Consider the following 57,037-nt stretch of genomic DNA (forward strand, 5'->3'; position numbering starts at 1 on the left):
CATGCCGGTCGACGTGGTCTTCCCGTGTGCGCCTGCGACCGAGACGAGACGGCTTCCGCGCGTCAGCCAGACGAGTGCCTGCGAGCGGTGCAGGACGTTGAGTCCGCGCTGCTTCGCCAGGACGAGCTCCGGGTTGTCTGGCCAGAGGGCGCTCGTCACGACGATGGTGTCGGCGTCGCCGAGGTGCTCGGCGGCGTGCCCGATCTCCACCCGGGCTCCGCGTTCGCGAAGCTCCCTGGTCGCGTAGTTCTCGGTGCGATCGCTGCCGGAGACGGTGAGGCCACGGTCGAGCATCATGCGTGCAATGCCGCTCATGCCCGAGCCGCCGATGCCGATGAAGTGCACCGCGCCGATCTCATCGGGGATCTGCGCGGTGGCGTCTGGATTGATCATCTCTGCTCCTGGGTTCGCTCGGTCTTCGAGCTGCGCGGCGTATGCCACGTCGATGGTCGAGGGTACTCCGCCTGACCGAGGTGGGAAATCTAGCGCCCCTGAGGGCTCCGCAGCGCCTCGTCGAGGAGCGTGACGACGCGAGCAGCGCCGTCCCGCTGCGCGGACGCGAGGGTCGCGGCCTCCATGCGAGCGCGGCGCTCGTCGTCGCGAGCGAGCGCGAGGAGCTCTTTCGACGCCCACTCCGGGGAGAAGTCGCCGTCGGTCACGCGGAGGGCGCCGCCGGCAGCGAGCACCGAGCGGATGTTGATCGTCTGGTGATCACCCGTGGCCGCGGGGTACGGCACGTAGACGGCTGGGAGTCCGACGACGCCGAGTTCGCTGACCGTCGACGCGCCAGCGCGGGCCACGACCAGGTCGGCGGCCGCGAAGGCCAGATCCATTCGGTCGCAGTACTCGAGGACGTGGTAGCCGTCGAGCTCGTCGTGCTCGAACTTGGATAGCCCGCCGACGAGGTGAAGGACCTGCCACCCCTCCGCGATCAGCTCGGGGACCACGGCCCTCACCGTCTCGTTGACGCGCCTCGCACCGAGCGAGCCTCCGGTGACGAGGAGGGTGCGGCGTGCCGGGTCGAGTCCGAAGAATTCGACGGCCTCGCTCCGCTTCGCCGCACGATCGAGGTGCTCGATCTCGGCGCGCAGGGGCATGCCGACGGTCACGGCCCCACGGAGCGGGGTGCCGTCGAAAGCCACGCCGACCCGCTTCGCCCAGCGCGCGCCGAGCTTGTTCGCCATGCCGGGGAGCGCGTTCGCCTCGTGCACGACGATCGGCACTCGCCCCCGGGCGGCCAGGTAGGCGGGAGCGGCCGCGTAGCCGCCGAACCCTGCGACCGCATCGATGTCGTGCTCGACGAGCATGCGCCGGACGGAGGAGACGGTTTCGCGAAGCCGCGGCAGGAACGTGAGCACCTGCGCGTTCGGGCGTCGCGGGAACGGCAGCTTCGGGATGGTCAGGAGCTCGTATCCGCGGGCTGGCACGAGGCGCGCTTCGAGCCCTTCCTTCGTGCCGAGGACGAAGATCTTGGATTCCGGGTCACGGGCGCGCAGCGCATCTGCGACTGCGAGGAGTGGGTTGACGTGGCCGGCCGTGCCGCCTCCGGCGAGCAGGTAGTTGGTCACGTGCGTGACTCCGATCTCTTCGGGTTGCGGGCGATCGACAAGACTATGCCAATCGCGAAGAGTGTCGTGATGAGCGCGGAACCACCGGAGGAGACGAGCGGGAGCGGCACGCCGAGCACGGGGAGGAAGCCGATGACCACGGCGATATTCACGAAGGCCTGGAAGACGATCCAGGTCAGCACTCCGCCGACGATCGTCTTCGCGGTCCAGTCGCTCGCCTCGTGGTAGATGCGCACGAGCACGACGGCGAGCAGGACGAAGAGCCCGATCACCACGATCGCGCCGACGAGCCCGAGCTCTTCGCCGATGATCGCGAAGATGAAGTCGTTGTCGGCCTCAGGCAGCCACGACCACTTGGCCTTCGAGTTCCCGAGGCCGGAGCCGAAGAGGCCACCGGCGGCCAGCGCATAGAGGCCGTGGGCGCTCTGCCACCCCCACGACTCGTAGTCGACGTCGCCGCCGAAGAAGTTGGTGATGCGGGCCATGCGGTTGTCGCTGAAGACCGACATCAGCACCGCCCCGGCCACGGCGACGGCGAGAGCCAGCAGGAGGTATCTGGTTGCAACTCCCCCGAAGTACAGCGCACCGAGCACAAGCGCCCCGACCACGATGATGGTGCCGAGGTCCTTGCTCAGGAGCATGATCCCGAAGCAGAGGAGCAGGACGGGCACGATCGGGACCGCGACCTCCTTGCCGATGTGGAGCTTGCCCTGCTTGCGGCCGATGATGAGACCGAGCCAGAGCACAAGGGCGACCTTGACGACCTCCGCCGGCTGCATCGTCGTGAAGCCGAGGTTGATCCAGGCCCGGTTGCCGTTGATGTCCACGCCGATGGGCGTGAAGACGAGCGCCTGGAGGATGATGGCGACGGCGAGCGCGGCCCACGCCGACCTCTTCCAGAAGCTGAGGGGCATCCGGGATGCGAAGAGCATGAGCGGGATGCCGAGCGCCGCGAACGTCGCCTGGCTCACGAACCGTGACGAGACCGCGTTCCCTCCCGCGAATTCCTCGACCGAGGAGCTCGAGAGCACCATGACGATGCCGAAGGCGACGAGGAACAGCGTGATGGACAGCAGGAGCACGAAGTTCCTGTTGACGCCGCGGATGCGCTTGCCGAGGGAGACGACGACGGCGGTCGAGGAGCTCTTGCGGGCGGGCGCGGTGCGGGCGCTCGAGCCGCCAGGACTACTCGGGGGTGCGGTCCGGGGAGCCTTCTGTCTCGGCATGCAGGCCCCCTTCAAGATGCGACGCGACGGCCAGCGCGAATCGCTGACCACGGTCGCTGTAACTCACGAACTGATCCATGGAGGCGGCCGCCGGTGCGAGCAGCACGGTGTCCCCGTCCTGCGCGAGCCGAGCGGCTTCCGCCACGGCACGACTCATGATGGAGTCAGTTTCGCTCACGTCGATCTCGATGAAGGTGACCTGGGGCGCGTGTTGCGCGAACGCGTCGACGACCTCGGAGCGCGAGGCTCCGAGCACGACGGCGCCCCGCAGCCGCCCTGCATGCTTCGCGACGAGGGGTGCGATGTCGACACCCTTCAGGAGCCCGCCGACCAGCCAGACGACGCTGCGGTGAGCGGCGAGGGAGGCATCGGCCGCGTGCACGTTCGTGGCCTTGGAATCATCGACCCACAGGACGCCAGAGCGCTCGGCGAGGACCTCGTGGCGGTGCCGGTCGACGGAGAACGTCGAGAGCGCAGCCGAGATGGCGGAGACGGGAACACCGACCGCGCGGACGAGAGCGGCGGCCGCCAGCACGTCTTCGACGAGGTGCTTCGAGGAGAGCCCGCGCAGGCGCAGCTCATCCAGCGTCGTCAGCTCGAGCGCGGTGCGCGCTCGATCATCGAGGAACGCGCGGTCGACGAGGATGCCGTCGACGACACCGAAGTCGCTGGGGCCGGGCACATCCGTGCCGAAGCCGATCGCACGGCATCCCTCGATGACGTCGGCCGCCTCGACGAGATCCAGCGTGGCCTCGTCGCCCTTGTTGTAGACGCAGGCGATCTGGGCACGCTCGTAGACGCGCCCCTTCGCTGCTCGATAGGCCTCGGCTCCGCCGTGCCAGTCGAGATGATCGTCCGCGATGTTGAGGACGACGGCCGCGTGCGCCGACATCGAGTGCAGCGAGTGCAGTTGGAAGCTCGAGAGCTCGACGACGAGCAGCTGGAACTCTGCCGGGTCCCTGAGCACGTCGAGGACCGGCACGCCGATGTTGCCGCACGGCGCGGTGCGGATGCCAGCGGCGAGCCCCATGTGCGCTGCGAGCTGGGTGGTCGTCGTCTTGCCGTTCGTGCCGGTGACGGCGAGCCACGGCGCCGGCTCCCCGAACTTGTCGCGAAGCCGCCAGGCGAGCTCCACGTCCCCCCAGAGCGGAACGCCGAGCGCTTCAGCCGCCGCGATGAGCGGGTGGCTCGGCGCGAAGCCGGGAGACGCGACCACGAGGTCGGCGCCGAGGCCCCGCAGCGCCTCGACCGCGACGTCGTCGCTCTCGGCGATCGTGACGGGGACGTCGAGGACGTCGAGGATGCGCTCGCGCTCCTCGTCGTGGGACTGGGCGATGACGTGCGGCCTCGCACCGAGTTCGGTGAGGGTGTCGGCGACCGAGAACCCGGTCTTGCCGAGTCCGAGCACTGCGACGGCGACGCCGTTCCAGTCGTCGTGCCAGCTTCGCAGCGCCTCGATGTCGCGGGTCACGTCGTGACCCCCCACTCCGCGTAGAAGAGGCCGATGCCGAGCGCGGCGCACAGCCCCGCGATGATCCAGAACCTGACGACCACCGTCGTCTCAGCCCAGCCCTTCAACTCGAAGTGGTGGTGGATCGGGCTCATGAGGAAGATGCGCTTCCCCTTGGTGAGCTTGAAGTAGATGCGCTGCACGATGACGGATCCGGTCGTCATGACGAACAGCCCGCCGATGAGGACGAGGAGCAGCTCGGTCCGGGTGATGATGGCGAAGGCGGCGATGGCACCACCCAAGCCGAGCGAGCCGGTGTCGCCCATGAAGATCTGCGCAGGCGAGGTGTTCCACCAGAGGAAGCCGATGAGGGCTCCCGCGATGCCGGCCGCGACGATCGCGACGTCGAGGGGCGCGTACGCCGTGTAGCACGCCGACTCGAGCGACTCCGCGAGACGCTCGGTCCCGCAGGCCTGGTTGAACTGCCAGTAGGCGATGATGCCGTACGAGCCGATCGAGATGATCGAGGCCCCCGTGGCGAGGCCGTCGAGGCCGTCCGTCACGTTGACGGCGTTCGACGTGCTCGTCGTGATGACGACGATCCAGATGATGAGCGCGATCGTTCCCGCGACGGCGCCGAGCGCCATGAAGTCGATGGGCAGGTCGCGGATGAACGAGATGTGCGTGGAGATGACCGGCACGCCGTCGTTGTTTCGGAACTGGAGGCCGACCACCGCGAAGAGCCCGGCGACGACGACCTGGCCGACGATCTTCGACCATCCGCCGAGGCCGAGCGACTGCTGCTTGCGCACCTTGAGGAAATCGTCGATGAAGCCGATGACGCCGAGGCCGACCATCATGCCGAGGATGAGGAGTCCCGCGGCCGTGACCTGGTCGCCCGTCGCGAGCGTCGCCGCGAAGTACGCGAGCACCGACCCCACGATGAAGACGATGCCGCCCATCGTCGCGGTGCCCCGCTTCGAGTGGTGGGCCTGGGGCCCGTCCTCTCGGATGAACTGACCCCACTCGAGGCGATGGAAGAGCCGGATGAAGAGCGGCGTCATGAAGAGCGTGAACGCCAGCCCGACGCCCCCGGCAATAAGGATCGCTATCACGCGAAGTGCCCCCTGAGGTGCTCGGCGAAACGGTCCCCAAGGTGTCGGAGGCCCGCTGAGTTCGAAGACTTGACGAGCACGAGGTCACCAGGGCGGGTCTCCCGCACGAGGAGCTCGTAGGCCTCGTCCATGGACTCGACGAAGATGGACTCGCCGTCCCAGGACCCCTGGGCGATGGCGCCGAGGTGGAGCGCGCGCGCGTCACGGCCGACGACGATGAGCTGATCGATGCCGAGGCGGACCGCGAGGAGTCCGAGGCGGTCGTGCTCCTCGATCGACGCGTCGCCGAGCTCGCTCATGGCGCCGAGCACCGCAACCGTGCGCGACCCCGTCGGCGCGATCTGCGCGATGGTCTTCAGCGCAGCAGCCATGGAGTCCGGGCTCGCGTTGTACGCGTCGTTGATCAGGTTGACCTGGCCAGAGTGCTGGAGCTCCATGCGCCACTGCTCAGCGCGGGTGACGCGCTCGAGCGCGTCGCGGATCTCGGTCGCCGGAACTCCCTGCGTGTGGGCTGCGGCTGCCGCGGCGAGCGCGTTGGTGACGTGATGCTCCCCGATGACCCCGAAGCGCACCAGGACGGCGTCCTCTCCGGGCAGGTGCAAGGTGAACTGGGTGCCGGCGAGGCTCGTCGAGACGTCGCTCGCACGCACATCCGCTCGAGCTCCCCTGCCGAACCAGAGGACGTCGGCCTCGGTCTTGTCGGCCATCGAGGCGACCCGGCCGTCGTCGGCGTTCAGCACGGCGGTGTCGCCGTCGACGAGGCCCTGCACCATCTCGGTCTTCGAGGTCAGCGTCACCTCGATGCCGCCGAACTCGCCGGCGTGGGCGAGGCCGACCGTGAGCACGATCCCGACGTCGGGCTTGGCGATCGCGATGAGCCGGCTGATCTCGCCGGGTGCGCTCGCACCCATCTCGGCGATGAGGGTCTGCGTGCCCTCGGTCAGCTTGAGGAAGGTGAGCGGGGCTCCGACCTCGTTGTTGAAGCTGGCGACGGGGGCGACGGTCTCCCCTCGAGCCGAGAAGATCTCGCGGAGGAGGTTCTTGGTCGTCGTCTTGCCGTTGGATCCGGTCACGGCGATCGTCGTGAGCTCGCCGCGGGCCTTGACGCGGGTCACGACCGCTGTGGCGAGGCGCCCGAGCGCGAGGACGGCGTCATCGACGACGACCTGGGTGACGGGGAGGTCGAGGACGCGCTCGACGAGCAGGAGGGCGGCTCCGTTCTCGACCGCCTTCGGCGCGAAGAGGTGTCCGTCGGTGAACTCGCCCGGCTTGGCGACGAAGATATCGCCGGTTCGGATGAGCCGAGAGTCGGTGTCGACGGTCCCGGAGAAGACGCTCTCGAGGGTGTCACCTGCCGCCGGTCGGGCTTCTCCCCCGGTGATCTCTGCGATCTCGCGAAGTCGGAGTTCGATCATCCGCTCACCACCCTGCTTCCCTGAGCGCCGCTCTGGCCTCTTCTCGTGCCGAATACTGGATCTTCTTGCCCGCGACCTCGGTGTAGCTCTCGTGGCCCGGACCGGCAACGAGGATAGTGTCCTCTGCGCCCGCAAGCGAAACCGCCTTGCGCAGACCGAGGCTCGCGTCGGCGATCTCGTAGAGCTCGCGTTCGGGGTGGCTCGACCTGGCGCTCTCGACGAGGACGCGTCGGATCTCGTCCGGGTCCTCGGTGCGGGGGTTGTAGTCGGTGATGATGACGACGTCGCTGCCTGCGGCGGCGACTCGCGCCATCTCGGGCCGCTTCGTCCGGTCGCGGTCGCCGTCGGCACCGAAGACCATGAAGAGGCGTCCCGTCGTCATGGCGCGAAGCGCGCCGAGCGTCTGCTCGAACGCGTCCGGGGTGTGCCCGTAGTCGACGTACAGGCGAGGGCCTCGCTCACCGGAGACCAGTTCGAGGCGCCCAGGCACGAAGGCGTCGATGCCGCCGTCGCGCTCGAGCACCTCGGCGATCTCGCCGAGGTCGTAGCCGGACTCGACGAGCATCGCGATCGCGAGTCCCGCGTTGGCCGCAGAGAACCAGCCGGGCATCGGGATGCTCGTGTGCAGGACCCGGTCATCGGGGCTCGTGAGCGTGAAGCTCGTGCTGCCTCCGCTGGAGTCGGTGACGACCAGGTTCCAGTCGGCGTCGGTCCCGGGCTTGGAGGAGATGGTCGTGACGGGGATGCGGGAGTCCTCGACGACGCGCGCGCCCCACTCGGAGTCGAGCGACACGACGCCGCGTCGAGCACGCTCCGGCGTGAAGAGCTTGAGCTTTTCCCCGAAGTAGGCATCGAAGTCGACGTAGTCGTCGAGGTGGTCGTGCGAGAGGTTGATGAAGCCGACGACGTCGAACTCGATGCCGTCGACCCGGTGCCTCGTGATGGCCTGCGCGGAGACCTCGATGCTGGCCGCGTGGACGCCGACCTCGCGCATGCGGGCGAGCAGCGCGTGCAGCTCGCTGGCTTCTGGCGTCGTCAGGCTCGCCTCGATGCGCTCTTCGCCGATGCGGCGCTCGACCGTCGTGGTGAGGCCGGTGACGACCCCCAGCTGCAGCAGGAGGCCGTCGAGGATGTAGACGACCGACGTCTTCCCGTTGGTTCCCGTGACGCCGAAGAGCTTCGGCTGGTCCGGGTCGGTGCGGTAGATCCACGCGGAGACGTCGCCGAGCGCGAGACGCGGCTCCTCGGTCACGAGGACCGGTACTCCGAGGTCGCCGGCCAGCTCGGCCCCGGCGGCGTCGGTGAGGACAGCGACGGCGCCGGCCTCGGCCGCGTTCGCGGCGTAGCTGGCTCCGTGCACGCGAGCACCGGGGAGCCCCACGTACAGGTCTCCGGCTTCGACGTCCAGTGATGAGATGGAGACGCCGGTCACCTCGACCTGGTCGACGCCTTCTGGGGCGTCGAGTCCGAAGTGCGCGCACAGCTCGGAGAGCGAGCGCGGCACTGGGTGGGATGGACGAATGCTTGCTGCGGGCATGACTTCCTGTGCAGTAGTGCGGATCAGAACGTGGTCGGGATCGTCGGCCACGGGCTCGGCGATGGTGCCACCCGGTTGGATTGGAGGACGTAGGCCATGACATCGTGCCATGCTGGCGCGGTGGCGGCGCTGCCCCTCATCGTAGTTGGGTTCATGATCGAGACCGTCACGACGTACTTGGGGTCGTCGATCGGAGCGACTCCCGCCATCGAGGTCATGAAGCTGCCGTCGACGTACTGGCCCTGCCCGTCAGAGACCTCGGCGGTGCCCGTCTTGATGCCGACACGGTAGCCGGGGATCGCCACCTCGTTCGCGAGGCTCCCGCTCTGCGCCGTGGCCTCGAGCAGCGTCAGCGTGTCGGTTGCGGCCTGCGCGGAGACGACCTGGCGCGGCTCACCGGGTTCGCTCGGCACGAAGCCGTCCTCGGTCTCGCAGCCTTCGACGAGCTGGACGGGAAGCCGCTGACCGCCGTTGGCGATGGTCTGGTAGGCGCTCGCCATCTGCGGGGCCGTGACCTGCAGGCCCTGGCCGAACATCGTGGCGTAGTTGGTCTGCGGGTCCCACTCGTCGTACGGGCGGACCGTTCCGGCCTCCTCTCCGAGGAAGTCGGCCTCGGTGTCGGCGTTCAGGCCGAAGTCGAGCATGTAGTCGTAGCGCTCGCCCGCGCTCAATCGCTGCCCCATCAAGGCGATGCCGATGTTGGAGGAGCGCGTCATGATGCCAGCAGCGGTCCAGCGTTCGTCGCCGTGCGCCCAGTCGTCGCCGAAGCTGACGTCGGTCTGCTCGAAGCGGCCGGGCACCGTGAACTGCTCAGCGGGCGTGGAGAGGCCCTTGTCGAAGACCATCGCTGCGGTGAGTGCCTTCATCGTCGAGCCGGGCTCGTACGGTGCTGTGAAGGCGCGCGAGCCGCGGTCCTCCGTCGCCGTGGCGCCGGGGTCGTTGGGGTCGACGGACGGGAAGTCCGCCGCGGCGAGGATCTTGCCGGTGCCGACCTCCTGGACGATGATGTGCCCCCATTGGCCACCCATCGCCGTGACCTGCTGCGCGAGAACCTGGAGTGCGTAGTACTGCAGGTCGGCGTCGACCGTGAGCTTGAGCGTGCCACCCTGCTTGGCCTCGGTCAGCGTGACCTCGGTGCCGGGGATGCGCACGTTGTCCGCGCTTCGCTCGTAGGTCTCCTCGCCGTCGACGCCCGCGAGGCACTTGTTCTCCGACAGCTCGAGTCCCGCAAGGGGCTCGCCGTCGGCGCCGAGGAAGCCGGTGAGGTTCCCGGCCACCTGCCCGTTGGGGTAGACGCGCGCCGCTTCCCGCTTCGGGTAGATCCATGGGATCTCGAGCGCGCGCACCTTCTGATACGCGGCGAGCTCGAGCCCCCGGCTGAGGTACGCGAAGTTGCTGTCGGGGTCGATGGCAAGCGCCCCGTCGATGACGCCGATGAGCTCGGCCTGCTGCTGCCCGGTGATGGCTGCGATCTCGCCGAGCGCCTGGTCCCTGGAGACCGTGGCGGTCTTGCCGTCGTCGCCCGTGCGATCGAACTCTGCGACATTCGCTGGGGCGACCGTCAGGTCGAATCGGTCGGCGGAGTCGGCGAGGATCTCGCCGTTGCGGTCGATGATCGAGCCGCGCTCGCTGAAGATGGTGCTGGAGACGCCGCGCTTCGATTCGGCGTCGGCGTTGATGGTCGACGCGGAGACCAGCTGCACGTCGATGAGACGCACTCCGAAGGCGACGAGCACCGCGGTCACCAGGATGATGACGAGGCCTGCCCTGCGCCTGGACACTTTCGGTGACACGGTGGTCCTCCCCCTCTGGCGTTGCTCTTGGTGGGTCTACCTCGTGGAGGGAGAACGCAGCTCGGTGACCGAGGGTACGGCAGGCGCGGCGGCCTGCTCCGCTGAAACTCCGTTGGGGTCGGCGACCGGTGCCGCTGGCTGCGTGACCTCGTTCGTCACGAGACCCGTGTTGATGGGAGCGGCGGTGCCGGTGGAGGCCGCATCGGTGGCGAGCGAGCCGCTGCCGACCTGCAGGAACGCCTGCGAGTCGGTCGGCACCATGCCGAGCTTCGTGGCCTCGACGGCGAGGTTCTGCGCCGACGACATGGCGCTGAGCTCCTCGAGCGCCGCTGACTCGGTGCGGGCGAGCTCCGTCTGCGTCTGCTCGAGCCCACTGACCTCGTAGGCGCCCTGGGAGATCGCGATGCTCAGGGCCAGCTGCGTGACGAAGACCCCGGCGAGGACGACGAGGGAGATGAGCATCGAGCGGAGGCTCGGGAGCCGCCGGGCGCCAGGCGCCTCGACGAGTCGCAACCGCGGCGACGATGTCGCCTCCCTCGGGGCCGACTTCTGGCGACGCGTGGAGGTGGACCCGCGGAGGAGGCTTGTTGCTGCAGTCATGCCCGTGGGCTCCTAACTCTCGCCACCGCGCGCAAGCGCACGGGAAGTGCTCGTGGATTGATCTCGCCCTCGTCGGCGCCGGCCCGCTCAGCTCCGCGGACGAGACGTTCGAACTCGGGCTTGTGCTCTGGCAGCTCGACCGGGAGGCCGCTCGGCGCGGTCGACGTGGTCTTCGCCTCGAACAGCCGCTTCACGAAGCGGTCCTCGAGGGACTGGTAGGCCTCGACGACGACGCGCCCGCCGAGGGCGACTCGATCGAGGGCCTGCGGGAGGGCACGCTCGAGCGCGCCAAGCTCGGCGTTGACCTCGATGCGGAGGGCCTGGAAGACGCGCTTCGCAGGGTGACCGGCATCGCGCTTCGCGGCTGGCGTGGCTCGCTGGAGCACGTCGACGAGCTGTCCGGTCGTCGCGATCGGGGCCTGGGCCCGCTCGCGCACGATCCAGCTCGCGTAGCGCGGCGCGAGCTTTTCGTCGCCGTACCGGTAGAACAGCTGCTTGAGCTCCTCCTCGCCGTACGTGGCGACGATCTCTGCCGCCGTGACGCCCTTCGTGGCGTCCATGCGCATGTCGAGGGGCGCGTCCTGGCTGTAGGAGAAGCCTCGGCTCGCTTCATCGAGCTGGAGCGACGAGACGCCGAGGTCGAACAGGACGGCGTCGACGGTGTCGATCCCGAGCTCGTCGAGCGAGGACTCGAACTCGTCGTAGACGGCGTGCACGAGCGTGACCCGATCGCCGAAGCGAGCGAGGCGCCGACCGGCGAGGCCGAGTGCCTCAGAATCGCGATCGAATCCGACCAGGCGGGCGTTCGGGCAGCGGTCGAGGACCGCCTCGCTGTGGCCGCCCATGCCGAGCGTCGCGTCGACGTAGATGCTGCCTGGGGCCTGCAGCGCAGGCGCGAGGAGCTCCACGCAGCGCTCGAGGAGCACTGGCGTGTGCAGCGATGCCGGGTCGCGTTCGCTGTCATTCTCCGGCTGTGTGTTCTGGCTGTTCTCTGTCATGACGATGCGGGTTCCTCCCTGATCACTGATTCCCATCCGTTCTCTCTCCCCGCGGCGCTGCGCGAGGGGAGCGAAGTGGAGATTCCTTCTGCCGCCGGGGAAGTGGCTTCAGATGGGGCTCCGCGGTGCTGCTGAGCTCTGCTGCGAGGGAAGACGCTTCAGAGCGGAACGGCTGAGAATCGGCGGTCAGGGTCAGAAGAGTCCCGGGATCACCTCCTCCGCGGTCTCGGAGAAGGCGGCCTCGTTGGCCGCGACGTAGGTGTTCCAGGCCTCTGCATCCCAGATCTCGGCGCGACTGCCCGCACCGATCACGGCGAGCTCGCGGTCGAGCCCCGCGTACTGCCGGAGCTGCTGCGGGATGGTCACGCGGTTCTGCCGGTCAGGCGTCTCCGCGTGGGCTCCGGAGAGCAAGAGGCGCAGGTAGTCACGGGCCTGCTTGCTGGTGACGGGGGCCTGGCGGATGCGGTTGTGGAGCTCCTCGAACTCGCTCGTGGAGAAGACGTAGACGCAGCGGTCCTGCCCTCGGGTCAGCACGACACCCTCTTCGAGCTCGTCGCGGAACTTGGCCGGAAGGATGAGCCGGCCTTTCTCGTCGAGCTTGGGCGAGTACGTGCCAAGGAACATGCACGCCTCCCTCCCTGTCGCTGAATCCCCACATGCTCCACTTTACTCCACAACCCACCACACATCTACGCAAACGCGCCTTTTCTCGCCTGTGAATGCAGAAAGAGGCCAGTAAATTACTGGCCTCTCAACGGTGGAGGGAAGTGGAGCTGTTTTCATCTCACAAGGGCACAAAAAAGGGACCGGCCAGGTGGCCGGTCCCGAGGTGAGGAAATGAGGTGGGTGGGGGAAGATGCGAAGTGGAGGGCAGTGGGAGGACTCCCCCGTTGCTACTCCCCCTGCTGCCGCTTGTCCCAGCGGTTGCCGAGCTTGTCCATGAACGAACCGTCGGACGACTCGCCGCTCTTCGGTGAGGGGCGACCGGTCGGCAGTGGGTCGGACTGCGAAGCCGCGCCCTTCGGGGCGGCGAACGCGTAGACGACTCCCGCCAGCATCAGGACGAACCCGACGACACCCAGGACCGGGATGTTGGTGGCGACGCCCGCGACGACGACGCCGATACCGACTGCGACGGAAAGGAACGCGACCACGACGGCCCGCGTGGTGACCGCAGCGCCGCTTCTCGGCGATGTGGACACCACGTCCGCATCGTTCTGGTAGAAGCTGCGCTCCATCTCATCAAGCAGCCGCTGCTCTTGCTCAGATAGTGCCATGTTGACCTCGTGCTCAGGGGGCGATCGGAGCCCCGCTCCGAAGTATTGCGCCCATTGTAGGCGCGCGCACCTGGGTAGAGTGGTGTCGTGTCTGAGAGTTCTACGCTGTCCTCCAAAGTCCAGCGTCGTCTGGACGCCACAATTGCCGAGAATCTTCAGGTTCTGGGGCCGATCGGCGTCGATGTGCCCGCCTTCCTGGAGCAGGCCGGGGCCTTCACGACGGGCGGCAAGCGCCTCCGAGCGTCGTTCTGCGCCGCCGGATACAGCAGCGCCGCCGGCACGCCCGAGCAGAGTGAGGCGGTGATCCTCGCTGCGGCATCGATCGAGCTCTTCCACGCCGCGGCCCTGGTCCACGACGACATCATCGATCGCTCCGACACGCGCAGGGGCGCGCCCTCCACCCACCGCGCCTTCTCGAAGCACCACCACGCCTCCGGCTGGGCTGGCGACGAGGAGCACTTCGGTCTCAGCGCCGCGATCCTGCTCGGCGACCTGCTGCTCGTCTGGAGCGACCAGCTCTTCGTGGAGGCCTGCGCCCTCGTGCCCCCAGCGGACGCCGTTCGCGCACGAGCCGAGTTCAGCAAGATGCGCAGCGAGGTGACGATCGGCCAGTACCTCGACCTCGTCGAGGAGGTGGCGTGGCCGGTCGTGCCCATCGACGCACGCGCGTCCCGGGCGACGACGATCGCGATCTCGAAGTCCGCCAGGTACAGCGTCGAGGAGCCTCTTGTACTCGGAGCGCTCCTCGGAGGTGCCTCCGATGCCCTCGTGCAGCAGATTCGCGCGTTCGGGCTGCCCCTCGGCCTCGCCTTCCAGCTCCGGGATGACGTCCTCGGCGTGTTCGGGGACGAGGCGGTCACCGGCAAGCCCAGCGGAGACGACCTCCGAGAGGGCAAGAGAACCCTCATGATCGCCGCAGCCCAGGAGCTCGCATCGCCTTCGGACTCGGCGCGGCTCGACGAGCTCCTCGGAGACCAGGGGCTCGATGAGACGCAGATCGCCTGGATGCAGGCGCTCATCGCGGAGTCCGGCGGACTGCAGCGCGTGGAGGAGCTGATCAGCTCCTCGCTCGTCGAGGCGCTCGCCGGACTGCAGGGCCTCGAGCTCGACCCCGGGTCGCGGCGACTGCTCGAGCAGCTCGCGGAGCGCACGGCGCACCGGGAGCACTGACCAGCTGGCAACCCGCTCGGTGCCAGCAGCCGGCTGGCCGGCGGCGAGCCGCGCTGGTCGACTAGATGGCGAGCAGCTGGACGGCGTGACGCACCTGCGTCTTCCGTCCCTGCACGAGCGCGTCGAGGGGCGCGACACCGAGCGTCTCATCGACGCTCAGGAGCCACACCATCTGGTCGTGGGCACTGAGCCCCGCGTCGCCGAGCAGGAAGAGCGTTCCCCGGAGACCCGCCAGCGGCTCGCCGTCCTTGATGAACTGTTGCGGGATCCGCGGCTCTCGCTCGATGCGGAACGACAGCAGCTGCTTGTCCTCGATCAGGGTCGACACGCGCCCCGTCGAGACACCGAGCTCGGATGCTGCCTGGGGAATCGTGTACCACTCACGGGTACTGAAGACGTCGCTCACGCCTCACATGGTCGCAGACTCGGCGCATCGATGCGAGCCCGAGTGATTCCTCGATGCCGTGCGGTGTTTCATCCCGGAGGCGCGTGCCTTGTCGGGCTATCCTGCACGACGTGAGTCCCGTTGGTCCCGACGACATGATCGGCCGTCTGATCGACGGCCGATATCAAGTGCGCTCTCTGATCGCCAAGGGCGGCATGGCTACGGTCTATGTCGCCACTGATCTGCGCCTCGAGCGCAGGGTGGCGGTCAAGGTGATGCACGACCACCTCGCCGCCGACGAGCGCTTCCGCGAGCGGTTCATCCGCGAGGCGCGCTCTGCGGCGAAGATCACCCACCCGAACGTCGTGAACGTCTATGACCAGGGTGACGACGAGGTCTTCGCCTACATGGTGATGGAGTACATCCCGGGCATCACGCTCCGAGACCTGCTCCACGACCATCACCGACTCACCCCGGAGCAGTCGATCGACGTCATGGACGCCGTGCTCGCGGGCCTCCAGGCAGCGCACAAGCTCGGCATCGTGCATCGCGACCTCAAGCCCGAGAACGTCCTGCTCGCCGACGACGGCCGCATCAAGCTCAGCGACTTCGGTCTCGCCCGTGCGGCGAGCGCGAACACGGCGACCGGGCAGGTCCTGCTCGGCACCATCGCCTACCTGAGTCCCGAGCTCGTGACCAAGGGCACGGCGGACGTGCGCAGCGACATCTACTCGCTGGGCATCATGCTCTTCGAGATGCTGACGGGCGAGCAGCCGTACCGAGGCGACCAGCCGGTCAACATCGCGTACCGCCACGCCAACGAGACGGTTCCCGCCCCCAGCGAGGTCAACGCCAGCGTTCCGCACGAACTCGACGAGCTCGTCGCCTGGTCGACGGAACGCGATCCCGAGCTTCGGCCAGCGGACGCCGGCGTGATGCTCGAAGCGCTGCGTCGCGCAGAAGCCGAACTCGGCCAGTCGGCCCGGCCCATCGACCCGACGGCGGTCCTGTCCACCGCGAGCCACAGCGACGTCGAGGACACCGACCCGACGGAGCTCGCCCTCATCACGAGCCAGGTGTCGTCCGCGTCCTCACCTCCGGAGTTCTCCGAAGGACACGTCGAGCCCTTCAGACCCGGAGACGCCCCCACCGTGGTCGGGGCCCCGATCTTCCCGGAGCCAAGCGCCGCGGAGCTCGAGCCATCGCTCCCGCAAGCCACCTCGACGGCCGAGCAGGGCGCCCGCAAGCGACGCACCTTCGGGGCGGTCATCGCCATCCTGGTCATCGCGCTCGTCGCAGCGGCCGGTGGTATCGGCTGGTGGTTCGGACTCGGACCTGGTTCCTACAACACCGTCCCCGAGGCGGTCTCCCTCACGCAGGCCGACGCGGAGTCGGCGATCACCGCAGCCGGCTTCACCGTCGGCGATGTCACGCAGGAGTTCTCGCTCGAGGTCGCTGCCGGCACCGTCATGGACATGGACCCGCAGGCCGGCACGTCGCTCGCCCCGGAGACTCCGATCTCCCTCGTCGTCTCCGCCGGGCCGGAGATGCTCACGGTGCCGGCCCTGGAGGGGCTGACCCTCGAGGCGGCGGAATCCGCCATCACCGAGGCAGGCTTCACCTACGACCAGGCCACGACCCTGCGCCAGTTCTCCGACGAGGAAGCCGACATCGTGATCGCGGCGACGGACACCACCGGCGCTCCACTCCCCTCCACGCTCGCCGAGGGGCAGCCCATCCGCCTCGTGGCCTCGGCCGGAATCCTGCCGGACGTCGCCGGTGAGACGGAAGCGAACGCGACGAAGCTCATCGAGGAAGCCGGTCTCGTCGTCAACGTGTCGAGCCGGGAATTCTCGGCCTCGGTCGCCAGCGGTACCGTCATCGCCTCCTCGACCACCACCGATCCGGTCGTTCCGGGCGACACCATCAACATCTCGGTCTCGAAGGGGCCAGCCCCCGTCGTCCTCCCCAACGTCGTCGGCGCACCCATCGGAGAAGCCATCGCGACGCTCGAGGGACTCGGGCTGACGGTCGGCCACAACGTTCCACCCGGCATCGTCAACGACCCGAACCCGGTCATCAAGTTCGTCGTCTCGACGCAGTCGCCCGCCGCCGGGGTCGAGGTACCGGCCGGGTCGAACGTCACGCTCACGGCCACCGCAACGCTGTAGGCGCTCTGCCGCTGGGGCGTGGCCCGGGCTCTCGCCTCCCGCGACCGAGCGCTAGGAGCGTGACGCTGACCGAAGTGCCGCGATGGGCTCAGGACGATGCACCCCGCGCATGCGGTAGCCCAGCGAATCCGATGCGTGAAGCAGGTCCGCGAGCAGCCAGATGATGCTCAGCCACATCTCGGTCCCCTGCAACCCTGGTTCGCCATCCTCCCCCGAGGAGCGCGGCGCGAACGCCATCCCTTCGCCAGGAACCCACTGGCCGAGCGCCTGTTCGAGCGCCCCGCGCGCCCACTCCGCGATCTCCCCGCGGCGGTGCTTGGTCTGCTGCGAAGCGAGCCAGAGCGGATGCGCGATATCGAGCACGTTGCACGCCGTCCAGCCATCTGGCGTGGAGAGGTGGGGGTCCGCGGCGTGCAGCAGCACGGTGTCGATCGTCGCGACCGGATACGGCAGCGGCAGTCCGAACTGCGCGAAGAGTCCGCGGGTGAGCCGATAGAAGCCGTTCACGGCCTGCAGCCGTGGCGACTCCGCGCCGGGCAGCTCTTCCCCCCACAGGCCTGTTCGCGGGTCCGCGCGCGCGACCGCCCAGCCGAGCACGGTGAGGAGCGGCCCGGCTCCCCCGTCGTCGAGGGCGTCGGAATGATCCAGCATGTTCGCGGCGCACGCCGTCGCGACCGCGTCGACCGCGGCACCGGAGCCCCAGGCGCCAGCAGCCCAGTCACGGGCGTCGAGGGCCGCCGTCAGGTCAGTACCCGTCAGCCCGTGCACGGCGCGGATCGGGTGGGGCATCCGCCCGCCCAGCAGCCGCACGGCGTAGCTGGCGCTGAGGACGTGGTAGCTCGCCGGCCCCTCGAAGGCCGAAAGCCGCTCCGACGACTGCGGATCCGGCGACGTCTGCGCTCGCTCGAGACCGGCGTCCGAGAGATCGCCGTCGGCGACCAGGCCCGTCGCGGGATCCTGCCTCGCCGTCAGCCTCCGGAGCAGGTCCGCGGCGTCGAAGCCGGGCGGCGGCGCGTGCAGCAGCAGGTCGGCGAGCTCGACGGCGTCGGCCCAAGGTCGAAGGGTGGGCGCCGCAGCCGTGCCTGGGCGATCGACGAAGCGGCCGCCCTCGAAGCAGCGCGCGAGCACCGCCGTGATCTCAGCCCGAGCCGTGTCCCCGAAGCGTCGGAGCCCCTCCCTGAGCCCGGCTTCGCGTGCCGGCGCCCGGCGGTCGCGGAGGACGCGCGCAGGATTGCCCGCTACGACCGCGTGGTCAGGGACGCTCTTCGTGACCACCGAGCCCGCGCCGATCACGACGTGGTCGCCGACCACCACCCCGTCGAGGATCGTCACCTGCGAGCCGATCCAGACATCGTCTCCGAGGACGATCCCTCGACTCGACAGCCCCTGGGTGAAGACCGGAGCGTCCGGCTCCATCTCGTGGTTGAAGCCGAGGATCGAGGTGTGTGCGCCGATTCGGACGCCGTCGCCCATCTGCACGTCGCCGCGAACCACTGCGAAGGGGTTGACGGAGCAGTCCGCGCCGATCGCGACGTTGTCGGTCACGTAGGCGTTGGCGGCGATGTAGCTGCGGTCGCCGATCGACAGCCGATCGCAGAAGACGGCGGCGCTCGCCGAGACGAACACCCGGTCGCCGATCACGGCACCCGACGCTGCCAATTCGCGCAGTCGCTCAGCTTGGGCGGCTCCGTCGGCGGAGTGGGGATCGTACTCCCATGGGAGGAAATCGACTCGGCGGACGCTGTCAGCGCTCATGCGCTCATCCTTTCACGAGCGATGCGGCGGCGGAGTTCAGGCTTCGTGCTCCCAAACGCCGAGAGAGGCCTCCTGGCGACGGCAGAGCTCGACAGCTCCACCATGCCAGGAGGCCTCGTCACGTCACACGACCCGAAGCGCCTTCGAGGTCACGACCGAGTCCCTCTAGTGCTTGCCCGCGCGCAGCTCCTCGGCCACGAGGAACGCGAGCTCGAGCGACTGCATGTGGTTGAGACGCGGGTCGCACAGCGACTCGTAGCGGGTCTCGAGGGTCTTCTCGTCGATGTGCTCGGAACCGCCGAGGCACTCGGTGACGTCATCACCCGTGAGCTCGACGTGGATGCCGCCCGGGTGCGTCCCCGCGGCGCGGTGCGCCTCGAAGAAGCCCTTGACCTCGTCCACGACGTCGTCGAAGCGACGCGTCTTGTAGCCGTTCGGCGTCGTGATCCCGTTTCCGTGCATCGGGTCGGTGATCCACAGCGGCTGCGCATCGCTGCTCTTGATCGCCTCGAGCAGGGGCGGAAGCGCGTCGCGGATCTTGCCTGCGCCCATGCGGGTGATGAACGTGAGCCGACCAGGTTCGCGGTTCGGGTCGATCTTGTCGATGAGCCGCAGCATGGTGTCGGGCGTCGTCGATGGCCCGAGCTTCACGCCGATGGGGTTCTTCACGCGGCTGAAGAAGTCGACGTGCGCCTCGTCCAGGTCGCGCGTGCGCTCCCCGATCCAGATGAAGTGGCCGGACGTGTCGTACGGCAGACCGGTGCGGGAGTCGATGCGGGTCATAGGTCGCTCGTAGTCCATGAGGAGCCCCTCATGGCCGACGAAGAACTCGACGTCACGGAGCGCGTAGAAGTCAGCTCCGGCGGCCGCCATGAAGCGGACGGCACGATCGATCTCAGCCGCGAGCTGCTCGTAGCGCGCGTTGGCGGGGTTGGCGGCGAAGCCCTGGTTCCAGGAGTGCACCTCGCGGAGGTCGGCGAAGCCGCCCGTCGTGAATGCCCGGACGAGGTTCAGCGTGGATGCGGCCGTGTGGTAGCCGCGGAGCATGCGCTCCGGGTCCGGGGTGCGGCCCTCCTCGGTGAAATCGAAGTCGTTGACGATGTCTCCGCGGTACGCGGGCAGCGTCACGTCCCCGCGCGTCTCGTTGTCGCTCGACCTGGGCTTCGCGAACTGACCGGCCATGCGGCCCATCTTGACGACCGGCATCGACGCGCCGTACGTCAGCACGACGGCCATCTGCAGGATCGTGCGCACCCGCGCACGGATCTTGTCTGCCGTCGCGCCCGCGAAGGTCTCGGCGCAGTCGCCACCCTGCAGGACGAACGCCTGCCCGGCAGCGGCCGTCGCGATACGGTCGCGCAGGCGGTCGACCTCGCCGGCGAAGACGAGTGGTGGCAGCGACGCGAGCTCACCTGAGACGCTCGCGACCTTGGTCGCGTCGCCCCACTGCGGCTGCTGCCGGATCGGCAGCTCGCGCCAGGCGTCGAGCCCCTCGAGCACGCCGGGGGGCGTCGGGATCGACTCTGTGTGGGTGGAGGTGAATTGGCTCATGCTCGCTTCTCTGATCTCATGTCTCTGATCTCATGCTGGCAGCTTGGGCGCTGCAGCGCTGGTGTGTTGCTGGATCTCACGCCGAACGGCCCCGACGATACTCGGGGCCGCGGCGCTCTGCTCTGTTGATCGCTCAGGGCTTCTCGAACGCCCGGACCTGCTCGGCGATTCAGTGCTTCTGTGCGGCGGCGAGCGCCTTGGCCTCTGCGTCCATCTTGGTTCGGATGGACGAGGCATAGATGTCGCGATAGTCCTGGTTGCTGAGGGCGTGCAGCTCGCTCATGATCTCGTCCGTGATGGAGCGGAGCACGAAGCGGTCAGCGGCCATGCCCTCGTACCGCGTGAAGGTGAGCGGCTCGCCGAAGACCATGCCGACCTTGCGGAGACGAGGAACCTTCGCTCCGATGGGCAGGACGCGCTCCGTGTCGACCATGACCACGGGGACGACCGTGACGGGCTTGTCCGCCTGCATGATCATGCGCGCGATTCCCGTGCGCCCACGGAACATCCGTGCGTCGGGGCTGCGGGTGCCCTCCGGATAGATGCCGAGCACCTTGCCCTCGCCGAGCACGCGCAGGCCCGTCTGCAAGGACGCCTCGCTCGCTGCTCCGCCACCCCGGTCGATCGGGAGCATGCCCGTCGACTTGAAGAACTGCGCCGTCAGATAGCCCTTGATCCCCGTGCCGGTGAAGTACTCCTTCTTCGCGAGGAAGTAGACGCGGCGGTCGATCGACAACGGCATGAAGAACGAATCGATGACCGACAAGTGGTTCGACGCCAGAATGACCGGCCCCTTCGCCGGTATGTTCTCGACGCCGCGCACCCAAGGGCGGAACGTTCCGCGCACCAAGGGACCTGCGAAGAGATGCTTGAGCACCCAATACAACATGCGTGGCCTCCCGATAGGCGATGGCACATCAGTGTACTCGGGACATGCCCGGCCCCGTTGCGCCGCTCCCCGTTTCCGAAACGGTAGGGTTGGAAGCCACGGAACGTGAAGTCGAATCGGTCCGGACGATGGGCGTTCAGGCGGCTCACGACCAGGACCACACTCAGGAGTTGCAATGAAGCTATCCGAGACCCCCGCCGTCGTCAGCCCGGAGCCGAGCTGGAACACCACAGATCTGCTCGAGTACCGACTTCGAGAATCGCCGGATCTCGCCCTCTTCGCCCTGCCGGAAGGCAGCACCTGGCGCGACGTGCCGGTCAAGGAGTTCCACGCGAAGGTGCACACCCTCGCCAAGGGCTTCGTCGCCGCTGGCATCGAGCCCGGGGAGCGCATCGCGTTCGTCGCGAAGACGAACTACGAGTGGACGCTCGTCGACTTCGCGCTCTGGTACGCCGGTGCGGTCATGGTGCCGGTCTACGAGACCAGCTCGTCAGCGCAGATCGAGTGGATGCTCGAGGACTCGGAGGCCGTCGGCATCATCTCCGAGCTCCCGGAGCACGACGACAAGCTCGACGAGATCTCGGACACCGTCGAGGGGCTGCGCGTGCGCTACGCGCTGCACGCCGGCGCGATCGAGGAGCTCATCCGGCTCGGGGCCGGCGTCGAGGACGCGGAGATCGAGCGCCGTCGCGGGATCGCGAACGGCGCTGACATCGCGACGCTCATCTACACCTCGGGATCGACGGGACGCCCCAAGGGGTGTGTCATCACGCACTCGAACTTCGTCGAGCTGTGCCGCAACGTGAAGGACCCGCTCGGCGCGCTCATCTACCCCGGCGCATCAACGGTGCTCTTCATCACGCTCGCGCATGTCTTCGCCCGCTTCATCTCCGTGCTCTGCATCTACGGCGGAGTCAAGGTGGGCCACCAGCACGACACCTCGAAGCTCGTGGAGTCGCTCGGCACCTTCCACCCGACCTTCCTCCTCGCGGTGCCCCGCGTGTTCGAGAAGGTCTACAACTCGGCGGAGCAGAAGGCGGAGACCGGCGGCCGGGGCAAGATCTTCCGCAAGGCGGCAGACGTCGCGGTCCGCTACTCGGAATCGCAGGACGCGGGCCGGACGCCGCTTGTCCTCGGCCTCCAGTACAAGCTGTTCGACAAGCTCGTCTACTCGAAGCTGCGCGAGGTCATGGGCGGCCGGGTCAAGCACGCCGTCTCGGGTTCCGCACCACTCGGCGCGCGTCTCGGCCACTTCTACCGGGCCATCGGCGTGAACATCCTCGAGGGCTACGGCCTCACCGAGACCACGGCCCCTGCGTCCGTGAACCTCGCGGAGAAGTCGAAGATCGGCACCGTCGGGCCGGCGCTGCCCGGCGTCGCCGTGCGCACCGATGACAGCGGCGAGCTCCAGGTCAAGGGCATCAACGTGTTCCGCGAGTACTGGAAGAACCCAGAGGCCACGGCCGCGGCCTTCGACGGCGAGTGGTTCAAGACGGGAGATCTCGGCTCGATCGACGACGACGGCTACATCACCGTCACCGGGCGAATCAAGGAGATCATCGTGACCTCCGGCGGGAAGAACGTCTCCCCCGCGGCGCTCGAGGACCCGATCCGAGCCAATCCGCTCGTCGGCCAGATCGTCGTCGTCGGAGATCAGCGCCCGTTCATCTCCGCGCTCGTCACGCTCGATCCCGAGATGCTCAAGACCTGGCTCTCCAACAACGGCGAGGACCCGAGCATCTCGGTCGCCCAGGCCGCGGAGCACCCGAAGGTGCTGGCCGAGATCCAGCATGCCGTCGACCTCGCGAACACGCGCGTCTCCCGGGCCGAGTCGATCCGCAAGTTCGTCGTGCTCGACGGCGAGTTCACTGAAGCGGACGGCACGCTCACGCCGAAGATGTCGATCAAGCGCCACGTGATCCTCGAGAAGTACCGAGGAATCATCGAGGGCATCTACAACGCCGCACCCGCGACGCAGGGCATCACGCTCAAGTAGCTCGGAGAGCTGGACCTTCGCGGCCAGCGCCTCCGGTCAGCGTCGTCAGCGCGACGTGCGGCCGAAGGCGCTGGCCTTCGCGGATCCAGCAGAGGCGGTCGCGGGCGCGAACCACTCGCTGCCCCGGATCTCCCGCATGGCTTCCTTGCGGTGCTCGGGCGCGAGCGTGTCGATGTACACGACCCCCTTGAGGTGGTCGGTCTCGTGCTGCAGCATCTGAGCCATGAGGCCGGAGCCCTCGAGGACGACTGGCTCGCCGTCCAGGTCGATTCCGGTGACCCGAGCGTGCTCGTACCGTGGCGTCTTGTTCCAGAGGCCGGGGACGGAGAGGCAGCCCTCGTCGATCTCCTCGACGTCTCCCCAGGTGCTCTCGAGGACCGGGTTGAGCACGTAGCCGGTCTGCCCGTCGATGTTGTACGAGAACGCGGCGAGCCCGACCCCGATCTGCGGAGCAGCCACCCCGGCACGGCCGTCGAGCGCCGTCGTGTCGAGCAGGTCGGCGACAAGACTGCGGATGCGGTCGTCGACGACAGTGATCTGCTCGGCGGGCGTGCGCAGCACCGGATCTCCGTAGAAGCGGATGGGGCGAACGGTCACAGTTCCTCCTCAGCGCGCAGCAGCGCGTTCTCGACCACCTCGCTAGCCGCGGGGTGGGGCCAGTACTGGCCGCGCGCGAGACCCCGGATGGAGTGCCCGAAGCTCGCCGCGAGGACGAGGGGCTGGAGCAGGACCGCCGCGTCTGGGCCCACGATGTGCGCCCCGAGGATGGTCGCGCTTCCACGCGCGATCACGAGTTTACAGAAGCTGCGCTGGTCTTCGAGCGCCCACCCCCATGCGGTGGACCCGTACTCGTGCACGACCTCGAACGCGTCGTAGCCGAGCTGCTCGGCCCGCTCGAGGGTTGCTCCGAAGCTGGCGATCTGGGGCTCGGTGAACACCACGTCGGGGACCGGACCGAGGGTGTTCTTCATGAGGCGACGGCCGGGCTCGACGGCGATGTTGTGGGCGACGACCCGCGCCTCGTGGTTGGCGACGTGCTTGAGCTGGTGCTCCGAGTCGATGTCGCCGAGGGCGAAGACGCCGGGCACCTGGTGGCCGTCGCGGAGGACGCGCTGGTAGGCGTCCACGCGCAGCCGGCCGTCGTCGTGGTGGTCGAAGCCGACCTCGAAGGTCCCGAGCGTGTCGGTGTTCGGGATGCGTCCGATCGCGACGAGCACAGCGTCGACCTCGATGCGCTCTCCCGAGTCGGTCGTGAGTGTCGCGACGCCGCCGTCGTCGGAGAATCCGACGACGGAGGTGCCGGTCTCAAGGCGCCAGCGCTCCCGTGCCGCGTCCGCGAAGGTCTCGGCGACGTCGGCATCGAGCGAGGAGAGCACGCGCCCGCGCACCAGCTGCGTCACCTCGGAGCCGAAGGCGCTGAAGACGTGCGCGAACTCAGAGGCGATGGAGCCGCCGCCGATGATCGCCAGGCGACGAGGCGCGTCATCGATGCGCATGATCGTGTCGGAGGTGTGGACGAGCGGCGAGCTGAGCGGAACGACGTCGTGGTGGCGCGCGCGACTGCCCGCGGCGATGACCAGCGTGTCGGCCGTGAGGCGCCTCCCGGAAGCCGTGAGCACCTCGCGGTCGCCGAGCATCTCGACTCGCTCTCGGACGAGCGTGACCCGAGGGTTGCCGCTATCCCGGTAGTGCTCCCCGCTCTCGCTGATGTGGTCGATGCGGCCGAACACGCGGTCGCGCACCTCCGGCCACGACGGGCGCAGCCGGACGTCGTGGATGCCAAGGCGGTCGGCGTCGCGCGCGACCCGCACGATGTCCGCCACGTGGACGTACATCTTCGTCGGGATGCAGCCGACGTTGAGGCAGGTTCCGCCGAAGTGCGGGCCGTCGTCGATGATCGCGGTTTTCGGCCCGCTCTCGTCGCCTGGGGGGAGGGAGTTCCCCGAGCCTGCGCCGATGATGATGAGGCCGAAGTGCTCGGCGTCGGTGCGCTCAGGCATCGGCGCTCTCGGCACCCGGACGCACGACGACGAGGAGGTCCCCGTTGCCGACCTCGAGCGGTGAGGAGATCGCGAGGCGCTCAACGACTCCAGCGACGGGTGCGGTGATCCCGGCCTCCATCTTCATCGCCTCGATCGTCGCGACGGTCTGCCCCTGGGCGACGCGTTCGCCGACGTCCACACGCAGCGTGACGACGCCGGAGAACGGCGCTGCCACGTGACCGGGATTTCCGCTGTCGGCCTTCTCGCGTTCGATCGTGTCGACCTTGATGCTGCGGTCACGCACGAAGACCGGCCGCAGCTGACCGTTCAAGGTGGCCATGACGGTGCGCATGCCGTCCGCATCCGGTTCGCCGATGGCCTCGAGCCCGACGAAGAGCTGCACGCCCTTGCCGATGTGGATCACGTGCTCTTCGCCAGGCTCGAGCCCGTACAGGTAGTCGAGGGTGTCGAGCACGGACAGGTCGCCGAAGAGCCGGACCGTGTCCTCGTAGCTCGCGGTCGGCTGCGGGAACAGGAGCCTGTTGAGGGTGCGCCTGCGCTCGAGGCTGTCGCCGGCGAGGCCGGCTTCGTCGGCCGCGGAGAGCGGCGTGATCTCGATCTTCACGTCGCGGCCTTCGAGCACCTTGCTGCGGAAGGGCTCCGGCCATCCGTTGGGCAGCTCGCCGAGTTCGCCCGCCATGAAGCCGATGACCGAGTCCGGGATGTCGAACTTGCCCGGGTTCTCGGCGAAGTCGGCCGGGTCGGCTCCCACCGCGACGAGGTGCAGGGCGAGGTCTCCGACGACCTTCGATGAGGGGGTCACCTTGGGGATGCGGCCGAGGATCTTGTCGGCCGCGTCGTACATGTCCTCGATGCGCTCGAACTGGTCCGCGAGTCCGAGTGCGATGGCCTGCTGGCGGAGGTTCGACAGCTGGCCTCCGGGGATCTCGTGCTTGTACACGCGACCGGTCGGGCCGGGGAGACCCGACTCGAAGGGGCGGTAGACGAGGCGGACTGCCTCCCAGTAGGGCTCGAGGTCGGTGACGTTCGTGAGGCTGATGCCGGTGTCTCGCTCCGTGTGCTCGAGCGACGCGACCAGCGCCGAGAGACTCGCCTGGCTCGTCGTGCCCGACATCGGAGCGCTGGCGACGTCGACGGCGTCGACGCCCGCCTCGCTTGCCGCCAGGAGCGTCGCCAGCTGCCCACCGGCGGTGTCGTGCGTATGCAGGTGGACGGGCAGGTCGAAGCGCTCGCGCAGGGCCGTGACGAGAATCGAGGCCGCCTGCGGGCGCAGGAGACCCGCCATGTCCTTGATCGCGATAATGTGCGCGCCCGCCTCCACGATCTGCTCCGCGAGGCGCAGGTAGTAGTCGAGCGTGTAGAACGGCTCAGCGGGGTCGGCGAGGTTGCCGGTGTAGCAGAGGGCGACCTCGGCGACGGCGGTGCCGGTCTCGAGCACTGCGTCGATGGCGGGCTTCATCTGCGAGACGTCGTTCAGCGCGTCGAAGATGCGGAAGATGTCGACGCCCGTCGCGGTCGCCTCGTGGACGAATGCCTTGGTCACGGCCTCGGGGTACGGCGTGTAGCCGACGGTGTTCCGCCCGCGGAGCAGCATCTGCAGGGGGATGTTCGGGACAGCCTCGCGGAGGCTCGCGAGGCGCTCCCAGGGCTCCTCACCGAGGAAGCGGAGCGCGACGTCGTACGTCGCCCCTCCCCAGGCTTCGATGGAGAGCAGCTCCGGCGTGAGGCGTGCGAGGTAGGGCGCCGCTGTGACGAGATCCCGCGTGCGGACGCGGGTCGCGAGAAGCGATTGGTGCGCGTCGCGGAACGTGGTGTCGGTCACGGCGAGTCGCCGCTCCGAACGCAGCTGCGCCGCGAAGGCCGTCGGCCCGAGCTCGAGCAGCTCCTGTCGGCGCCCGCCGGGCAGCGGGAGGGCGGTGTCGAGCTCAGGGAGCTTCGAGCGGGGCTCGACGGAGGTCGGCCGAGCGCCGTGCGGGGCGTTGACCGTGACGTCGGCGAGCCAGTTGACGATCTTGGTCCCCCGGTCGCCGGGTCGGCGGTACTCGAGCAGCCCTGGACGCTTCTCGATGAAGTCGGTCGCGACGTCGCCACGCTGGAAGTCGGGGTCGTCGAGCACGCCGAGGAGGAAGGGGATGTTCGTGGCGACGCCGCGGATGCGGAACTCGGAGAGCGCTCGACGGGCCCGCCGGACGGCTGCGGGGAAGTCGCGTCCGCGAGCCGTGAGCTTCATGAGCATCGAGTCGAAGTGCGGCAGGACCTCCGCGCCCGTTGCGATGGTGCCGCCGTCGATGCGGATGCCGGAGCCGCCCGCGGAGCGGTACGTCGTGATGACGCCGGTGTCGGGACGGAAGCCCTGGGAGGGGTCCTCGGTCGTGATGCGGCACTGCAGCGCGAAGCCGTGGAGTTCCAGCTGGTGCTGTTGGAGGCCCATATCGTCGAGGCGCTCGCCCGAGGCCACACGCATCTGCGCCTGGACGAGGTCGACATCCGTGACCTCTTCCGTCACGGTGTGCTCGACCTGGATGCGGGGGTTCATCTCGATGAAGACGTGCTGACCTGCGCGCGGCCCGGCTGTGTCCAGGAGGAACTCCACGGTGCCGGCGTTGACGTAGTCGATGGACTTCGCGAAGGCCACGGCATCCGCGTAGAGCTTGTCCCTGACCTCCTGCGGGAGGTTCGGAGCGGGAGCGATCTCGACGACCTTCTGGTGTCGACGCTGGACGCTGCAGTCGCGCTCGAACAGGTGCACGACGTTGCCGTGCTCATCCGCGAGGATCTGCACCTCGATGTGGCGAGGCCGCAGCACCGCCTGCTCCACGAACATCGTCGGGTCGCCGAAGGCGCTCTCCGCCTCCTTCATCGCAGACTCGAGCGCCTCGCGAAGGTCCTCGGGGCGCTCGACGCGACGCATGCCGCGTCCGCCGCCTCCGGCGACGGCCTTCGCGAAGATCGGGAAGCCGATCTCGTCGGCGGCCGCGCAGAGCTCGTCGAGATCCGTCGAGGGCTGGCTCGAGGCCAGCACCGGCACGCCGGCGGCGATGGCCTGGTTCTTCGCCGTGACCTTGTTGCCCGCGGACTCGAGGACACGCGGCGGCGGACCGATGAACGCGATGCCGGCCTCCTGGGCAGCGCGCGCCAGTTCCGGGTTCTCACTCAGGAAGCCGTAGCCGGGGTAGATGGCGTCAGCCCCCGACTCCTTCGCGACGCGGAGGATCTCGGCGACATCGAGGTAGGCGCGGACGGGCTGTCCGACGGTGCCGATCTGGTACGCCTCGTCAGCTTTCAGGCGGTGCAGGGAGTTGCGGTCCTCGTACGGGTACACCGCGACCGTCCGCGCTCCGAGCTCGACTGCGGCGCGGAATGCGCGGATCGCGATCTCGCCTCGATTCGCGACCAGGATCTTCTTGAACACCGGTGTTCCACCTTCCGACAACACGACAGGGGCATGCAGCAACGTGACCTCAAGCCTAGTGAATGTAGCCTGGGCTGGTGTTCGTCCTCAGCATCAGTTCTCTCAAGGGCGGCGTCGGCAAGACCACGGTGACCCTTGGCCTCGCTTCCGCCGCCTGGGCCCGCGGGCTCAGAACCCTCGTCGTCGACCTGGATCCCCAGTCCGACGTCTCCACCGGGCTCGACGCCCGAGCGCAGGATGGCGCCACGATCTCCGACGTCCTCCGCTCGCCGAAGCCCAGCACGGTTCGCGCCGCGATCGCCCGCTCGGCGTGGGGCGAAGGCAGCCGCGGCGTCATCGACCTCATGGTGGGCAGTCCAGCAGCACTGAGCTTCGATACCCCGAATCCCTCGATCCGAGAGATCTGGCGCCTCGAGGAGGCACTCGCCGTCGTCGAGGAGGACTACGACCTCGTCCTCATCGACTGCCCGCCCTCGCTGAACGCGCTCACGCGCACGGCCTGGGCCGCCTCGGACCGTGTCGCGGTCGTCACCGAGCCCGGGCTCTTCTCGGTCGCCGCGGCCGACCGCGCGCTCCGGGCCGTCGACGAGATCAGGCGCGAGCTGTCGCCGCGGCTCCAGCCGCTCGGCATCATCGTCAACCGTGCGAAGCACCAGTCCCTCGAGCACCAGTTCCGCCTCGGTGAGCTCCGGGACATGTTCGGGCCCCTCGTCCTCTCCCCCGCGCTCCCCGAGCGCACCTCCCTGCAGCAGGCTCAGGGAGCGGCCAAGCCCGTGCACCTCTGGCCGGGAAGCTCAGCCGAGGAGATGGCGGCGAACTTCGACAAGCTGCTCGACCGCATCATGCGGGCCGGCCGGCTGGGCACCTACGCGGAAGCCCCCGCCACCGGAGACGACGAAGCCCCGGTGACGCGCGGGCGTCAACGGGGCCGGTCGAACACTTAGCGAGCTCCTGAGAACCGGCGGCCTCGGCAGCGGGGCCGCCTGCGGGTTCAGCTCGCGCGGCTGGCGCGGCGAGCTGCGAGCTCGTCGACGGGGTCGAGCGTCTGCTGCTCGAAGTCGACGAGTGTCGACTCGACCTCGCGGAGCACCTGGCCGACGAAGATGCCGAACACGCCCTGCCCGCGGTGCACGAGGTCGATGACCTGGTCGTTCGAGGTGCACAGGTAGACGCTTGCGCCGTCCGACATGAGCGTCGTCTGCGCGAGGTCGACGACGCCGGTCTCGGCGAGCTGGTCGACCGCCGTGCGGATCTGCTGGAGCGAGATGCCCGTCTCGAGCAGTCGCTTCACGAGCTTGAGGACGAGGATGTCGCGGAACGAGTAGAGACGCTGGGAGCCAGAACCCTTCGCCCCTCGAACCGTCGGCTCGACAAGACCGGTGCGAGCCCAGTAGTCGAGCTGCCGATAGGTGATGCCCGCGGCACGAGCGGCAACGGCGCCACGGTACCCGGAGCCCGGATCGAGGTCCGGAATGCCGTCGGTGAAGACCAACTCGCCGCCGGTTGGCGCGTCGCCCTGTCCCTGCTCGCTCATGCCTGCACCTTTCACACGTTTTCGACCAACTCAGCGCCCCGTACTCCTGGAGCAAGCCCTGCGCTCCGGGGAGCAGATGCGCCCTGGGGAAGCCTTGTACCACAAGGGAACTTGAGGTAAGTCCCGAGCCGTCTGGGTCGATTCTATTGGAGTGCATGCCGCTCGGCTACTTCCGAACGACAACGATGTGATCCTGACCCGACTTGCCCCGGATTTCAGGCCTCCACGGCAGGCCTGCGGCGTGTCGTGGCACGAGATCGTGGCTCGAGAATCCACTTCACGTTCAAGTGGAGGATGAACCTACCTGCGACCGCGAACCGCTTGGCGGATGAGGGACCGGCGAACCGAGCCGAGGTGCTCGGCGAGCTCGTTGGCACGCTCGACGGCCTCACCCTGCGAGCGTGCTCGCCGCGCGTTCGTCGAGAGCGCCTGCTCGATGAGCCCGAACTCGTGGTGAGCGGCAGCGCGGAAGGGGCGCAGGTGGCGGGGCTCGATGCCCACTCGCTCGAGCTCCACGAGCGTGCTCAGCATGGTGAGCTCGTCTTCCTGGTACCGACTCGCCGCTGGGATGAGTCCGGCGCTCACGGCCTGCTCGAGCAGCGCGGGCTTGGCTCCAGAGCGCTCGAGCAGCTGCGCGCGATCGAGGACGGTGCCGGCGGCGAGCATGGTCTGCCGCTGCGGTGCCCGCGATCCCGGAAGCTCAGGCTCGAGGCCGCGGTCGAGGTCGTCGAAGTACTCGGCGATCACCTTGAGCGGCAGGTAGAGGTCGCGCTGCATGGTGAGCACCTCGCGCAGGCGAGCGACGTCGGCCGCGGAGAACTTGCGATACCCCTTCGGCGTTCGCTCGGGGTGCACGAGGCCCTTGTCCTCGAGGAAGCGGAGCTTGGAGGGGCTCAGCTCCGGGAACTCGACGTTCAGCCGCTGCAGCACCTGACCGATGCTGAGCGTCCGACCTGGTCCCCGCGCAGAAGCCGCCGCCGCCATAGCGGCCACGATCAGTTCCCGGCAGACGCGGAAGTCAGGCTGGTGTCAAGCGGGGAGCTGTAGAAAGTGAGGCGGAATTTGCCGACCTGCACTTCGCCGCCGTTGGTGAGGACGGCGGAGTTGATGCGCTCGCCGTTGTAGTACGTGCCGTTGAGCGAACCGAGATCGCGCATGTGGAACTCGCGGCCGTGCCGCGTGAACTCGGCGTGACGACGGGACACCGTGACGTCGTCGAGGAAGATCTCCGCGTTCGGGTGCCTGCCAGCGACCTGGAGGTCGGTATCGAGCAGGAACCTGGCTCCCACGTTGGAACCGCGACGGACGATCAGGAGCGCGGACCCGGAGGGGAGCGCACTGATGGACTCCATCTCCTCCTTCGACACACCACCTGCGATGAGCGCAGCGAGCTGCGCGCTGAAATCGCCGGTGAACGACATCGTCGAAGACTGTGTCTGCTCATCGACGACGCCGTCGCCTTCGGGGGTCCGCGCCTCAGCGTCAGAACCAGCCATATTTGCCTCCTCGAGTCGATGCTCAAGCGTAGCGGAATCGGGGGTGCCCGAATTCCGGTCGGTTAATTGCAGCAGCACCGCCTGCCATTGTGCGTCAGACGACTGAGTGTTGTCGAAACGAGCGGGGAGATCGAACCCGATTTTCACCCTCGGCGTACACTTCCGGAGTGCTAGACGACTCCCTCTCCGGCGATCGCGCGAGTTTCGACGGCCGCGCCGAGTCCGACGACCGCTACTCGGGCGACCCCATCGCCCGCATGCGCGAGCGCAAGTCCGCGCCCCTCACGCGGAAGGTGCCCATGGCCAGCGGCATGTGGCTCGAGGATGCCGCGAGCGGCTTCTACGGCCGCCTCGCATCGGCGAACAAGCAGACCGTGACGCTGCAGGACTTCGATGGCCAGCGCAAGGCGTTCCCCGCCGATTCGATCTTCCTGCTCGAGGACGAGGCCATCCTCCTCGGGCCCCCGGCCGCCAAGCAGCAGTCTGGGCGCGCACGCAGCGCGTCCGGCTCCTTCCACGTCGCCGATGCCAAGGCGAGGACCGCGAGAGCCGGGCGAATCTTCGTGGAGGGCAAGCACGACGCCGAGCTCGTCGAAAAGGTCTGGGGCCACGACCTGCGCATCGACGGGGTCGTCGTCGAGTTCCTGCAGGGCGCCGACCACCTCGCCGAGGTGCTGACGGTGTTCGGACCGAGCCCGACGCGCCGAGTCGGAGTACTGCTCGATCACCTCGTCAAGGGCTCGAAGGAGCAGCGCATCGCCGACGACGTCACGCGGCGCTTCGGCGCCTCGCACGTGCGGGTCGTCGGCCACCCGTACGTCGACGTGTGGCAGTCGGTGAAGCCCGAGCGCCTCGGACTCAAGGCGTGGCCCGTCATTCCTCGGGGCCAGGACTGGAAGAAGGGCATCTGCAAGGCCCTCGGCTGGCCCGCAGAGGAGCAGGCGGACACGGCAAGGGCCTGGCAGCGCATCCTGGAGCGCGTCCGCGACTACCGGGACCTGGAGCCGTCGCTGCTCGGCCGGGTGGAGGAGCTCATCGACTTCGTCACGGAGCCCGGCGGCGCAGGTACCTGACCGCGTAGACGGCTCCTGCTGCGACGTGCAGGACCGTCCCGATCAGCAGCATCCACCACGTGATGGTGCGCAGCGGCTCGGCGGGGACCTGCTCGGCGTACGACAGCAGGTGGAGCGGCATGGCGACCATGATGAACGCCGACCTGGCCTTGCCGAGCAGGTTCACGCGCCCCTCGCGGACCCGCTCGAGCCGCGCCAGCCCGATGACGAGCAGCGCCAGGTCGCAGAGGAAGATCGTGACCAGCACGAACCACGGGAAGTAGCCGAGGAGTGCAAGGCCGAAGCCGATGATGATGATGCCGAGCCGGTCGGCGACCGGGTCGAGGACCTCCCCCACTCGGGAGACCTGCCCGAGGCGGCGCGCGAGGAAGCCGTCGATCCAGTCGGTGGCCCCGAACGCAGCGAGGCTCAGGGTGGCGGCCAGCTCCCGGCCGTCGGCGGCAAGCCAGATCGTGAGGGGCACGAAGACGAGCAGTCGTGCCACCGAGATGGCGTTGGGCAGCGTCGCCCACCGCATCGGGCTGTCGTGCCGGTCGCCTGCCATGACGTCATTGTCGCAGTGGCACGCCTCGCGCGTCTGTGCGCGACCGCTGTGCACGACCGCTGGGCGCAGCCGCGCGAACTCGATACGATCATCGGATGGACCGAGACGAGCACGGCTACCACCAGTCAGGACCCGCGTCCGTGCGGGTCGACGTGTGGCTCTGGGCGGTCCGCATCTACAAGACGCGCAGCGCCGCGACCGCGGCGTGCAAGGCCGGGCACGTCAAGATCGACGGCGATCGGGCCAAGCCAGCGCAGCGCATCCACGTCGGCGACGAGGTTCGGGTGCGGACCGACCGCGATCGGGTCCTCGTCGCGCAGGAGCTCCTCAAGAAGCGCGTCGGCGCGCCGATCGCGGCGAAGGCGCTCATCGACAACTCCCCTCCGCCTCCCCCTCGGGAGTTCGCCTCCCCCATCGCATACCGCGACCGTGGGGCCGGGCGTCCGACGAAGCGGGAGCGTCGAGAGATCGATCGCATCCGCGGCCGCGACGAGCGGCCCCTGCTCGACCCGGACGAGTGATCGACCCGGACGAGTGATCGCGAACCGCGCTCCGGGTTGGGTTCCGTGGGGCGCGGTTCGCGATCGTCGTCAGCGACTGGACGTTGGCGTCAGGCCTTGATGGCGTTCCGCTCGCCAGCTCTGACCGGCACGCTGAGTCGGTTGTCGGCGGCAGGCGTCGGGCAGACGAAGTGGTCGCTGAAGGCGCACGGCGGCAGGTAGGCGCGATTGAAGTCGATCGTCGTCGCCCCGTCGGCCTCGGGGGCTGGGACGGTCAGGAACCGGAAACGGTAGCTCTCGACACCGCTCGTCGTGTCGGCGAACACGACTTGGAGTCCTGCCTCGGTGTGGTCGGCGTCGATCGAGAACGCCGAGCCGCCGAGCTCGAAGTCGAGCTTCCCGCCGAGGTCCTTCCTGGACACGTAGCCGTCCGCCTGGAGCACGTCGACCTGCTCGGTCGAGGGACGGAAGCTCGCGGACACGACGTAGTCGTCGTCGGGCTGGTAGCTGTCGATGCCGAGGAGCGCGGCTCGCCCCGACGCCTCGGGGTCGAGCACTCGGAGGGCGCGCTGATCGTCGCGCGCGAATGCCCGGAGGATGCGCGCACCGTCGCGGAGCTCCTCGCCCGTCTTCAGGGCCACGCGGTCGCCGACTCCGGAGCCGGAGGCGTCCACGTACCCGCTCTCAGCGAGCCCGCTGCCGACGACGGCGCCGTCGACGATGCTCCAGGTTCCCGCGACGCCCTCGAGTTCGAGCTCGACGCCGTTGGCGAGCCAGTTGGTCGCGACGAGGGCCGCCGGTCCGTACGGGGCACGGACCGCGCGCTCACGACTTTCGTGCCAGGCCGCCCAGCGTGCGCTGAAGTGATCTCCGGTAGTGGTGCTCTGCTGCGTGCTCATGCTGTTCCCTCTCCTCGTTCTCTCTGCTGATCTCGCCGACGAGTCTCAACGTACTCAGGGCGACGGCGTCGTTCTCGCGGAACGAGACGGCGTTGGTCCGGGGGCGGGAGAAAGCCCCGACGAATGGATTGGACGTGTACGGGCCGATGGCGAACCGACGGGGATGCGTCGTCCCGTCTGCCTGCACGATCCTCGAGTCCTCGCGGCGCACCTCGATGACGCCGGTGGCGAGGCTGCCCTCCGGGGTGGCGGCGATGCGCTCGCGCCCCTCGCCCGACTCGATGAGCTGCCTGAGCGCCAGGTTGTCGGTGTGGGCGACGTCGGCGTCGGGAAGCCAGGCGTCGATGAGCGCGCGGGCCGACACCTGTCGCTCGAGCGTCGTGCCCTTGGCCCGGAAGAGGCCTGCCTCCTCGTCCTCCCAGACGCGCAGCTCGCCGCCCAGGAAGTGCACGACACCGGCCTCGCTGAGCGCGAGGAGCTCGTCGAGACGGTGTCCTGGCGGGCCGGACGCGACGTAGCTGAAGAAGCCCTTCCACCAGACGCGAACGTCTCCGGCGAGCGAGGCCGGCGACCAGTTGGGGGCATCCTGGAACTCGACGAAGGTCATGAAGGAGAAGAGGAGGGCGAGGAAGAGACCCTGGTTCTCGCTGTGCTGCTGGCTGTTCCTCCTGCGGAGGTCTTCGCGGATGTAGTCGTGGAGGGCGACCGACACCGAGCCGACGTCGGTAGCCGCGGCCCCGCGCAGGGGGTGGTCGAAGGTCTCGATGTCGAGCTCGTCGCTCGGGTCGACAAGCGCGGCGAGCACCGCCTCGTGGAGTTCGGGCGACTGCGCGGCGAATCGGTCGAGCTCGGCTCGGAACTCGACCCAGGACACGCGGACTCGGTCGGGGTGCCCCGTGAAGAGCTCGCGGTAGTAGCCGTGCAGCATCTCCTTGGCGAGGAGCGGCCAGAAGTGCGTCCGGAAGTCCAGGATCTCGTGCTCGGCGACGATCTCGCGGGCGATGTCCGCGGTGAAGTAGCGGGTCTCGAACGGCTCCCCCTGGAGCACGCTCGTGACCTTGGAGTGGTAGGGAACGCCCCGCCTGGAGCCGACGAGGATGCGCGGCTCGCGGCCGGAGGGACGGTACTTGAGGCGTCCCGGCTCGTCTCCTGGCAGGAACGCTCCCCCGCGCCCTTCGGTGAGCAGCACGAGCAGGTCGACGGCGGCGAGGCCGAGACCGCGGACGATGACGGGCTCCCCGGCTTCCACTGCACTGAAGTCTGCGTCTGCCGTGAACGAGGGCGGCACGTAGGCGAGGTCGTGGCGGGCCGCGAACTCGCTCAGCTCGGCGGTTCTCGTCCCTTCGTGGACCAGGGTTCCGGAATGGCCGAGCGCGTACACGACGACGTCGACGGTGAGGCTGTCGCCCGTGTCGAGCTCGACGCGCTGCGCGCCGTTGTCGATCGTCGTGACGCCCGTCACCTCCGCGGCATGGACGAGGACCGTCAGGCCCTCCGGCGCCGAGTCCGCCGCCTGCTCGAAGAACCAGCCCAGGTACCTGCTCTGCAGGCGCCTCGTGGGGAAGCTCGCCGGACCGAGTGAGCGCACCTCGTCGGCCACCTGCTGGTCCTCCGCGTCGAGGTCGTACCCGTCCAGCTCGCCGCGGCTCGCGAGCTCAGCCCATTCGACGAGGGAGGGGCCCTGCCTGACCGGGCCCTCGATGGTGCTCGTCTCGTCGGTGAACATGGTGACGTCGGCCGCCAGCGAGTTGAGCTTCAGGAGCCCGGACTGGGCGTCTCGCCAGATGCGTCCGGCTCCAGGCGGGTGCGGGTCGATGAGGTGCACGACAAGCGGGCCCGTGGTGTCCCCGTCGTAGTTGGCGACGATGCGCTCGAGGAGCCCAGCTCCGCGAGGTCCGGCGCCGAGGACCGCGATGCACCTGGCTCCCCTGGTGCTGTCGATGTCGATGAGCCTGGCCGCGGATGTCATGCGATCGCCTCCAGGACGCGCTCGGTGGGCTTGCCCCCGGGGATGGCGTCGACGAGCGCTCGGGTGTACGCGTTGGTGCTGCGCTCGAAGACCTCGTCGACGGTGCCTTCCTCGAGCAGCTCGCCGCCGCGGAGCACGCCGACGCGGTCGGCGATCTGGCGGACGACCCCGAGGTCGTGGGTGATGAACAGGTAGCTCAGCGAGTGCTCGGCCTGGAGGTCCACGAGGAGCTGGAGGATCTGCGCCTGGACGGAGACGTCGAGGGCGGAGACGGCTTCGTCGAGGACGATGAGCTCTGGCTTCAGGGCGAGTGCTCGTGCGATGGCGACGCGCTGCCGCTGCCCTCCGGAGAGCTGCGTCGAGCGCCGTTGCGCGAAATCGGCGGGGAGCGCGACGTCGTCCAGCAGCTCGAGCACCCGCGCGCGGCGCGACTGCTTGTCGCCAACCCCGAAGGCCCGCAGCGGCTGCTCGATGGAGTCAGCGACGGTGAAGCGCGGGTCGAGCGATGAGTAGGGGTCCTGGTGCACGAGCCCGGTCCTGCGGCGGAAGGCTCTCAGGGCGCTGCCTCTGGCGCCGGCGACTTCGAGGCCGTCGAGGCGGATGCTCCCCTGGTCCGGTCGTTCGAGGAGCAGGGCGAGGTGAGCGGTCGTGCTCTTGCCGGACCCCGACTCGCCGACGAGCGCGTAGCTCTCGCCGCGGGCGATCGAGAAGGCGACGTCCTTGGTCGCGTCGACCCGTGCGCCTCCCGGCAGCCGGAAGGTCTTGCTCAGTCCCCTGACCTCCAGCACGGGGCGGCTGCGGTCGATACCGAGGGCGCCGGTGGCCGGCGCGAGCCGCGTCGAGGTCCTGGTGGGTGCGGCCGCGACGAGTCGCTTCGTGTACGGGTGCTGCGGGTCTTCGAGGACCTGGGCAGCCGGGCCGGCCTCGACGATCGCTCCGTGCTGCATGACGAGGATGCGGTCTGCCCGGTCGGCTGCCACCCCGAGGTCGTGGGTGATGAAGAGCACGGCCGTGGATGCGACGGCGGCCCGTTCCGCGATGAGGTCGAGGATCTGGCGTTGGACGGTCACGTCGAGGGCGCTCGTCGGCTCGTCGGCGATGATGAGGCCGGGCGAGGCTGCCAGCGCGGCCGCGATGAGGACGCGCTGCCGCATGCCGCCGGAGAACTGATGCGGGTACTGCGCCGCACGCTTCGCCGCGTCCGGGATGCCTGCGTCCTGGAGGAGTTCGACGGCTCGCGCGCGTGCGTCCTTCTTGGTGGCGAGGCCGTGGATGAGGAGCACCTCGGCGACCTGCGCTCCGACGGTCTGCAGCGGGTTCAGAGACGCCGATGGGTCCTGCGGGATGAGGCCGATGCGTGCACCGCGGACGGCACGCCATTCGAGCGGCGTCAGGGCGGTGAGGTCGAGGCCGTCGTAGCGGAGGGCGTTCGCGGTCACCGCGGTGCTCGCGGGGAGGAGGTCGACGATCGACTTGGCGACGCTGGTCTTGCCCGAGCCGGACTCGCCGACGATGGCGACCTGCTCCCCCGGGTACACGTCGAAGGAGACGCCGGCGACGGCGAGCGTCGTGGCTCCCTTGTAGGCGAGCTGGAGGTCGCGGACGGACAGGAGCGGCTGCGGTTCGCCGCCTGCCTGCTGCGTCAGGGGTGTGGAGGTCATGAGCGGTCTCCTCGTTCTTGGAGCCAGCGCGAGATGCGCGCCGTGGAGAGCACGACCGCGACGATCACGAGTCCGGGCAGGGTGGTGAGCCACCAAGCGGCCTGCAGGTAGTCGCGGCCCTCGGAGATGAGGGCGCCCCACTCCGGCTGGGGCGGCGGGGCTCCGAAGCCGAGGAAGCTGAGGGCGGAGATGGCGAGCACTGCGGCGCCGAACTCGATGGCGGCGAGCGCGAGGACCGGGGTGATCGCGGCGGGGAGGACCTGGCGGAAGATGATGCTCGGCCAGCGAGCGCCCGAGAGCTTCGCCGCCTCGATGTAGCCGGCGGTGGCAACCGAGAGGACCTGCGAGCGCATGATGCGCGCGAAGGCTGCGGTGGACGCGAGGCCGACCGCGATCGCGATGTTGAGCGTCCCGAAGCCGAGTCCCGTGATGATGGTGAGCGAGAGCAGCAGGGCGGGGATCGCGAGGATGACGTCCATGAAGCGCATGATCGCCTCGTCGACGAATCCCCGGAGGTATCCGGCGAGGAGCCCGAGGAGCGCCCCGGTGCCGAGCGCGATGACGACGGCGAGGCCGGACGCGAGGAGGGTGGTCTGCGAGCCGTGGATGAAGCGCGCGAGGGTGTCTCGGCCCAGGTTGTCGGTGCCGAAGGGGTGCGCGGGGCTCGGCGGCTGGAGGCGGTCGAGGAGGGTGCCGTTGATGGCGTCGTACGGCGTGAAGATCGACGGCGCGATAGCCCAAGCGACGACGGTGGCGAGCACGGCGACCGCCAGGATGAGGGACGGCAGGCGCAGGAGGCTGCGGAAGCGCGCGAACGACGACGACTTCACGGCGGCAGGCACGGGCTGCGGGGTCCGCTCGGCGGCGGCGCCGCCGGCACTGCCCGGGGCAACGTACCGCTCGGTGCGACTCAGCACAGCGAGGTCCGACGGCGGTGTGAGGAGGGGCTGGTTCATGCTGCGACCTCGTTCGCTCGTGTCCTGCCGGGCTCCGTGGAAGCTGCGCCGGGCGCCGATGGGGGTGTCGGACGCCCCTTGGTCGCGGGGCGCTGCTTCGTGGAGTGCGAGAGGCGGGGGTCGACGAGCGGGTAGAGCGCGTCGACGATGAGGTTGGTGACGACGAAGATCGCGGCGGCGAAGACGACCGCGATCATGACGAGGGGGATGTCGCGGTTGGCGACGGCGGTCACGATCATGCGGCCGACGCCGTCGCGGGAGAAGACGGTCTCGGTGACGACGGTTCCCGCGAGGAGCTGGCCGACGAGCACCCCGCCGATCGTGAGGGTCGGCAGGGCCGCGTTCCTGAGCGCGTGGCGCACGAGGATGCGTGTGTCGCCGGCCCCCTTCGCCCTGGCCTGCTCGATGAAGGGCCGGGCGAGGGTCTCGTGCAGGCTGCGGGTGAGCACCTGGGCAAGGTAGGCGCCGGTTGGGATCGAGAGCGTCAGCGCCGGGAGGATGAGCCCCACGAACCCCGTGCTGCCGAAGGCTGGCACCCAGCCGAGCTGGAAGGAGAAGACCTGCAGGAGCAGGAGCCCGAGCCAGAACGTCGGAACCGCGATGGCGAGGGAGGGCAGCGATTGGAGGATGCCGCGCAGCCAGGAGGATCGGATGAGGTTGCTGACGAGCGCGAGTCCGATGCCGCCGATGACGGACAGCACGAGGGCCGCCCCGGCGAGGGTTGCCGTCGACGGGAGCGCGCGGGCGAGCACCTCGGTGGCGGGGATGCCGTTCTGCACGGAGCTGCCGAAGTCGAGGACCAGGGCTCCCCCGAGGGCGGCCAGGTACTGCTCGTGGAACGGAGCGTCGAGCCCGAGCTCCGCTCTCAGCGCCTCGATGGCGGCCGGGTCGGCGGCCCCCTCTCCGCCGCCGGCCGCGGCCACGGCCGCCGCGTCGCCCGGGAGGAGGTAGAGGAGGAGGAACGACAGGGTGAAGGCCGCCCAGAGGACCAGGATCCCCAGGGCGAGCCTCCACGCGAAGTAGCGAGCCATACGGTTACTCCGCGGCCTTCCAGGCTGCCGAGAAGTCGAGCCTGCTGGACGCCTCGAACTGCACTCCCTGGACGCCGGGCGCCTGGACGAGGTTCGTGGAGAGCTGGATGACGGGGACGGCGTAGCCCTCCTCGAGCAGCTGGGTGACAGCCGCGTCGACCTCGGTCTGGCGCGCATCCGCATCGACGATGGCGGCCTGCGAGTTGAGCACCTCGTCGATCGGGCCGACCTCGCGGTAGTTGTACTTGTTGCCGCCCTCAGCCGAGAAGAACACGCGGAGCGCGTCCGGGTCGGCGCGGGTGATGTTCGCCCAGGTGAACGGCTGCGTGCCGTCGTTGATCGCGGTCACGTCGGCGATGGGGGCCTCGCGGAGCTGGAGGTCGATGCCGACGGCGGCGAGCTGGACCTGCACCTGCTCGAGGACGTTGGTGGTCGGCTGCCAGTAGGCGAGCTCGAAGCTCAGCTTCTGGCCGTCCTTCTCGCGGATGCCGTCCGCGCCTTCGACCCAGCCGGCTTCGTCGAGCAGCTTCGCGGCGTCCTCGACGTTGTACTCGAGGATGTCGCTCTGGTCGCTGTAGTAGGGCGTCGACGTGGCGAGCACGCTCGTGGCCGGGCTGTCCTCTGGCGTCAGGAGGGCGAGAAGCTCCTCGCGGTTGATGCTCTTCTGCACGGCGAGGCGCACGTTCTTGTCGGAGAGGATCGGGTGCGAGGCATTCGGGATGAGGTTGTAGACGACACCGGGGTTGGCACGGTTCTGCACGTTCGCGCCGGCGCCCTTGAGTGCGTCGAGGTCGACGAAGGAGACGTCGGTCGAGACGTCGAGCTGGCCGGACTGGAGCGACCCGGTGAGCGTCGATGCCTCCGGGATGACGGAGTACGTGATCGTGTCGAGGTAGGGACGCTCGGTGTTGCCGGTCGTCGAGGCACCCCACGTGTAGTCCTCGCGGGCGGCGAGGACCGTCTCGGCGTTGGGGGTGTAGCTCTCGACGGAGAAGGGCCCCGAGCCGATGAAGTCGCCGGCGCAGCGCGCTTCCTGGCTGAGCTTCGTGCTCTCGGTGGAGACGAGCCCGAGCGTGAAGGTGGAGGTCGCCTGCAGGAACTGCGCCGACGGCTCGGCGAAGGTGTAGGTGACCGTCTGCGGGTCCACGACGGTGACCGACTCGAGGCCGGCGAGGTACAGATTGCCGAGCGCCGACTTCGCGCCGAGCGCCTGGACACCCTCCGCGTTGGCCTTGACGGCTTCGGCGTCGATGGGCGTGCCGTCGGCGAAGGTCGGCCCCTCGGCGAGCGTGAAGGTGAACTCCCTCGCGTCGTCCGAGATCTCCCAGGATTCGGCGAGCCACGGAAGCACCTCGCCGGTCTCGACGTCCTGCGTCGTGAGCGACGCGACGGTCTGGCGGGCGATGTTGACGTTGTTGTTGTTGCCGACCTGGGCCGGGTCGATGCATCCGATGTCGCTGAGGATGCCGACGCGCAGGTTGCCGCCCTGAACAGGCTCTGCGTCGGCCGCCGCAACCGCTCCAGACTGCGACGCGCACGAGGCGAGCGCCATCATCCCGACCGCGGCGAGGGCGGCGGCGGAAAGCGGTCTGGTCGAGCGGGTCATCTGGACTCCTTCTCAGCGGAACGCACCCCGATTGCGGGATCCGTCCCAGGTACGGGGATGTCCAGAGACTAGGAAGACGGCCGCCCACTCAGGTGGACGGCCGAAATCTCAGGTACCAGGAGGACACGCAGGGTCACATTGCGCGGAGGAACCCGGCGAGGTCTTCCAGCTCCTGCGGCGAGATGCCGTGCGCGAGGCCCGGGTAGGTGTGCTCGCTGGCCGTCGCGTGACCGGACAGCCACGCGGTGGTCCGATCGAAGGTGGCGTCGCTGATGATCTGGTCCCGGTCCCCGCGCCCGAAGAACACGGGTGGACGGATGCTGGTGAGCTCCTCGTCGCCCGGCTGCTCGCCCTGCAGGGAGAAGCCGGAGAGGACGACCCCGCGCTCGAAGCGCTGCGGCTCCCGGCGCAGCAGCTGGGTCACCATGAGCCCGCCCTGAGAGAAGCCGATCGGGATGACGTTCGCGGCCGGTGCCGTGTTCTGGTCGATCCAGGCGAGCACGGCGTCCGTGGCCGCTGCGGCCTTGGCCGGGTCGGGCAGACCCGGGCGGTCGATGGGCACCCAGGCGTAGGAGCCGACCTCGGCGGGCGTCTCCTCGCGGAGGACGAGGGGCGCGCGCAGGGAGGCCCAGTCGAAGCCGTCGCCGAGGGAGGGCAGGAGGCTCGTGAGGTCGTCCTCGTGCGATCCGTAGCCGTGCATGAGCAGGAGGATCGGCCGCTTGCTCGAGGCGTCGATCGACGAGAGCGCCGTGCTGATCGCGAGCCCGCTCATGCCGCGACCGCCTGCGCACGCGTGCGGAGCACGACCTCGGAGCGCCAGGGATCCAGCACGGTGATGGTCGCGCCGTCGTCGGCGAACTGGAGGCCGGCGCCGCGGAGCCGGTCGGCGACCGCGTCGAGCTCGGTCCGTTCTGGAACCTCGATCGTGAGCTGGCCGAGGCCCAGGGTCGCTGCTCGGGGTCCGGCGCCTGCACTGTTCCATACGTTGAGGGCGATGTGGTGGTGGTAGCCGCCCGCGCTCACGAAGAGCGCTCCTGGATAGGTGGTCGTCGTCTCGAAGCCGAGGGTGTCGACGTAGAAGCTCTTCGCCGTGTCGACGTCGCCGACCTGCAGGTGCACATGGCCGACGTCCGCTGCGGCCTTCTGGGGCGCATCCGCGGTGTCTTCGACGAGGTTGGCTCGCAGATAGGCGTTGGGATCGAGGAACTCGGTGGACATGGCGATGCGCCCGGCGGCGTCGAGCCACGTGTCACGCGGACGGTCGGTGTAGAGCTCGATGCCGTTGCCCTCTGGGTCGGTGAAGTAGAAGGCCTCGCTGACGTGGTGGTCGGAGGAGCCGACGAACTGGGAGCGCGGGTGCTGGGCCGCCCGGTAGACGGTCGCGGCGAGGTCGCTCGGCGTGTCGAACAGGAGCGCGGTATGGAAGAGCCCGGCGGCACGGCGCGGAGCGACCGGGAGGCCGGGGGTGTGCCGGAGGCGCACGAGCGGGGCGGCTCCTCGACCGAGCGTGATCTCGCCGTCGGTCTCAGCGATCGGCTCGAGGGCGAGCGCCGTGCGGTAGTACTCGGATTGCGCGGCGAGGTCGCCGACGTGGAGTGAGACGAGGCCCATTCCGGTGCCTGCGTCGAGCTTGTCGCCATCTGAAGTCGTCATGGCACGAACCGTAGCACTCAAGAACTTGCATCTACAAGTAAAAGGCGCGAGGATGAGGGCATGACCGAACCCAGATGGCTCTCCGCGGACGAGCAGCACTCGTGGCTGCACTTCATCGGGGTCGTCGAGCTGCTCCCGGGTGCGCTCGACACGCAGCTCGGCAACGACGCCGGCATCACGCACTACGAGTATCTCGTGATGGCGGTGCTCTCGGAGTCGCCGGGCCGGAGCCTCCGGATGACCGACCTCGCGACGCGCACCAATGCCACGCTCCCGCGCCTCTCCCGTGTCGTCCTCGGCCTGGAGCAGCGCGGCCACGTCGAGCGCACGAGCCACCCGGGCGACCGCAGGGCGAAGATCGCGAAGCTCAGCGACAGCGGCATGCTGTTCCTCGAGGAGACCGCACCCGGCCACGTCGGCAAGGTGCGGGAGCTCATCGTGGATGCGCTCACCCCAGAGGAATTCAGCACGCTCGGCAGGATCTCCCAGAAGCTGCTCGACCGGATCGACCCCGAGGACCGGTTCGGCGTCCACCGGACCGCGACGGAGCCATCGGGCTCGGACTCCGAGCCGATCGCCCGATTGGGCATCGGGGCTCCCGCGACCCGTGCGCTCGCCGGCGATGGGCAGACCCTGCTCGGCGACGTCGCCGGTGCGAGCCGCGAGCACCTGCTCTCCCTGCACGGCGTCGGCCCCCGCGCCGTCGGCATCCTCGAGGGCGCCCTCGAGGCGCGCGGTCTCGCGCCGCTGCAGCGCTGACGGTCCAGGCAGGGAGGCAGGCGCAGACCCCCGAACCACCAGCGCTGCTCTCGTGCCGCACATCGGCGAGCGACGGGCTGCCTCTCGCTCAGGCTGCGGCGAGGTGCGCCTCACGCTCGATGCTCCGCGCGACCGGCCGCTCGCAGAGATGGTGCGCGTAGGCGGGGATCGTCAGGAACGTCGGGAACTCGTCGTCCAACGAGACCCGTCGCAGGATCTGCGCGGCGGCCTCGAAGCGGTCGCCCTCGAAGCGATGCGCGTCGCCGAGGGCGCCGTCGAGCAGCGACTCGACCAGCTCACGCGTCACCACCGTGCCGGAGTCGGTCACCGTCTGCTGGGCGATCCACTGCCACAGCTGGGAGCGTGAGATCTCGGCCGTCGCCGCATCCTCCATGAGGTCGTCGATCGCGACGGCACCCACCCCGCGCAGCCAGCTCTCGATGTAACGCAGCGCGACGGAGACGTTGGCGCGCACCCCCTCGTCGGTGACGTGCTTCTCCAGCGAGCGCACGTCGAGGAGCTGCGCCGCCGTGACGTCGACCTCGGAGCGGTCTCGTCCGAGCTGGTTGGGCGCCCCGCCGAGCACGGCGTCGAATTCTGCACGCGCGACGTCGATGAGTCCCGGATGCGCGACCCAGGACCCGTCGAATCCGTCTGCAGCCTCCCTCGCCTTGTCGGCGCGCACCTTCTCGAGGGCAAGCGCCGTGACCTCGGGCTCACGGGAGTTCGGGATGAAGGCGCTCATGCCGCCGATCGCGTGGGCGCCCCGAGCGTGGCAGGTCCGCACGAGCAGCTCCGTGTATGCGCGCATGAACGGGACCGTCATCGTGATCCGGTCGCGGTTGGGGAAAACGTACTGGGGTCCGCGCGAGCGGTAGTGCTTGATGAAGCTGAAGATGTAGTCCCATCGTCCCGCGTTGAGGCCCGCGCAGTGCTCGCGCAGCTCGTAGAGGATCTCGTCCATCTCGAAGGCCGCGGGGAGCGTCTCGATGAGCACGGTCGCCCGGATCGTGCCGTGCTCGATGCCGATGGCCCGTTCCGAGAAGGTGAAGACGTCGTCCCAGAGGCGCGCCTCGAGGTGGTTCTCGAGCTTGGGCAGGTAGAAGTAGGGACCGCGCCCGCGCGCCAGCAGCTCCGTGGCGTTGTGGAAGAAGTAGAGCCCGAAGTCCACGAGCGAACCGGATGCGGGCCGCTGCTGGCCAGAGCGGTCGGTGTAGCTCAGGTGCTTCTCGACGAGGTGCCAGCCGCGAGGCCTGACGATGATGGTCGGCGTCTTGTCGGCGGTGACCGAGTACTCCTTTCCTTCGGGACTCGTGTACTCGATGCGCTCCCTGACCGCATCCAGGAGCGAGACCTGCCCGCCGACGATGTTCTGCCAGGTCGGGCTCGTCGCGTCCTCGAGGTCGGCCAGCCAGGCGTTCGCTCCGGAGTTGAGCGCGTTGATGGTCATCTTGCGATCGGTGGGGCCGGTGATCTCGATGCGGCGGTCCTCGAGGCCGGGGCCGGCGCCGGCGACTCGCCAGTTCGGGTCCTCCCGCACGGCGGCGGTCTCGCTCAGGAAGCGGAAGTCGCGGCCGTTCTCGACGGCCTTCCGGCCGTCCATCCTGGCGAGGAGGCGTTCGTGGCGCCTGCCCGCGAACTGGTCGTGGAGCCGCAGGACGAACTCGAGGGCTTCGCGGGTGAGGATCTCGTCGAAGCGATCGCCGATCGGCCCCGTCACCTTCAGGCGCGGTTCTGGTGTGCTGTTCATGGTCATGGCTGCTTTCTGCGTCGATGGGTCAGGGGGGGGTCGTCGGGGTCAGGGAAGTGGAGGGAGAGCGTGACGTCGCGCGGTTCAGTGGAACTGCTCGGACTCGGTGGAGCCGACGAGCGCGAGTGTGGAGCTGGCGGGATTGAGGCTCGAGGACAGGCGGTCGAAGTAGCCGGTGCCGACCTCGCGCTGGTGCTTCGTCGCGGTGTAGCCGTCGGCCTCGCTCGCGAACTCGGCTTCCTGGAGGTCGACGTAGGCGCTCATGTGGCGGGCGCTGTAGTCGCGGGCGAGCGTGTACATGGAGTGGTTGAGCGCGTGGAATCCGGCGAGGGTGATGAACTGGAAGGTGTAGCCCATGGCAGCGAGCTCGCGCTGGAACGCGGCGATCTGCCCGTCGTCGAGGTGGCGCTTCCAGTTGAAGGACGGCGAGCAGTTGTAAGCGAGCTTCTTGTCGGGGAACTCGGCGTGGATGCTCTCGGCGAAGGTTCGGGCCAGCTCGAGGTCGGGTTCGCCGCTCTCGACCCAGAGGAGGTCCGCGTACGGGGCGTACGCGTGCCCGCGGGCGAGCACGGTCTCGATGCCTGGCTTCGTCTCGTAGAACCCTTCGGCGGTCCGGTCGCCCGTCAGGAACGGTCGGTCGCGCTCGTCGACGTCGCTCGTGATGAGGTTCGCGGCGAGGGAGTCGGTGCGGGCGATGATAACGCTGGGCACGCCGGCGACGTCGGCGGCGAGGCGGGCCGCGTTGAGGGTGCGGATGTGCTGCTGGGTCGGCACGAGGACCTTGCCGCCCATGTGACCGCACTTCTTCTCGCTCGCGAGCTGGTCTTCCCAGTGCACGCCCGCGGCTCCTGCCTGGATCATGGAGGCCATGAGCTCGTAGGCGTTGAGCGGGCCGCCGAAGCCGGCTTCGGCATCGGCGACGATGGGCGCGAGCCAGTCGCGGCTCGGCGCCCCGTCCTCGGCGGTCTCGATCTGGTCGGCACGGAGGAGGGCATTGTTGATGCGGCGGACCACGGCCGGTACGGAGTTCGCCGGGTAGAGGCTCTGGTCCGGGTAGGTCTGGCCGGAGAGGTTCGCGTCGGCGGCGACCTGCCACCCGGAGAGGTAGATGGCCTTGAGGCCGGCGCGCACCTGCTGCACGGCCTGGTTGCCGGTGAGCGCCCCGAGGGCGGCGACCCAGCTGCCGTCGTCGTCGTTCACGAGGTCCCAGAGGCGCTCCGCTCCTCGGCGTGCGAGCGTCTGCTCCTCGACGACGCTCCCCCGCAGCGCGACGACGTCCTCGGCGGAGAAGTCGCGTGTGATGCCGCTCCAGCGGGCTTCCGTCTTCCAGGCCGTCTCGATGCTCGCGGCCTTCGCCTGCGCCGACTCGGTTCCATGAGGCGTCGTCTGGTCCATGATGAGCTCCTTTGCTCGAAGAACTGGTGTTGTGTCGATCCTGCGCCGCCCTGGACGCTCGAGACGAAAAGTCCCACTAGAAATCTGCCCGTTCTTCTAGCGCGCAGAAGGCTGCGTGTGGCACGGTTGCGCACATGGACATCGACGTTCTGACGCTCGGCCGACGCATCCGCTCGATACGGCAGGAGCGGGGCCTCACCCTCGAGGCGCTCGGCACCGCCATCAAGCGCGCACCCTCGCAGATCTCCGCCATCGAGACCGGGAAGCGCGAGGTTCGGCTGACCGAGCTGCAGGCCTTCGCGCGCCTCTTCGGGGTGAGCGTCGACGAGCTGCTCTCCGACGCCCCGCTCTCGAAGCGCGCGTCCCTCGAAGTCGAGCTCGAACGCGCGCAGGCGGGCCGGATCGCCCTCGCGCTCGGCCTCGATCCGCTTCCCATCCGCCGCTCGCTGAGCGACGAGGCCATCGAGACGATCCTCGCGCTCTACCGGGAGCTCGCCAGAATCGACTCAGAGCGGGCCGCGACCCCCGAGGAGGCTCGACGAGCCAACACCGAACTGCGGCGCGCCATGCGCGAGCGGGACAACTACTACGCGGAACTCGAAGAGCAGGCCGCTGCGCTGCTCACGAGCGTCGGGCACGAGGATGGGCCGCTCTCGCAGCGCACCGCGGCCGACATCGCGGCTCACCTCGGGCTGACGCTGCACTACGTGCGCGACCTGCCCGTCTCGACCCGTTCGGTCGTCGATCGGAGACACGGTCGCATCTACGTGCCCCTGGCCCAGTCGGCGGATGCCGACCCACGATCGATCATCCTGCAGACCATCTCGAGCTACGTGCTCGGCCACGAGGCACCGCGCGACTACGCGGAGTTCCTCCTGCAGCGGGTCGAGACGAACTACTTCACCGGGGCGCTCCTGATCCCGGAGCTGGGCGCCGCGAAGCTCATGGGTGCGGCCCAGCAGCGTCGGGCGCTGTCGGTCGAGGACCTCCGCGACGCGTACGGGGTGAGCTACGAGACCGCAGCCCACCGGTTCACGAACCTCAGCACCCATCACCTCGGCATCCCGGTCCACTTCCTGAAGGTCAGCGAGTCCGGGGTCATCTCGAAGGCCTACGAGAACGACAGCGTCAGCTTCCCCACCGACGCGCTCGGCGCCGTGGAAGGCCAGTTCGTGTGCAGGCAGTGGAGCGCGCGACGCGTGTTCGACGTCGAGGACCGCTTCAGCCCCTACCACCAGTACACGGACAAGCCGGTCGGCACCTACTGGTGCACCTCGCGCATCCAGACCACGCCTCGGGGCACCTTCTCGGTCAGCGTCGGCACGGCCTTCGAGCACGCGAAATGGTTCGCGGGGCGCGAGACGACGCGCAGGCACACCTCCACCTGCCCGAACGGCGACTGCTGTCGTCGCCCCTCTGAGCAGCTGTCGGCGAGGTGGGCGGGCGCGTCGTTCCCGAACGCCCGCCTCCACACCTCACTGCATGCGGCGATGCCGACCGGGGCGTTCCCCGGCGTCGACGAGGTGGAGGTGTACGAGTTCCTGGATCGTCACGCCCCGGCGGCACCCCCGGAGGCACCGCCCGCGCCGAGCAGCTGACCGCTGGGCGCATCGGCCGATGGCGGCTCCGCCGGCAGTCCGAGCGTCTCGCGGAGGGTGGCCCCAGGCGTGTACTCCTCGCGGTACACGCCGCGCTCCTGCAGCTCTGGGATGACGCCGTCGACGAAGCGGTCGAGCCCGTTGGGGATCAGCGAGGGCACGATGACGAACCCGTCGGAGGCGCCGCCCTGGACGTAGCGGGAGATCTCGTCGGCGATGTGCGACGCGGTCCCGACGAAGGTGTGCCGCGTGTTGAGCTTCACCATCAGCTCGCGCACGGTGAGCGAGTCCCGCTCCGCGATCTCCCTGAACTTGGAGATCTGGGCGCGCTGCTTGGAGAGGTCGTTCGCCTGACCGGCGCGGATGCGCTCGTCGCCAGGCTCGAGGTCGGGCAGCGGGCCGTCCGGGTCGACGCCAGACAGGTCCCTTCCCCACACCTGCTCGAGCATCGCGATCGCCGTCTGCGGGCTGACCTGGGCGAGGGCCTCCTCGCGGGACCGCTCGCGGGCATCCGCCTCAGAATCGCCGATCACGAATGTCGCGGCCGGCATGATCAGGAGGGAGTCGCGTGAGCGGCCAGCTGCGGGCAGGCGGCCCTTGACGTCGTCGTAGAACCGCTTGCCGTCTTCGAAGGCGGCGTGCAGGGAGAAGATGATCTCGGCGTTCGCCGATGCGAAGTCTCGCCCAGCCGGGGAGTCGCCGGCCTGCACGATGACCGGGTAGCGCTGGGGACTGCGTGGCACGTTCGGGATCGTCTCGACGTCGAAGTGCTTGCCGACGTGGTTGATGCGGCTGACCCCGCCGGGGCGCAGGTACTCGCCACGGCCGGGGTTGGCGGCGATCGCGTCGGCCTCCCACGCGTCCCAGAGACGCTTCGAGAGCCGCACGAACTCCTCGGCCCGCTCGTAGCGCTCCGAGTACTCCAGGAACCCGCCACGTCGGAAGTTCTGGCCGTGGAAGGCGTCGCTCGACGTGACGACGTTCCAGCCGGCTCGTCCTTCCGAGAGGTGGTCAAGGGTCGCGAGCTGCCTCGCGAGATCTGCCGGCTCGTTGAAGGTCGAGGAGAGCGTGCCGACGAGTCCGATGTGCTCGGTGAGGCTGGCGAGTGCGGCGAGGATCACGAGCGTGTTGGGGCGCCCGACGACGTCGAGCTCGTGGATGCGCCCCTTGTGCTCGCGAAGCCGAAGCCCCTCGGCGAGGAACAGGTAGTCGAACCTGCCGCGCTCGGCGGTCTCCGCGAAGGCCCGGAAGGAGGCGAGGTCGATCTGGCTTCCTGCATCCGGGTCGGTCCAGATGGTCGTGTTGTTGACCCCGGGGAAGTGCGCCGCGAGGTGGACCTGCTTGAGGGGCGTGCCGCTCATGCGCGCTGTGCCTTTCCATCGTTGACGAGGGCGCCGCGGCCGCGAGCCGCTTGGCGGTCTGCATGGGCTGCGGCGAAGCGGTTCGCGGGGCGCGGTTCGAGCCCGAGCGTCTTGCGCAGGCTCGGTGACTTCTCGCGGGGGTTCGGGGGCGAGACGATGCCTCGAGCCTCGAGCATGGGGCGCACCCTGTCGACGAACTCGGCGACGTCGCCGTGGGTCAGGGGGCGGACGCGCACGCCGTCGAGGCCGGCGTCCGCGTACTTGGCGATGAGCTCGGCGGTCGTCACGTTGGACCTGACCACGACTCTGGTGTCGCTGCGGTATCCGGAGTCTGCGCGGACGCGCTCGTCGAGCGCTCGGAAGTGCTCCTCGGTCGACCCGTCCTCGTCGCCGAGGAAGATCTCCAGGTCGGCGACGACGCGGAGGGGCTCGCCCGTGCGGCCAACGCGCTGCTCTGCCTCCCGGATCGCGGCGAGGAGCTCGGCGACCGTGGCTCGGCCGGGCGTGACGAACACGACGTCGGCCTGCCGCGCCGCGAACTCGAACGCGTCCTGCGTCTGCGCGAGCGCGAAGACCGGCGGCTGCCCCTGCGGCGAGCGCGGCACGATCGAGGGCCCCTTCACGCTGAAGTGCTCGCCCTCGAAGTCCGCGTAGTGCAGGCGGTCCGCGTCGATGAATCGGCCCGTCGGCTCGTCGCGGATGACGGCGTCGTCCTCCCAGCTGTCCCAGAGCCGCCGGATGACCTCGACCGAGTCCGCCCCTTCGGCGAAGATCGCGTCGAGGCCGAGTGAGCTCTTGCGTCCGAAGCTCGCCGCCTCCGCGGCACTCGCGCTGAGCTTGGCCCGGAGGCCCGCGCGGCCGAGCGACACGAAGTCGAGGGTCTGGATGCTCGTGGCAGCGTGGAACGGCTCCGCGTGCGTGAGGCCGATGGTGGGGACGAGCCCGATCCGCTTGGTGTGCGGGGCGAGGGCGGCCGCGAGCAGGGTCGCGTCGAGCGACACCTCGGCGAGATCGCGAGATGCCTCCCAGTCCGGGGCGCTCCCCTCGATCTGGTAGGCGTCCTCGAAGGTGACGTAGTCGATGCCGGCGCGCTCGGCGTGCTGGACGAGATCGCGCCAGTAGCCGAGCTCCGTGAGCCGAGTCCCGTCACCGCGTGGCAGCACCGTCCACGCGGCTGGGTGCCAGCCTGCGCCCTGGAGCGCGAGCCCGACCGTGAATCGTCCGGGGCTTGGTCGTCTCGACATGATGCCTCTCTCACGGGATCCGGTGTCCGAGCACCGCGGAGCGCAGCAGCCGCGGTGTTCTGGGTTGCCCGATCGTAGTTCCGCGCGTCACAGCCGGGAGTCCGGGTGCGTCACCCGCCGAAATGGAGTGCAACATTGCGACGCGCGCGAGCGACCGGGATCACGGCCGTGGCCGATTAGTCTGCTGTTCCATGGAGCTCGAACTCGCAGTCTTCGGTGTGGCGGCGGTCCTCATCATCGTCGCCGTGGCCGCCATCGCGCCCAAGCTGGGGGTCGCGGCGCCCATCCTGCTGGTGCTCGTCGGCATCGGGGTCGGCTATCTGCCCGGGGTCCCTGACTTCGAGTTCCCCCCTGAGCTGATCCTCACGATCGTGCTGCCGCCCATCCTCTACTCGGCCGCCGTGAACGTTCCGCTGGCGGATTTCCGCCGCAACCTGCGTTCCATCACGGGACTGTCGGTGCTGCTCGTCATCATCTCGGCGTTCGGCAGCGGGCTGCTCCTCTACGCGCTCCTCCCCGACCTGAACCTCGCCGCCGCGATCGCGCTCGGGGCCGTCATCAGCCCGCCGGATGCGGTGGCCGCGACGGCGGTCGGCAAGCGGCTCGGCCTTCCTCCGCGCCTCGTGACGGTGCTCGAGGGCGAGGGCCTCGTGAACGATGCGACGGCGCTCGTCATGCTCCGCAGCGCGATCGCGGCGACGGCGGGAGCGCTGTCGTTCTGGGGAGCTGTCGGTGACTTCGTGCTCGCCGTGACCCTGGCCGTCGTCCTCGGCGCCGTGGTCGGCGCGGTCACCGTGTACGTGCGCTCCAAGCTCGACAGCGCCGTGCTGACGACGGCGATCTCGTTCACGGTGCCGTTCCTGGCCTACGTGCCGACGGAGGAGGTCGGTGGCTCCGGTGTGCTCGCGGTCGTGGTCGCGGGACTCATCACGGGGCACGCCAGTGCGAGCCGGTTCAGCCCGCAGGATCGCATCAGCGAGCGCACGAACTGGCGCACGGCGCAGCTCCTGCTGGAGAACGGCGTCTTCCTCCTCATGGGCTTCGAGCTGTCGGCGCTCATCGAGTCCGTGGACGGCGACGAGGACGGCATCGGGCTGCTGCACGCTGTCGGCATCGGCCTGCTCGCGACGATCGCGCTGGTCGTCATCCGGGTGCTGTTCGTCATCCCGCTCGTGCTGATGCTCCGCAGGGAGCAGCGCCGAGCCGAGCTCGTCGCGCCTCGCGTCGAGCAGTTCCTCAAGCGGGTGACCGCCCCCGGACTCGCGAGCACGCGGCCGCGCCTCGTCGACCGGGCCAAGCGCGCGAGCGCCGACATCGCGTTCTATCGTGACGAGGGGCTCGGCTGGCGAGGCGGTGCCGTCCTGGCGTGGTCCGGGATGCGCGGGGTCGTCACGCTCGCGGCGGCGCAGTCGCTGCCCGCGGATTTTCCGTATCGGCCGCAGCTCGTGCTGATCGCCTTCACGGTGGCAATCGTGACGCTCGTCGTGCAGGGCGGCACCCTCCCGCTTCTCATCAGGAAGCTCGGGGTCACCGGCACGGACGCCGACGCGGACGCCCGGGAGCTCGCGAGCCTCGCCGACGAGGTGTTCGACGTCGCGCGCGAGTCGCTCGCGAACCCGGAGCTTCGGCGTGCTGATGGCGGAGCGTACGACGCTGAGCTGCTCGAGCAGGTGCAGGCCGTCGCCTCCCGAATGAGCCGGCTGCTCTCCAAGCCCGTCGACCTCGACGAGGACGCGCAGGACACGCACGTGCAGCGGCGAGAGCTCACGCGCATCCTGCTCGACAACGCCCAGCTGGCGCTGCTCGATGCGAGGTCGTCGGGGAGCTACTCGTCTCGGACCATCGAGCAGGCGCAGCACCGCCTCGATGCCGAGGCTCTCCGCTTCGGCGGCGCCTGACGCGAGTGTGGGAGGCGGGCCAAACGCGAGTTCGCGCGACGCCCGACGCGAGTTCGCGCGGCGCCCGATGCGACTCCCTCACACACGACGGCGGGGTGCGGGCTCGTCCTGAGCCCGCACCCCGCCATGTCGCTCGAGCACCCGTCGGCCGTTGCCGTGAGCGCTGTCGGTGCGGCTACGCCGTGGCGTTCAGTGGATACCGCAGCGTCGCGGCCACCTCGGCGCCGTCGACGAGGTCGCCACGCCGGACGGCCCTGACCTTGGCGCCGTGCTTGAGGGCGCGGGCGGCGATCTCGTCCACGATGGCGTAGGTGTGCGGGCCGGGCGTCTCGGCGCGCGTGAGCTTGCCGTCTTCGTCCAGCTCGCCCTCCAGGGTCGAGTCCATGTCGAAGTAGAGCTCGGCGACGGCGCCCTGCGAGGCCGCCTTGGCGACCTCGTTGATGGAGGTGGTCGCGTGGCCGTTGCTCCGCTTCGTGCCGAACTCCTCCCGCCAGTCGTTGATCTCTCCCCGGTAGTGGTCGTCGAGGATGCCGCGCGCCTTCGCATCGAGCTCCCCAGGCGCGAGCGAACCCGGGTGGGCGCCGATGCGCTGCTCGAGGAGCCCCGGGTACTCGTTCACGGCCCGGTAGGCGGTGTCGAAGTCGCCGGTCGCGGCGAGGATGAGCGGGGCACCCGAGTCTCGGAGGATCGGGATGACCTGCTCCTGCACGATGCGCGCGAAGCGCTCGTGCCCGATCCGGTCGCCCGTAGTTCCCTGCGCGCGCTGCCGGTCGAAGCGGCCGCCGGTGGTCGTGTGCTCGAGCACCGTCGCGAGATCGTCGGGGAGCCCCTCGATGGGCAGCTGGCGCGGCTTCGCGTCGGCGAGCACCTCGAAGAGCGTCACCTCGCCTCGGGAGAGCCCGAGCACGAAGCCGCAGTTCGGGAACGTGGTCGCGCGCAGCAGTGCGCCGACGTCGAAGCGGTCGCCCACCGCGACGTGCTGGCCGAGGCGGTTGGCGAGGCGGAAGGTACGGAAACGGTCACCGGACGCGAGGATGACGAGGGAGCGGGATTGCGCCCGCCAGAACTCGGGATCGGACTCGAGCTGCTTCGCTGGATCGAGGATCTTCGCGATGCGCGTCCGATCCAGGCCGAGGGTCTCGAGCTCCTTCGCCGCCTGGCTCACGGCGGCCCGCAACTCCAGTCGCAGGGCCTCCGACTCGCTCGGGGCGCTCGAGGCCGGGATGGCGATGCTCACGCTGCCCTCGCCCCGGTACTCGGTCAGTTCAAGCAGATCTTCATGGCTAGGAATATCACTTGGCAACATCTCTGCACGCTAATGATCGGGCCTGAGAGTTCGGTCATCGGCGAGCACCTAGACTGACGTGGTTACGCCCCTCCCTACTCTCTGCACGGCTCAGGACGCAAATCACATCTATGACAGGTAACGCGACTACTCGCTTCCACAACGTCTCGCTGCTGTCGGTCGCGAGCAGCCTTCCTTCGAAGGCAACGGCTTCGGCAGACATCGAAGGCAAGCTCTCCGCCGGCCTGAAGCGGCTCAGGCTCCCCGGCAACCTCCTCGAGCGCGTCGCCGGCGTGACCGAGCGACGCAACTGGGCTGAGGGGGAATCGTTCACCGAGGCGACCGTCGCCGCCGGCCACGAGGCGCTCCGCCGCGCGGGTGTGGACGCGAGCCAGGTGGGCCTGCTCATCAACACGTCCGTGACCCGCACCCATCTCGAGCCGTCGGTGGCCGTGCGCATGCACCACGGCCTGGGTATGCCGAGCTCCGCTGTGAACTTCGACATCGCGAACGCGTGCCTCGGCTTCGTGAACGGCATGACGCTCGCGGCGCAGATGATCGAGGCTGGCCAGATCCGCTACGCCATCATCGTCAACGGCGAGGACGCCGACGAGATCCAGGTGAACACCATCAACCGGCTGCTCCGCGACGACATCGGGCGCGAGGACTTCATGAGCGAGTTCGCGAGCCTCACGCTCGGCTCCGGTGCGGCGGCGGCCGTGCTCGGACGCACGGATGAGCATCCCGAGGGGCACCAGATCCTCGGCGGCGTGACGCGAGCCGCGACCCAGTTCCACGAGCTGTGCGTCGGCAGCGTGCAGGGCATGTTCACGGATGCCAAGGCGCTGCTGCGCGGCGGCCTCGACCTCGTCGTGTCGGCCTGGAAAGAGGCGCAGACCGACTGGAACTGGTCGTCGATGGACCACTACATCACCCACCAGGTGTCGCGCGTCCACACCAACGCGATCGTCAAGGCCGTCGGCCTCGACGCGAAGCGCGTGCCAACCACCTACCCGACGCTCGGGAACGTCGGTCCAGCGTCCATCCCCATCACCCTCGACCTGCAGTCGAAGAGCCTGAAGCGCGACGACCGGGTCCTGCTCATGGGGGTCGGGTCCGGCCTCAACACGGCGATGATGGAGCTCAAGTGGTGAGGTCGGCCTCTCGCCCGCCCGCCGGCCTGCCCGGACTCCAGGAACGATTCAGCCGCCTCGTCGAGACGACGGGCGTCGGCGAGGACACCGGCTCGCGCCGCACCTGGCACCTCCTCGACACGGGGCCGATCCTCCATGAGCTGGGGATCGAACCCGTCGGCACGGTCCTCGCCGTGCACGGCAACCCCACGTGGTCGTACCTCTGGCGCTCGCTGGTGAGCGAATCGATCTCGGCCGCCGAGTCCGGGGCATCCGCGTGGCGCGTCATCGCGGTCGACCAGCTCGAGATGGGCTTCTCCGAGCGCACCGAGGTGCGTCGCACGCTCGAGCAGCGCATCCTCGACCTCGGCGCGCTGACCGACGAGCTCCAGCTCAGCGGCGACGTCGTGTCCCTCGGCCACGACTGGGGCGGGGTCGTCGCGCTCGGCTGGGCGGTCCGCCACCCGGAGCTGCTCACCGCGGTCGCCTCCCTCAACACCGCCATCGACCAGCCGAGCGAGCTGCCCATCCCGGCCGCCCTGCGCCTCGCCCGCTTCGGCCCCGTGCTGCGCGCATCCACGTCGACGAGCCCGGCCTTCCTGGCAACGACGCTCGCCCTCGCGAATCCGTCGCTCACCCCCCAGGTGAAGGCCGCCTATTCGGCGCCGTACCTCGACCGGGCCTCGCGGCTCGGCATCGAGCAGTTCGTGGCCGACATCCCGGTCGACGAATCCACCCAGAGCCACGCGGCGCTGCAGGGGGTCTCGGCTGGCGTCGCGGCGCTCGACGTGCCAGCGCTGCTGCTCTGGGGCCCTCGCGACCCGATCTTCACCGACCTGTACCTGGGCGACCTCATGCGTCGCCTCCCCCACGCCGAGGTGCACCGCTTCGAAGGCGCGGGTCACTTCATCGCTGAGGACACCCCGTACGCGACGCATCTCCTCGCCTGGCTCGACGATGTCGCCGCGGGAACCGCTCGCCGCCGGGGCCAGCACGCTCCGGAGGCGAGCCCCGACGATGCATCCGCGCCCATGTGGGCTGCGTTGGACGAGCACCGTGACGACCCGAGCATCGCCGCCCTCGAGATGGGGCGCGGGGCGAACGGGGCCCCGCTGCGGGTCTCCTGGCGACAGCTTGCGCGCCGAGTCGACGAGATCGCGGCCGGCCTGAGCGCCGTCGGGCTGCGCCGGGGCGACCGCGTCTCCCTGCTCGTGCAGCCTGGCGTCACCCTCACCGCCATCGTCTACGCCTGCCTGCGCATCGGCGCCGTCGTCGTCGTCGCGGATGCCGGGCTCGGCGTCAAGGGCCTCTCCCGCGCCGTCCGCGGCGCCTGGCCCGACGTCGTCATCGGCCAAGTCCCCGGCTTGACGGCGGCCAAGGC

The 57,037-nt window shown here is 69.2% G+C and carries 47 protein-coding genes (2 of these 47 running past the window's edge); 11 read left to right on the plus strand and 36 right to left on the minus strand.

The genetic code is table 11. The features are described from left to right. The 12 genes from murC to C5E05_RS03575 all read right to left on the minus strand — a co-directional run. On the minus strand, positions 1–393 hold the 5' portion of the coding sequence (gene murC, locus C5E05_RS03520) for a UDP-N-acetylmuramate--L-alanine ligase (protein ID WP_104241141.1). It extends 1,017 nt beyond the left edge of the window; only the first 393 of its 1,410 coding nucleotides appear in the window; its start codon is at positions 391–393; its stop codon lies off the left edge, out of view. A gap of 89 nt (positions 394–482) precedes the next feature. Then, on the minus strand, positions 483–1,568 hold the full coding sequence (locus tag C5E05_RS03525) for a glycosyltransferase (RefSeq protein WP_104299062.1): 1,086 nt from the start codon (positions 1,566–1,568) through the stop codon (positions 483–485). Beyond that, on the minus strand, positions 1,565–2,794 hold the full coding sequence (gene ftsW, locus C5E05_RS03530) for a putative lipid II flippase FtsW (protein ID WP_104299063.1): 1,230 nt from the start codon (positions 2,792–2,794) through the stop codon (positions 1,565–1,567). The genes C5E05_RS03525 and ftsW overlap by 4 nt, the downstream gene beginning before the upstream one ends. Continuing rightward, complete coding sequence (murD, locus tag C5E05_RS03535) at positions 2,754–4,265, minus strand: UDP-N-acetylmuramoyl-L-alanine--D-glutamate ligase (protein ID WP_104341099.1); 1,512 nt, start codon at positions 4,263–4,265, stop codon at positions 2,754–2,756. The genes ftsW and murD overlap by 41 nt, the downstream gene beginning before the upstream one ends. Further along, complete coding sequence (gene mraY, locus C5E05_RS03540) at positions 4,262–5,359, minus strand: phospho-N-acetylmuramoyl-pentapeptide-transferase (RefSeq protein WP_104241137.1); 1,098 nt, start codon at positions 5,357–5,359, stop codon at positions 4,262–4,264. The genes murD and mraY overlap by 4 nt, the downstream gene beginning before the upstream one ends. After that, the gene (murF, locus tag C5E05_RS03545) at positions 5,356–6,774 is read right to left on the minus strand and encodes a UDP-N-acetylmuramoyl-tripeptide--D-alanyl-D-alanine ligase (RefSeq protein WP_104341100.1); all 1,419 of its coding nucleotides are present in this window, start codon (positions 6,772–6,774) and stop codon (positions 5,356–5,358) included. Before murF ends, mraY begins: the two co-directional genes overlap by 4 nt. Positions 6,775–6,778: 4 nt before the next feature. Continuing rightward, positions 6,779–8,311: a Mur ligase family protein gene (locus tag C5E05_RS03550; protein ID WP_104299065.1), complete on the minus strand. Its 1,533-nt coding sequence runs from the start codon at positions 8,309–8,311 to the stop codon at positions 6,779–6,781. 23 nt (positions 8,312–8,334) lie between these two features. Beyond that, positions 8,335–10,104, minus strand: a complete 1,770-nt coding sequence (locus C5E05_RS03555; protein ID WP_104241134.1) for a penicillin-binding protein 2 — start codon at positions 10,102–10,104, stop codon at positions 8,335–8,337. Positions 10,105–10,140: 36 nt separating this feature from the next. Next, positions 10,141–10,704, minus strand: a complete 564-nt coding sequence (locus C5E05_RS03560; RefSeq protein WP_146081018.1) for a hypothetical protein — start codon at positions 10,702–10,704, stop codon at positions 10,141–10,143. Continuing rightward, positions 10,701–11,702: a 16S rRNA (cytosine(1402)-N(4))-methyltransferase RsmH gene (gene rsmH, locus C5E05_RS03565; protein WP_258064748.1), complete on the minus strand. Its 1,002-nt coding sequence runs from the start codon at positions 11,700–11,702 to the stop codon at positions 10,701–10,703. Before rsmH ends, C5E05_RS03560 begins: the two co-directional genes overlap by 4 nt. A 192-nt stretch (positions 11,703–11,894) precedes the next feature. Further along, entirely contained in the window at positions 11,895–12,326 is a 432-nt protein-coding gene (mraZ, locus tag C5E05_RS03570) for a division/cell wall cluster transcriptional repressor MraZ (protein WP_104241131.1), read from the minus strand. 269 nt (positions 12,327–12,595) lie between these two features. Further along, the gene (locus C5E05_RS03575) at positions 12,596–12,979 is read right to left on the minus strand and encodes a DUF3040 domain-containing protein (RefSeq protein WP_104241130.1); all 384 of its coding nucleotides are present in this window, start codon (positions 12,977–12,979) and stop codon (positions 12,596–12,598) included. Positions 12,980–13,066: 87 nt separating this feature from the next. Between C5E05_RS03575 and C5E05_RS03580 the strand changes: the two genes are divergently transcribed. Next, positions 13,067–14,149, plus strand: a complete 1,083-nt coding sequence (locus C5E05_RS03580) for a polyprenyl synthetase family protein (protein WP_104241129.1) — start codon at positions 13,067–13,069, stop codon at positions 14,147–14,149. 61 nt (positions 14,150–14,210) lie between these two features. On the opposite strand, the gene C5E05_RS03585 is transcribed toward C5E05_RS03580, so the two are convergent. Next, positions 14,211–14,555: an Rv2175c family DNA-binding protein gene (locus C5E05_RS03585; protein ID WP_104341101.1), complete on the minus strand. Its 345-nt coding sequence runs from the start codon at positions 14,553–14,555 to the stop codon at positions 14,211–14,213. A 134-nt stretch (positions 14,556–14,689) separates the two neighbouring features. On the opposite strand from C5E05_RS03585, the gene pknB reads away from it, so the two are divergent. Further along, complete coding sequence (gene pknB, locus C5E05_RS03590; RefSeq protein ID WP_104341102.1) at positions 14,690–16,705, plus strand: Stk1 family PASTA domain-containing Ser/Thr kinase; 2,016 nt, start codon at positions 14,690–14,692, stop codon at positions 16,703–16,705. 51 nt (positions 16,706–16,756) lie between these two features. Here the strand turns inward: pknB and C5E05_RS03595 are convergent, their stop codons facing one another. The 3 genes from C5E05_RS03595 to C5E05_RS03605 all read right to left on the minus strand — a co-directional run bounded on the left by C5E05_RS03595 (position 16,757) and on the right by C5E05_RS03605 (position 20,900). Then, on the minus strand, positions 16,757–18,460 hold the full coding sequence (locus C5E05_RS03595) for an acyltransferase (protein ID WP_104341103.1): 1,704 nt from the start codon (positions 18,458–18,460) through the stop codon (positions 16,757–16,759). Between the two features lie 165 nt (positions 18,461–18,625). Further along, positions 18,626–20,011 (minus strand): class II 3-deoxy-7-phosphoheptulonate synthase, encoded by a 1,386-nt coding sequence (locus C5E05_RS03600; protein ID WP_104241125.1) that lies wholly within the window; start codon positions 20,009–20,011, stop codon positions 18,626–18,628. A 169-nt stretch (positions 20,012–20,180) separates the two neighbouring features. Continuing rightward, entirely contained in the window at positions 20,181–20,900 is a 720-nt protein-coding gene (locus C5E05_RS03605) for a 1-acyl-sn-glycerol-3-phosphate acyltransferase (RefSeq protein WP_104241124.1), read from the minus strand. 175 nt (positions 20,901–21,075) lie between these two features. Here C5E05_RS03605 and C5E05_RS03610 point away from each other — a divergent pair, with 175 nt between their 5' ends. Continuing rightward, positions 21,076–22,896 carry a long-chain fatty acid--CoA ligase gene (locus C5E05_RS03610; RefSeq protein WP_104241123.1) on the plus strand — a complete coding sequence of 607 codons (1,821 nt, stop codon included), beginning with the start codon at positions 21,076–21,078 and terminating at the stop codon, positions 22,894–22,896. A gap of 45 nt (positions 22,897–22,941) precedes the next feature. On the opposite strand, the gene def is transcribed toward C5E05_RS03610, so the two are convergent. Genes def through C5E05_RS03625 form a run of 3 tightly spaced genes read right to left on the minus strand, consistent with a single transcriptional unit; the run spans position 22,942 to position 28,311 of the window. Further along, positions 22,942–23,493 (minus strand): peptide deformylase, encoded by a 552-nt coding sequence (def, locus tag C5E05_RS03615; RefSeq protein ID WP_104341104.1) that lies wholly within the window; start codon positions 23,491–23,493, stop codon positions 22,942–22,944. Further along, positions 23,490–24,896 (minus strand): mycothione reductase, encoded by a 1,407-nt coding sequence (locus tag C5E05_RS03620; RefSeq protein WP_104241121.1) that lies wholly within the window; start codon positions 24,894–24,896, stop codon positions 23,490–23,492. The genes def and C5E05_RS03620 overlap by 4 nt, the downstream gene beginning before the upstream one ends. After that, positions 24,889–28,311 (minus strand): pyruvate carboxylase, encoded by a 3,423-nt coding sequence (locus tag C5E05_RS03625; protein ID WP_104341105.1) that lies wholly within the window; start codon positions 28,309–28,311, stop codon positions 24,889–24,891. Before C5E05_RS03625 ends, C5E05_RS03620 begins: the two co-directional genes overlap by 8 nt. Positions 28,312–28,388: 77 nt before the next feature. On the opposite strand from C5E05_RS03625, the gene C5E05_RS03630 reads away from it, so the two are divergent. Then, positions 28,389–29,255, plus strand: a complete 867-nt coding sequence (locus C5E05_RS03630; protein WP_104241119.1) for a ParA family protein — start codon at positions 28,389–28,391, stop codon at positions 29,253–29,255. Positions 29,256–29,302: 47 nt separating this feature from the next. Here C5E05_RS03630 and C5E05_RS03635 read toward each other — a convergent pair whose 3' ends face one another. The 3 genes from C5E05_RS03635 to C5E05_RS03645 form a co-directional block, all read right to left on the minus strand. Then, positions 29,303–29,845, minus strand: a complete 543-nt coding sequence (locus tag C5E05_RS03635; RefSeq protein WP_104241118.1) for a MerR family transcriptional regulator — start codon at positions 29,843–29,845, stop codon at positions 29,303–29,305. 300 nt (positions 29,846–30,145) lie between these two features. Next, on the minus strand, positions 30,146–30,775 hold the full coding sequence (locus C5E05_RS03640) for a MerR family transcriptional regulator (protein ID WP_308471360.1): 630 nt from the start codon (positions 30,773–30,775) through the stop codon (positions 30,146–30,148). Positions 30,776–30,840: 65 nt separating this feature from the next. Continuing rightward, positions 30,841–31,341 carry an FHA domain-containing protein gene (locus C5E05_RS03645; RefSeq protein ID WP_068478243.1) on the minus strand — a complete coding sequence of 167 codons (501 nt, stop codon included), beginning with the start codon at positions 31,339–31,341 and terminating at the stop codon, positions 30,841–30,843. 167 nt (positions 31,342–31,508) lie between these two features. Here C5E05_RS03645 and C5E05_RS03650 point away from each other — a divergent pair, with 167 nt between their 5' ends. Next, positions 31,509–32,414: a DUF3097 domain-containing protein gene (locus C5E05_RS03650; protein ID WP_258064750.1), complete on the plus strand. Its 906-nt coding sequence runs from the start codon at positions 31,509–31,511 to the stop codon at positions 32,412–32,414. Here the strand turns inward: C5E05_RS03650 and C5E05_RS03655 are convergent. Next, positions 32,386–32,958, minus strand: coding sequence for a CDP-alcohol phosphatidyltransferase family protein (locus C5E05_RS03655; RefSeq protein WP_146081019.1), 573 nt, complete (start codon positions 32,956–32,958; stop codon positions 32,386–32,388). The two genes, C5E05_RS03650 and C5E05_RS03655, sit on opposite strands and share 29 nt — an antisense overlap. 95 nt (positions 32,959–33,053) lie before the next feature. On the opposite strand from C5E05_RS03655, the gene C5E05_RS03660 reads away from it, so the two are divergent. After that, the gene (locus C5E05_RS03660) at positions 33,054–33,479 is read left to right on the plus strand and encodes an RNA-binding S4 domain-containing protein (protein WP_104341107.1); all 426 of its coding nucleotides are present in this window, start codon (positions 33,054–33,056) and stop codon (positions 33,477–33,479) included. Positions 33,480–33,568: 89 nt separating this feature from the next. On the opposite strand, the gene C5E05_RS03665 is transcribed toward C5E05_RS03660, so the two are convergent. The 8 genes from C5E05_RS03665 to C5E05_RS03700 all read right to left on the minus strand — a co-directional run bounded on the left by C5E05_RS03665 (position 33,569) and on the right by C5E05_RS03700 (position 43,233). Then, positions 33,569–34,357, minus strand: a complete 789-nt coding sequence (locus C5E05_RS03665) for a DUF1684 domain-containing protein (protein ID WP_104341108.1) — start codon at positions 34,355–34,357, stop codon at positions 33,569–33,571. Beyond that, positions 34,284–36,326, minus strand: coding sequence for an FAD/NAD(P)-binding domain-containing protein (locus C5E05_RS03670; RefSeq protein ID WP_219819485.1), 2,043 nt, complete (start codon positions 36,324–36,326; stop codon positions 34,284–34,286). Before C5E05_RS03670 ends, C5E05_RS03665 begins: the two co-directional genes overlap by 74 nt. Further along, positions 36,323–37,987: an ABC transporter ATP-binding protein gene (locus C5E05_RS03675; RefSeq protein ID WP_181059339.1), complete on the minus strand. Its 1,665-nt coding sequence runs from the start codon at positions 37,985–37,987 to the stop codon at positions 36,323–36,325. The genes C5E05_RS03670 and C5E05_RS03675 overlap by 4 nt, the downstream gene beginning before the upstream one ends. Further along, positions 37,984–38,943 carry an ABC transporter permease gene (locus C5E05_RS03680; RefSeq protein ID WP_104307254.1) on the minus strand — a complete coding sequence of 320 codons (960 nt, stop codon included), beginning with the start codon at positions 38,941–38,943 and terminating at the stop codon, positions 37,984–37,986. The genes C5E05_RS03675 and C5E05_RS03680 overlap by 4 nt, the downstream gene beginning before the upstream one ends. Further along, positions 38,940–39,974 (minus strand): ABC transporter permease, encoded by a 1,035-nt coding sequence (locus C5E05_RS03685; RefSeq protein ID WP_104241113.1) that lies wholly within the window; start codon positions 39,972–39,974, stop codon positions 38,940–38,942. Before C5E05_RS03685 ends, C5E05_RS03680 begins: the two co-directional genes overlap by 4 nt. 4 nt (positions 39,975–39,978) lie before the next feature. After that, positions 39,979–41,580, minus strand: coding sequence for an ABC transporter substrate-binding protein (locus tag C5E05_RS03690; protein WP_104341109.1), 1,602 nt, complete (start codon positions 41,578–41,580; stop codon positions 39,979–39,981). A 133-nt stretch (positions 41,581–41,713) separates the two neighbouring features. Continuing rightward, the gene (locus C5E05_RS03695; protein WP_104241111.1) at positions 41,714–42,352 is read right to left on the minus strand and encodes an alpha/beta hydrolase; all 639 of its coding nucleotides are present in this window, start codon (positions 42,350–42,352) and stop codon (positions 41,714–41,716) included. Then, a complete protein-coding gene (locus C5E05_RS03700) occupies positions 42,349–43,233 on the minus strand; it encodes a VOC family protein (protein ID WP_104241110.1) in 885 nt (294 codons plus the stop codon). The genes C5E05_RS03695 and C5E05_RS03700 overlap by 4 nt, the downstream gene beginning before the upstream one ends. 60 nt (positions 43,234–43,293) lie before the next feature. Between C5E05_RS03700 and C5E05_RS19760 the strand changes: the two genes are divergently transcribed. Then, a complete protein-coding gene (locus C5E05_RS19760; RefSeq protein WP_104299082.1) occupies positions 43,294–43,992 on the plus strand; it encodes a MarR family transcriptional regulator in 699 nt (232 codons plus the stop codon). An 88-nt stretch (positions 43,993–44,080) separates the two neighbouring features. Here C5E05_RS19760 and aceB read toward each other — a convergent pair whose 3' ends face one another. Further along, positions 44,081–45,748, minus strand: a complete 1,668-nt coding sequence (gene aceB, locus C5E05_RS03710; RefSeq protein ID WP_104341110.1) for a malate synthase A — start codon at positions 45,746–45,748, stop codon at positions 44,081–44,083. Positions 45,749–45,826: 78 nt separating this feature from the next. Then, positions 45,827–47,137 carry an isocitrate lyase gene (gene aceA, locus C5E05_RS03715; RefSeq protein ID WP_104341111.1) on the minus strand — a complete coding sequence of 437 codons (1,311 nt, stop codon included), beginning with the start codon at positions 47,135–47,137 and terminating at the stop codon, positions 45,827–45,829. Between the two features lie 134 nt (positions 47,138–47,271). Here aceA and C5E05_RS03720 point away from each other — a divergent pair, with 134 nt between their 5' ends. Further along, on the plus strand, positions 47,272–48,735 hold the full coding sequence (locus C5E05_RS03720; RefSeq protein ID WP_104341112.1) for an XRE family transcriptional regulator: 1,464 nt from the start codon (positions 47,272–47,274) through the stop codon (positions 48,733–48,735). Here the strand turns inward: C5E05_RS03720 and C5E05_RS03725 are convergent. Next, positions 48,687–50,096 carry an NtaA/DmoA family FMN-dependent monooxygenase gene (locus C5E05_RS03725; protein WP_104341113.1) on the minus strand — a complete coding sequence of 470 codons (1,410 nt, stop codon included), beginning with the start codon at positions 50,094–50,096 and terminating at the stop codon, positions 48,687–48,689. The two genes, C5E05_RS03720 and C5E05_RS03725, sit on opposite strands and share 49 nt — an antisense overlap. Next, positions 50,093–51,340: an LLM class flavin-dependent oxidoreductase gene (locus C5E05_RS03730; protein WP_104241104.1), complete on the minus strand. Its 1,248-nt coding sequence runs from the start codon at positions 51,338–51,340 to the stop codon at positions 50,093–50,095. Before C5E05_RS03730 ends, C5E05_RS03725 begins: the two co-directional genes overlap by 4 nt. Before the next feature lie 191 nt (positions 51,341–51,531). Between C5E05_RS03730 and C5E05_RS03735 the strand changes: the two genes are divergently transcribed. After that, the gene (locus C5E05_RS03735; RefSeq protein WP_104299087.1) at positions 51,532–53,238 is read left to right on the plus strand and encodes a sodium:proton antiporter; all 1,707 of its coding nucleotides are present in this window, start codon (positions 51,532–51,534) and stop codon (positions 53,236–53,238) included. Positions 53,239–53,413: 175 nt separating this feature from the next. On the opposite strand, the gene C5E05_RS03740 is transcribed toward C5E05_RS03735, so the two are convergent. Continuing rightward, on the minus strand, positions 53,414–54,475 hold the full coding sequence (locus C5E05_RS03740) for a hypothetical protein (protein ID WP_104341114.1): 1,062 nt from the start codon (positions 54,473–54,475) through the stop codon (positions 53,414–53,416). 179 nt (positions 54,476–54,654) lie between these two features. Between C5E05_RS03740 and C5E05_RS03745 the strand changes: the two genes are divergently transcribed. After that, positions 54,655–55,677: a 3-oxoacyl-ACP synthase III gene (locus C5E05_RS03745; protein WP_104306560.1), complete on the plus strand. Its 1,023-nt coding sequence runs from the start codon at positions 54,655–54,657 to the stop codon at positions 55,675–55,677. Next, positions 55,674–57,037, plus strand: the 5' portion of a protein-coding gene (locus C5E05_RS03750) for an alpha/beta fold hydrolase (protein ID WP_308471890.1). 1,342 nt of this gene lie beyond the right edge of the window; only the first 1,364 of its 2,706 coding nucleotides appear in the window; the start codon lies at positions 55,674–55,676; the stop codon falls past the right edge of the window. The genes C5E05_RS03745 and C5E05_RS03750 overlap by 4 nt, the downstream gene beginning before the upstream one ends.

It is taken from the genome of Pseudoclavibacter sp. AY1H1 (genome assembly GCF_002931055.1).
Taxonomy (GTDB): Bacteria; Actinomycetota; Actinomycetes; order Actinomycetales; family Microbacteriaceae; genus Pseudoclavibacter.

What these genes read in the sequence shown, in the direction of transcription:
- ftsW (WP_104299063.1), bottom strand. Translation starts at nt 2,794, where the DNA reads ATGCCGAGACAGAAGGCTCCCCGGACCGCACCCCCGAGTAGTCCTGGC.
- murF (WP_104341100.1), bottom strand. Translation starts at nt 6,774, where the DNA reads ATGATCGAACTCCGACTTCGCGAGATCGCAGAGATCACCGGGGGAGAA.
- C5E05_RS03550 (WP_104299065.1), bottom strand. Translation starts at nt 8,311, where the DNA reads ATGCCCGCAGCAAGCATTCGTCCATCCCACCCAGTGCCGCGCTCGCTC.
- C5E05_RS03560 (WP_146081018.1), bottom strand. Translation starts at nt 10,704, where the DNA reads ATGACTGCAGCAACAAGCCTCCTCCGCGGGTCCACCTCCACGCGTCGC.
- rsmH (WP_258064748.1), bottom strand. Translation starts at nt 11,702, where the DNA reads ATGACAGAGAACAGCCAGAACACACAGCCGGAGAATGACAGCGAACGC.
- mraZ (WP_104241131.1), bottom strand. Translation starts at nt 12,326, where the DNA reads ATGTTCCTTGGCACGTACTCGCCCAAGCTCGACGAGAAAGGCCGGCTC.
- C5E05_RS03575 (WP_104241130.1), bottom strand. Translation starts at nt 12,979, where the DNA reads ATGGCACTATCTGAGCAAGAGCAGCGGCTGCTTGATGAGATGGAGCGC.
- pknB (WP_104341102.1), top strand. Translation starts at nt 14,690, where the DNA reads ATGATCGGCCGTCTGATCGACGGCCGATATCAAGTGCGCTCTCTGATC.
- C5E05_RS03595 (WP_104341103.1), bottom strand. Translation starts at nt 18,460, where the DNA reads ATGAGCGCTGACAGCGTCCGCCGAGTCGATTTCCTCCCATGGGAGTAC.
- C5E05_RS03600 (WP_104241125.1), bottom strand. Translation starts at nt 20,011, where the DNA reads ATGAGCCAATTCACCTCCACCCACACAGAGTCGATCCCGACGCCCCCC.
- C5E05_RS03605 (WP_104241124.1), bottom strand. Translation starts at nt 20,900, where the DNA reads ATGTTGTATTGGGTGCTCAAGCATCTCTTCGCAGGTCCCTTGGTGCGC.
- C5E05_RS03610 (WP_104241123.1), top strand. Translation starts at nt 21,076, where the DNA reads ATGAAGCTATCCGAGACCCCCGCCGTCGTCAGCCCGGAGCCGAGCTGG.
- C5E05_RS03620 (WP_104241121.1), bottom strand. Translation starts at nt 24,896, where the DNA reads ATGCCTGAGCGCACCGACGCCGAGCACTTCGGCCTCATCATCATCGGC.
- C5E05_RS03635 (WP_104241118.1), bottom strand. Translation starts at nt 29,845, where the DNA reads ATGAGCGAGCAGGGACAGGGCGACGCGCCAACCGGCGGCGAGTTGGTC.
- C5E05_RS03645 (WP_068478243.1), bottom strand. Translation starts at nt 31,341, where the DNA reads ATGGCTGGTTCTGACGCTGAGGCGCGGACCCCCGAAGGCGACGGCGTC.
- C5E05_RS03655 (WP_146081019.1), bottom strand. Translation starts at nt 32,958, where the DNA reads ATGGCAGGCGACCGGCACGACAGCCCGATGCGGTGGGCGACGCTGCCC.
- C5E05_RS03660 (WP_104341107.1), top strand. Translation starts at nt 33,054, where the DNA reads ATGGACCGAGACGAGCACGGCTACCACCAGTCAGGACCCGCGTCCGTG.
- C5E05_RS03665 (WP_104341108.1), bottom strand. Translation starts at nt 34,357, where the DNA reads ATGAGCACGCAGCAGAGCACCACTACCGGAGATCACTTCAGCGCACGC.
- C5E05_RS03670 (WP_219819485.1), bottom strand. Translation starts at nt 36,326, where the DNA reads ATGACATCCGCGGCCAGGCTCATCGACATCGACAGCACCAGGGGAGCC.
- C5E05_RS03675 (WP_181059339.1), bottom strand. Translation starts at nt 37,987, where the DNA reads ATGACCTCCACACCCCTGACGCAGCAGGCAGGCGGCGAACCGCAGCCG.
- C5E05_RS03680 (WP_104307254.1), bottom strand. Translation starts at nt 38,943, where the DNA reads ATGAACCAGCCCCTCCTCACACCGCCGTCGGACCTCGCTGTGCTGAGT.
- C5E05_RS03685 (WP_104241113.1), bottom strand. Translation starts at nt 39,974, where the DNA reads ATGGCTCGCTACTTCGCGTGGAGGCTCGCCCTGGGGATCCTGGTCCTC.
- C5E05_RS03690 (WP_104341109.1), bottom strand. Translation starts at nt 41,580, where the DNA reads ATGACCCGCTCGACCAGACCGCTTTCCGCCGCCGCCCTCGCCGCGGTC.
- C5E05_RS03695 (WP_104241111.1), bottom strand. Translation starts at nt 42,352, where the DNA reads ATGAGCGGGCTCGCGATCAGCACGGCGCTCTCGTCGATCGACGCCTCG.
- C5E05_RS03700 (WP_104241110.1), bottom strand. Translation starts at nt 43,233, where the DNA reads ATGACGACTTCAGATGGCGACAAGCTCGACGCAGGCACCGGAATGGGC.
- C5E05_RS19760 (WP_104299082.1), top strand. Translation starts at nt 43,294, where the DNA reads ATGACCGAACCCAGATGGCTCTCCGCGGACGAGCAGCACTCGTGGCTG.
- aceB (WP_104341110.1), bottom strand. Translation starts at nt 45,748, where the DNA reads ATGACCATGAACAGCACACCAGAACCGCGCCTGAAGGTGACGGGGCCG.
- aceA (WP_104341111.1), bottom strand. Translation starts at nt 47,137, where the DNA reads ATGGACCAGACGACGCCTCATGGAACCGAGTCGGCGCAGGCGAAGGCC.
- C5E05_RS03720 (WP_104341112.1), top strand. Translation starts at nt 47,272, where the DNA reads ATGGACATCGACGTTCTGACGCTCGGCCGACGCATCCGCTCGATACGG.
- C5E05_RS03725 (WP_104341113.1), bottom strand. Translation starts at nt 50,096, where the DNA reads ATGAGCGGCACGCCCCTCAAGCAGGTCCACCTCGCGGCGCACTTCCCC.
- C5E05_RS03730 (WP_104241104.1), bottom strand. Translation starts at nt 51,340, where the DNA reads ATGTCGAGACGACCAAGCCCCGGACGATTCACGGTCGGGCTCGCGCTC.
- C5E05_RS03735 (WP_104299087.1), top strand. Translation starts at nt 51,532, where the DNA reads ATGGAGCTCGAACTCGCAGTCTTCGGTGTGGCGGCGGTCCTCATCATC.
- C5E05_RS03745 (WP_104306560.1), top strand. Translation starts at nt 54,655, where the DNA reads ATGACAGGTAACGCGACTACTCGCTTCCACAACGTCTCGCTGCTGTCG.